Annotated in this window: 56 protein-coding genes and 1 tRNA gene (1 of these 57 only partly in view); 34 read left to right on the top strand and 23 right to left on the bottom strand. The window is 50.0% G+C overall.

Features of this window, described 5'->3' with window-relative positions:
- On the top strand, positions 1–2,293 hold the 3' portion of the coding sequence (locus tag BOO20_RS09450) for a DNA translocase FtsK (RefSeq protein WP_083694627.1). 137 nt of this gene lie to the left of the window's left edge; 2,293 of the gene's 2,430 nt are visible here — the last part of the coding sequence; its start codon lies beyond the left edge, outside the window; it ends in the stop codon at positions 2,291–2,293.
- A 158-nt stretch (positions 2,294–2,451) separates the two neighbouring features.
- Here BOO20_RS09450 and BOO20_RS09445 read toward each other — a convergent pair whose 3' ends face one another.
- The 3 genes from BOO20_RS09445 to der form a co-directional block, all read right to left on the bottom strand.
- On the bottom strand, positions 2,452–2,712 hold the full coding sequence (locus tag BOO20_RS09445) for a NifU family protein (RefSeq protein WP_076792301.1): 261 nt from the start codon (positions 2,710–2,712) through the stop codon (positions 2,452–2,454).
- Positions 2,713–2,828: 116 nt separating this feature from the next.
- On the bottom strand, positions 2,829–3,935 hold the full coding sequence (locus BOO20_RS09440; RefSeq protein WP_076792300.1) for an Mrp/NBP35 family ATP-binding protein: 1,107 nt from the start codon (positions 3,933–3,935) through the stop codon (positions 2,829–2,831).
- A gap of 74 nt (positions 3,936–4,009) precedes the next feature.
- Positions 4,010–5,323, bottom strand: a complete 1,314-nt coding sequence (gene der, locus BOO20_RS09435) for a ribosome biogenesis GTPase Der (RefSeq protein WP_076792298.1) — start codon at positions 5,321–5,323, stop codon at positions 4,010–4,012.
- Between the two features lie 151 nt (positions 5,324–5,474).
- On the opposite strand from der, the gene rplM reads away from it, so the two are divergent.
- The 5 genes from rplM to pyrH all read left to right on the top strand — a co-directional run bounded on the left by rplM (position 5,475) and on the right by pyrH (position 8,964).
- Positions 5,475–5,924, top strand: coding sequence for a 50S ribosomal protein L13 (rplM, locus tag BOO20_RS09430; RefSeq protein ID WP_006365311.1), 450 nt, complete (start codon positions 5,475–5,477; stop codon positions 5,922–5,924).
- Between the two features lie 17 nt (positions 5,925–5,941).
- A complete protein-coding gene (gene rpsI, locus BOO20_RS09425; protein ID WP_076792297.1) occupies positions 5,942–6,331 on the top strand; it encodes a 30S ribosomal protein S9 in 390 nt (129 codons plus the stop codon).
- Positions 6,332–6,498: 167 nt separating this feature from the next.
- Positions 6,499–7,254 carry a 30S ribosomal protein S2 gene (rpsB, locus tag BOO20_RS09420; RefSeq protein ID WP_076792295.1) on the top strand — a complete coding sequence of 252 codons (756 nt, stop codon included), beginning with the start codon at positions 6,499–6,501 and terminating at the stop codon, positions 7,252–7,254.
- Between the two features lie 35 nt (positions 7,255–7,289).
- Positions 7,290–8,156, top strand: a complete 867-nt coding sequence (gene tsf / locus BOO20_RS09415; RefSeq protein ID WP_076792294.1) for a translation elongation factor Ts — start codon at positions 7,290–7,292, stop codon at positions 8,154–8,156.
- Between the two features lie 88 nt (positions 8,157–8,244).
- On the top strand, positions 8,245–8,964 hold the full coding sequence (pyrH, locus tag BOO20_RS09410) for a UMP kinase (RefSeq protein WP_076792292.1): 720 nt from the start codon (positions 8,245–8,247) through the stop codon (positions 8,962–8,964).
- Here the strand turns inward: pyrH and recX are convergent.
- Both recX and BOO20_RS13280 read right to left on the bottom strand, forming a co-directional pair.
- Positions 8,946–9,452, bottom strand: a complete 507-nt coding sequence (gene recX / locus BOO20_RS09405) for a recombination regulator RecX (RefSeq protein ID WP_076792310.1) — start codon at positions 9,450–9,452, stop codon at positions 8,946–8,948. The genes pyrH and recX overlap by 19 nt on opposite strands.
- A gap of 175 nt (positions 9,453–9,627) precedes the next feature.
- Entirely contained in the window at positions 9,628–9,750 is a 123-nt protein-coding gene (locus BOO20_RS13280) for a hypothetical protein (RefSeq protein ID WP_255372206.1), read from the bottom strand.
- A 54-nt stretch (positions 9,751–9,804) separates the two neighbouring features.
- On the opposite strand from BOO20_RS13280, the gene bchF reads away from it, so the two are divergent.
- From bchF to BOO20_RS09330, 15 genes are all read left to right on the top strand, one after another.
- A complete protein-coding gene (gene bchF / locus BOO20_RS09400) occupies positions 9,805–10,278 on the top strand; it encodes a 2-vinyl bacteriochlorophyllide hydratase (protein WP_076792291.1) in 474 nt (157 codons plus the stop codon).
- Positions 10,279–10,319: 41 nt separating this feature from the next.
- On the top strand, positions 10,320–10,538 hold the full coding sequence (locus BOO20_RS09395; protein WP_040432820.1) for a hypothetical protein: 219 nt from the start codon (positions 10,320–10,322) through the stop codon (positions 10,536–10,538).
- 81 nt (positions 10,539–10,619) lie between these two features.
- Positions 10,620–12,737 (top strand): bifunctional aldolase/short-chain dehydrogenase, encoded by a 2,118-nt coding sequence (locus BOO20_RS09390; protein ID WP_076792289.1) that lies wholly within the window; start codon positions 10,620–10,622, stop codon positions 12,735–12,737.
- Positions 12,738–12,793: 56 nt separating this feature from the next.
- A complete protein-coding gene (gene lsrF, locus BOO20_RS09385) occupies positions 12,794–13,675 on the top strand; it encodes a 3-hydroxy-5-phosphonooxypentane-2,4-dione thiolase (RefSeq protein ID WP_076792287.1) in 882 nt (293 codons plus the stop codon).
- A gap of 131 nt (positions 13,676–13,806) precedes the next feature.
- On the top strand, positions 13,807–15,108 hold the full coding sequence (locus BOO20_RS09380) for a RuBisCO large subunit C-terminal-like domain-containing protein (protein ID WP_076792286.1): 1,302 nt from the start codon (positions 13,807–13,809) through the stop codon (positions 15,106–15,108).
- Positions 15,109–15,131: 23 nt separating this feature from the next.
- A complete protein-coding gene (locus BOO20_RS09375; RefSeq protein ID WP_076792284.1) occupies positions 15,132–15,956 on the top strand; it encodes an SDR family NAD(P)-dependent oxidoreductase in 825 nt (274 codons plus the stop codon).
- Positions 15,957–15,969: 13 nt separating this feature from the next.
- Positions 15,970–16,476, top strand: coding sequence for an LptE family protein (locus BOO20_RS09370; RefSeq protein WP_076792283.1), 507 nt, complete (start codon positions 15,970–15,972; stop codon positions 16,474–16,476).
- 64 nt (positions 16,477–16,540) lie between these two features.
- A complete protein-coding gene (locus BOO20_RS09365; RefSeq protein ID WP_076792281.1) occupies positions 16,541–16,969 on the top strand; it encodes a HEPN domain-containing protein in 429 nt (142 codons plus the stop codon).
- Between the two features lie 49 nt (positions 16,970–17,018).
- Positions 17,019–17,891 (top strand): dTDP-4-dehydrorhamnose reductase, encoded by an 873-nt coding sequence (gene rfbD / locus BOO20_RS09360; RefSeq protein WP_076792279.1) that lies wholly within the window; start codon positions 17,019–17,021, stop codon positions 17,889–17,891.
- Between the two features lie 26 nt (positions 17,892–17,917).
- Positions 17,918–18,967 carry a dTDP-glucose 4,6-dehydratase gene (gene rfbB / locus BOO20_RS09355; protein WP_076792278.1) on the top strand — a complete coding sequence of 350 codons (1,050 nt, stop codon included), beginning with the start codon at positions 17,918–17,920 and terminating at the stop codon, positions 18,965–18,967.
- 33 nt (positions 18,968–19,000) lie between these two features.
- Positions 19,001–19,981, top strand: coding sequence for a UDP-glucose 4-epimerase GalE (galE, locus tag BOO20_RS09350; protein WP_076792276.1), 981 nt, complete (start codon positions 19,001–19,003; stop codon positions 19,979–19,981).
- Between the two features lie 18 nt (positions 19,982–19,999).
- Positions 20,000–21,415 (top strand): mannose-1-phosphate guanylyltransferase/mannose-6-phosphate isomerase, encoded by a 1,416-nt coding sequence (locus BOO20_RS09345; RefSeq protein WP_076792275.1) that lies wholly within the window; start codon positions 20,000–20,002, stop codon positions 21,413–21,415.
- A 115-nt stretch (positions 21,416–21,530) separates the two neighbouring features.
- Complete coding sequence (locus tag BOO20_RS09340; RefSeq protein ID WP_006365292.1) at positions 21,531–21,746, top strand: hypothetical protein; 216 nt, start codon at positions 21,531–21,533, stop codon at positions 21,744–21,746.
- A 322-nt stretch (positions 21,747–22,068) separates the two neighbouring features.
- On the top strand, positions 22,069–25,326 hold the full coding sequence (gene ileS / locus BOO20_RS09335; protein WP_076792273.1) for an isoleucine--tRNA ligase: 3,258 nt from the start codon (positions 22,069–22,071) through the stop codon (positions 25,324–25,326).
- Positions 25,327–25,388: 62 nt separating this feature from the next.
- On the top strand, positions 25,389–25,823 hold the full coding sequence (locus tag BOO20_RS09330; RefSeq protein ID WP_076792272.1) for a TraR/DksA C4-type zinc finger protein: 435 nt from the start codon (positions 25,389–25,391) through the stop codon (positions 25,821–25,823).
- 108 nt (positions 25,824–25,931) lie between these two features.
- Here BOO20_RS09330 and purF read toward each other — a convergent pair whose 3' ends face one another.
- Complete coding sequence (gene purF / locus BOO20_RS09325) at positions 25,932–27,425, bottom strand: amidophosphoribosyltransferase (protein WP_076792270.1); 1,494 nt, start codon at positions 27,423–27,425, stop codon at positions 25,932–25,934.
- 236 nt (positions 27,426–27,661) lie between these two features.
- Between purF and BOO20_RS09320 the strand changes: the two genes are divergently transcribed.
- A complete protein-coding gene (locus tag BOO20_RS09320) occupies positions 27,662–28,186 on the top strand; it encodes a hypothetical protein (protein WP_076792269.1) in 525 nt (174 codons plus the stop codon).
- 100 nt (positions 28,187–28,286) lie between these two features.
- Here the strand turns inward: BOO20_RS09320 and BOO20_RS09315 are convergent.
- Positions 28,287–28,359 (bottom strand) — tRNA-Ala (locus BOO20_RS09315).
- A 244-nt stretch (positions 28,360–28,603) separates the two neighbouring features.
- Here BOO20_RS09315 and BOO20_RS09310 point away from each other — a divergent pair.
- Positions 28,604–29,485, top strand: a complete 882-nt coding sequence (locus tag BOO20_RS09310) for an ABC transporter permease (RefSeq protein ID WP_076792267.1) — start codon at positions 28,604–28,606, stop codon at positions 29,483–29,485.
- Between the two features lie 197 nt (positions 29,486–29,682).
- Here the strand turns inward: BOO20_RS09310 and nfo are convergent, their stop codons facing one another.
- The 7 genes from nfo to BOO20_RS09275 all read right to left on the bottom strand — a co-directional run bounded on the left by nfo (position 29,683) and on the right by BOO20_RS09275 (position 35,136).
- Positions 29,683–30,603, bottom strand: a complete 921-nt coding sequence (gene nfo / locus BOO20_RS09305; RefSeq protein WP_233120938.1) for a deoxyribonuclease IV — start codon at positions 30,601–30,603, stop codon at positions 29,683–29,685.
- A gap of 126 nt (positions 30,604–30,729) precedes the next feature.
- Positions 30,730–31,722 carry a glycosyltransferase family 2 protein gene (locus BOO20_RS09300; protein WP_076792266.1) on the bottom strand — a complete coding sequence of 331 codons (993 nt, stop codon included), beginning with the start codon at positions 31,720–31,722 and terminating at the stop codon, positions 30,730–30,732.
- 276 nt (positions 31,723–31,998) lie between these two features.
- Positions 31,999–32,673: a 7-carboxy-7-deazaguanine synthase QueE gene (locus BOO20_RS09295; RefSeq protein ID WP_076792264.1), complete on the bottom strand. Its 675-nt coding sequence runs from the start codon at positions 32,671–32,673 to the stop codon at positions 31,999–32,001.
- Positions 32,670–33,272 carry a phosphoribosylglycinamide formyltransferase gene (gene purN, locus BOO20_RS09290; RefSeq protein WP_076792263.1) on the bottom strand — a complete coding sequence of 201 codons (603 nt, stop codon included), beginning with the start codon at positions 33,270–33,272 and terminating at the stop codon, positions 32,670–32,672. The genes BOO20_RS09295 and purN overlap by 4 nt, the downstream gene beginning before the upstream one ends.
- Before the next feature lie 73 nt (positions 33,273–33,345).
- Positions 33,346–33,876 carry a PIN domain-containing protein gene (locus tag BOO20_RS09285; RefSeq protein ID WP_198935439.1) on the bottom strand — a complete coding sequence of 177 codons (531 nt, stop codon included), beginning with the start codon at positions 33,874–33,876 and terminating at the stop codon, positions 33,346–33,348.
- A 10-nt stretch (positions 33,877–33,886) separates the two neighbouring features.
- A complete protein-coding gene (locus BOO20_RS09280) occupies positions 33,887–34,270 on the bottom strand; it encodes an STAS-like domain-containing protein (protein ID WP_233120937.1) in 384 nt (127 codons plus the stop codon).
- On the bottom strand, positions 34,267–35,136 hold the full coding sequence (locus BOO20_RS09275) for an ATP-binding protein (protein WP_076792258.1): 870 nt from the start codon (positions 35,134–35,136) through the stop codon (positions 34,267–34,269). Before BOO20_RS09275 ends, BOO20_RS09280 begins: the two co-directional genes overlap by 4 nt.
- 248 nt (positions 35,137–35,384) lie before the next feature.
- On the opposite strand from BOO20_RS09275, the gene BOO20_RS12880 reads away from it, so the two are divergent.
- From BOO20_RS12880 to BOO20_RS09240, 8 genes are all read left to right on the top strand, one after another.
- On the top strand, positions 35,385–35,534 hold the full coding sequence (locus BOO20_RS12880; RefSeq protein WP_158068738.1) for a hypothetical protein: 150 nt from the start codon (positions 35,385–35,387) through the stop codon (positions 35,532–35,534).
- Between the two features lie 22 nt (positions 35,535–35,556).
- Positions 35,557–36,201 (top strand): hypothetical protein, encoded by a 645-nt coding sequence (locus BOO20_RS09270; RefSeq protein WP_076792256.1) that lies wholly within the window; start codon positions 35,557–35,559, stop codon positions 36,199–36,201.
- 246 nt (positions 36,202–36,447) lie between these two features.
- Positions 36,448–37,500: an alpha/beta fold hydrolase gene (locus BOO20_RS09265; protein ID WP_198935438.1), complete on the top strand. Its 1,053-nt coding sequence runs from the start codon at positions 36,448–36,450 to the stop codon at positions 37,498–37,500.
- A 341-nt stretch (positions 37,501–37,841) separates the two neighbouring features.
- The gene (locus BOO20_RS09260) at positions 37,842–38,531 is read left to right on the top strand and encodes a TetR/AcrR family transcriptional regulator (RefSeq protein ID WP_076792255.1); all 690 of its coding nucleotides are present in this window, start codon (positions 37,842–37,844) and stop codon (positions 38,529–38,531) included.
- Between the two features lie 3 nt (positions 38,532–38,534).
- Positions 38,535–39,845, top strand: a complete 1,311-nt coding sequence (locus BOO20_RS09255; protein WP_076792253.1) for an NAD(P)H-dependent oxidoreductase — start codon at positions 38,535–38,537, stop codon at positions 39,843–39,845.
- Between the two features lie 123 nt (positions 39,846–39,968).
- Positions 39,969–41,546 carry a bifunctional phosphoribosylaminoimidazolecarboxamide formyltransferase/IMP cyclohydrolase gene (gene purH, locus BOO20_RS09250; protein ID WP_076792251.1) on the top strand — a complete coding sequence of 526 codons (1,578 nt, stop codon included), beginning with the start codon at positions 39,969–39,971 and terminating at the stop codon, positions 41,544–41,546.
- A 593-nt stretch (positions 41,547–42,139) separates the two neighbouring features.
- Positions 42,140–42,715 carry a recombinase family protein gene (locus BOO20_RS09245; RefSeq protein WP_040432815.1) on the top strand — a complete coding sequence of 192 codons (576 nt, stop codon included), beginning with the start codon at positions 42,140–42,142 and terminating at the stop codon, positions 42,713–42,715.
- Positions 42,716–42,816: 101 nt separating this feature from the next.
- The gene (locus BOO20_RS09240) at positions 42,817–43,779 is read left to right on the top strand and encodes an aliphatic sulfonate ABC transporter substrate-binding protein (protein WP_076792306.1); all 963 of its coding nucleotides are present in this window, start codon (positions 42,817–42,819) and stop codon (positions 43,777–43,779) included.
- Between the two features lie 106 nt (positions 43,780–43,885).
- Here BOO20_RS09240 and queG read toward each other — a convergent pair whose 3' ends face one another.
- A complete protein-coding gene (gene queG, locus BOO20_RS09235; RefSeq protein ID WP_076792305.1) occupies positions 43,886–44,839 on the bottom strand; it encodes a tRNA epoxyqueuosine(34) reductase QueG in 954 nt (317 codons plus the stop codon).
- Positions 44,840–44,950: 111 nt separating this feature from the next.
- Here queG and BOO20_RS09230 point away from each other — a divergent pair, with 111 nt between their 5' ends.
- Positions 44,951–46,882 carry an FAD-dependent oxidoreductase gene (locus BOO20_RS09230; protein ID WP_076792250.1) on the top strand — a complete coding sequence of 644 codons (1,932 nt, stop codon included), beginning with the start codon at positions 44,951–44,953 and terminating at the stop codon, positions 46,880–46,882.
- A gap of 213 nt (positions 46,883–47,095) precedes the next feature.
- On the opposite strand, the gene BOO20_RS09225 is transcribed toward BOO20_RS09230, so the two are convergent.
- The 8 genes from BOO20_RS09225 to BOO20_RS09190 all read right to left on the bottom strand — a co-directional run bounded on the left by BOO20_RS09225 (position 47,096) and on the right by BOO20_RS09190 (position 54,189).
- Positions 47,096–48,241 carry a serine hydrolase gene (locus tag BOO20_RS09225; RefSeq protein WP_076792248.1) on the bottom strand — a complete coding sequence of 382 codons (1,146 nt, stop codon included), beginning with the start codon at positions 48,239–48,241 and terminating at the stop codon, positions 47,096–47,098.
- Positions 48,242–48,255: 14 nt separating this feature from the next.
- A complete protein-coding gene (locus tag BOO20_RS09220) occupies positions 48,256–49,134 on the bottom strand; it encodes an MlaD family protein (protein WP_076792246.1) in 879 nt (292 codons plus the stop codon).
- A 21-nt stretch (positions 49,135–49,155) separates the two neighbouring features.
- Complete coding sequence (locus BOO20_RS09215; RefSeq protein WP_006365269.1) at positions 49,156–49,890, bottom strand: ABC transporter ATP-binding protein; 735 nt, start codon at positions 49,888–49,890, stop codon at positions 49,156–49,158.
- 4 nt (positions 49,891–49,894) lie between these two features.
- Complete coding sequence (locus tag BOO20_RS09210) at positions 49,895–50,689, bottom strand: ABC transporter permease (protein WP_076792245.1); 795 nt, start codon at positions 50,687–50,689, stop codon at positions 49,895–49,897.
- A gap of 100 nt (positions 50,690–50,789) precedes the next feature.
- Positions 50,790–51,650: a PHP domain-containing protein gene (locus BOO20_RS09205; protein ID WP_006365267.1), complete on the bottom strand. Its 861-nt coding sequence runs from the start codon at positions 51,648–51,650 to the stop codon at positions 50,790–50,792.
- A 269-nt stretch (positions 51,651–51,919) separates the two neighbouring features.
- Complete coding sequence (uppP, locus tag BOO20_RS09200; RefSeq protein WP_076792243.1) at positions 51,920–52,768, bottom strand: undecaprenyl-diphosphatase UppP; 849 nt, start codon at positions 52,766–52,768, stop codon at positions 51,920–51,922.
- Entirely contained in the window at positions 52,765–53,472 is a 708-nt protein-coding gene (gene rdgB, locus BOO20_RS09195; RefSeq protein ID WP_076792242.1) for an RdgB/HAM1 family non-canonical purine NTP pyrophosphatase, read from the bottom strand. Before rdgB ends, uppP begins: the two co-directional genes overlap by 4 nt.
- 6 nt (positions 53,473–53,478) lie before the next feature.
- On the bottom strand, positions 53,479–54,189 hold the full coding sequence (locus BOO20_RS09190; protein WP_076792240.1) for a pyridoxine 5'-phosphate synthase: 711 nt from the start codon (positions 54,187–54,189) through the stop codon (positions 53,479–53,481).
- 392 nt (positions 54,190–54,581) lie between these two features.
- On the opposite strand from BOO20_RS09190, the gene BOO20_RS09185 reads away from it, so the two are divergent.
- The gene (locus BOO20_RS09185) at positions 54,582–56,081 is read left to right on the top strand and encodes an RNA-binding domain-containing protein (RefSeq protein WP_076792239.1); all 1,500 of its coding nucleotides are present in this window, start codon (positions 54,582–54,584) and stop codon (positions 56,079–56,081) included.
- 122 nt (positions 56,082–56,203) lie between these two features.
- On the top strand, positions 56,204–57,010 hold the full coding sequence (locus BOO20_RS09180) for a hypothetical protein (protein WP_076792237.1): 807 nt from the start codon (positions 56,204–56,206) through the stop codon (positions 57,008–57,010).
- Positions 57,011–57,033 lie beyond the last annotated feature (23 nt).

Here is a 57,033-nt window from a genome sequence, read left to right as displayed (position 1 = left end):
AGCGAGCTTTGCGGCTCTTCGCTGGTATGATATATTCGGCAAAGCCGCCAGTGATATTGCCGAGAGTATCCATAATCCTTTCGGCCTTCTTGGTGCGCGGCTTTCGGCCTTCTTTATCAACTCCTTTCTTGGTTATCCGGTTATTCTGCCTGTGCTGTCCATGTTTTTCTGGGGCTGGTCACTGCTTCGGGCAAAAAGTCTCAAACCTGCGCTCTTCTTTTTTCTTTACAGTGTGGTTATCTCGATTGTTGTGGCTTCCATGTTCGGACTCACGTCAGCTCCATTCAGTGATGTCATGGCCGGAACAATCGGGCGTATGCTTGCCGCACTGCTTTCAACGGTCATAGGATTTACCGGCGCATGGGTTTTGCTCGGTGTGATTGCCGTTGTGCTCACCTTCTATATGGGTAAAAGTGTGTTTGCGGCACTCTCACGGATTGTTGTTACGGTCATGAGTGCGGCCAGCGTTCCGGCTGAAGCCATCAGGGTGTGGAATGAAGAGCGGCGCGAAAAAAGGGCCGAAAAGAGAAGGGTCAAAGAGGAAAAGGCCTTGCGGAAAAAGGAGGAGCAGATGCGATCTGTTCCGGCACCGGCACCGGTTATGCAACCGAAGGAAGAGCCTCGTCCGGCTGTTCCGCTCACTTATGATGAACCTGTTCTGCCGGCAGATGCAACTCCGGCGGCAACTCCGGTCGCATCTACCACCCTGCAGCAGTTGATCTCCCAGGTTCCCGGTGAGCCTGAGATGATTATTCATCAAACCGTTCGGGAAAAAGAGGCCGATCTTGATGAACGTCGTCTGAAAGTGCAGACCAGGGACCGTGAAGCTTACCGCTTTCCCTCGATTGACCTGCTGGAAAAGGTACCCGAGGATAATGACCATATCGATGAGCATCACCTCGCCGAAAGCAAGCGGAAGCTGCTTGAGAAGCTTGCGATCTACAAGATTGAGGTCAAGAGAATATCGACAACTGTCGGGCCGCGTGTGACCCTGTTTGAACTGGAGCTTGCGCCGGATGTAAAGGTGAGCCGGGTTAAATCCCTTGAGAATGATCTTGCCATGGCTCTTTCCGCCCGTGGAATCAGGATCATTGCTCCTATTCCCGGTAAAAATGCGGTCGGAGTCGAGATTCCCAACGGAAAGCCGAAAACGGTCTGGCTTCGCTCGGTGCTGCAGGTTGAAAAATTCAAGAACAGCAAGATGGTTTTGCCGATTGTACTCGGCAAAACCATTGCCAATGAGGTCTACATTGCTGATCTGGCGACCATGCCGCATCTGTTGATAGCAGGCGCAACCGGTGCCGGAAAGTCGGTCTGTATCAATGTTATCATATCAAGCCTGCTCTATGCATGCAGCCCTGACAAGGTCAAATTTGTGATGGTTGATCCGAAACGGGTTGAACTCTTTCAGTACCAGCATCTGAAGAACCATTTTCTCATGCGTTTTCCCGGTATTGAGGAGCAGATCATCACCGATCCCCAGAAGGCGGTCTATGCTTTGCGGTGTGTGGTCAAGGAGATGGAGCTGCGTTATGAGACCCTTGAAAAGGCGGGTGTGCGCAATATCGGTGACCTTAACCGCCGTTTCCCTGAAGAGGCGCTGCCCTATATTGTTGTGGTCATTGATGAGCTTGCCGATCTCATGATTACGGCCGGACGAGAGGTTGAAGAGCCGATCATCAGGATTGCCCAGCTTGCCCGTGCTGTCGGCATTCACCTGATTGTTGCCACCCAGCGCCCTTCGGTCGATGTCATTACCGGCATTATCAAGGCAAACTTCCCTTCACGAATTGCTTTTCAGGTGGCAAGCAGGGTTGATTCCCGCACCATTCTCGACAGCTCGGGTGCCGATCAGCTTCTTGGAAACGGTGATATGCTCTTTCAGCCATCCGACCAGCCAAAGGCGATGCGTATTCAGGGGCCCTATGTCTCCTCGGGAGAGGTGGAGGCAATTACCTCCTTTATCGGCTCCCAGCATGCGCTCAAGAATCTCTGTGTGCTTCCTGCTCCCGATTCCCAGAAAGGGAACGGTTCCCAGTCATCCGGAAGTACGGAGAAGGATGGGAGGGACAGCATGTTTGAGGAGGCGGCACGTCTTGTGGTTATGCATCAGCAGGCCAGTGTTTCGCTTCTGCAGCGTCGTTTGAGGCTCGGGTTCAGTCGTGCGGGAAGAGTGATGGACCAGCTTGAGTTCAGCGGGATTGTCAGTGAAGCTGACGGCAGTAGAGCAAGGGAAGTCCTCATCAATAACGAGGACTCCCTGGAGCTACTCTTGAGAAATCTTGACGCCTGAGCCGGCACCACTATTGATTTGTTCCGAAACCCGATTACTGCGTTGGGTGGTGCTCAAAATCCTCATGTACTGCGTGTACATTCCGGTTTCTGCGCTCCATCCGCCTTGTTCCCGGGCTTCTCACGACAATCAATAGCGGTGCCTTAATCTATACGGGATTAGACGGATTCTACGCGGACAATCTCGGGATTAGCCTTTTTGATTGCCTGCTCAACGCCTGCACGCAGGGTGAGTGTGCTCATCGGGCATGAACCGCATGCGCCAAGCAGCTTCACATCAACAACCATATCCTTTGAAATTCCTACAAGCTGGCAGTCGCCACCGTCAACCTGAAGGTATGGGCGTACGGTTTCAAGTGCAGCTATAACCCTGTCGTAAATCGCATCACTGTTAGGCAAATATTCCTTACTGGTGCTCATGATCTGAATGATTTTGTAATGATTGGAAATAGAGTGTCCGGTCGGAGATTCAAAGCACTAATATTAAACCTCCGACGCAAAAAAACAACAGGACATTGCTATTAATTTCCTGAACCTTATTTCGCAGCGGCATTTTCTGCATTGGTTATGGAGACCCTTCGTGCAACTTCCATTGCTGCGCGGTTGACCGCTTCGGATGTTGGCGAACCGGGGTGATCAAGAATATAGGGTGTTCCGCTGTCACCGCCTTCACGCACCTGCCGATCAATCGGAATTGCGCCGAGGAAGGCCAGTCCATGGGTTCTGGCAAAGATTTCGCCACCGTGGTGGCCGAAAATGTAATCTTTGGTTCCGTCCGGCAGTTCGTAGTAGCTCATGTTCTCTACCAGTCCGAGAATCGGAACATCCACCTTGCGGAACATACTGACCGCTTTTGATACATCGGCAAGCGCTACGTCCTGTGGTGTTGTAACAATAACCGCTCCGGTCAGCGGAAGGGTCTGGACAAGGGTGATCTGAATATCACCGGTGCCGGGAGGCATGTCGAAAATCAGATAATCCAGCTCTTTCCACTCAACCTCATTGATGAACTGCTTGATGGCGCTTGATGCCATCGGGCCTCGCCAGACAACTGCGGTATCAGTGTCAACCAGAAAGCCGATAGACATCAGTTTTACTCCGAACTTCTCAAGAGGAACAAGATTCTTCTCCGCCACTACCGGTTTTGCGTCAAGGAGACCGAACATGGTCGGAATGCTCGGGCCGTAGAGGTCGGCATCAATCAGGCCGACTTTGGCTCCTGTTTTGGCCAGTGTGACTGCGAGGTTTACCGCAAAGGTGGATTTTCCGACTCCCCCTTTTCCGGATGCTACGGCTATGATGTTTTTGACGTTTTTCAGTGGTTTTTCGCTGCAGCAGGTGTGAGGCTCTCCGTGATGGTGACCTCCGTGATGGCCGCAGGAGGAGGTGACTTTCGAGCTCATGGTTACCTCAATGGCAGAAACTCCCGGTACCTGTGCGTTGACTGCCGCTATACAGGATTGCTTGATCTGCTCTTTGAGCGGGCATGCCGGTGTGGTAAGCATTACCGTAAACGAAACCCTGTTTCCGCTCTCAATCCGGACATCGGATATCATGTTGAGTGTAACGAGATCCCTGTTCAGGTCGGGGTCATTGACGGTACTGAGCGCTGCGATAATTTGCGCTTCTGTTATTATGGACATACGAGTGTGGCGATTAATGGTTAAGAGCGGTTCTCGAAGAAAAAGATGATCAGCTTTCAGCGGGTGCCTGCGCCCTATTTCTGCATGAAGCGAAGCGAAATCGGTACCCCTTCAAGCGAGAATGTTTCACGCAGCTTTTTTTCAAGAAACTTGATGAAATTGGTCTGCACAAGTTCCGGATCATTGCAGAAAAATGCAAATATCGGCCAGTGGGATTCGATCTGGGTCATATATTTGATTTTCAGCTCCTTGCCGGTTCTGCTTGACGGGTGCTTTTGCTGTAGAGTCTCTTCAAGGAAGCGGTTGAGGGCACTGGTGCTTATTTTCCGGGAGCGGCTTTCACTGATCTGCTGTGCGGTATCAATGGCGCGGTAGAGATTCTTTTTGGTTAGCGCTGAAATAAACAGCACCGGTATGTAGCCGAGGTTGCCCATGCTGGAGCGAAGATTATCCTCGTAGATCTTGCTGGTCTTTGAATCCTTTTCAATCAGGTCCCATTTATTGACGAGCAGGAGTGCTCCTTTTTTCTTCTCGACCGCCATATTGATGATTTTCAGATCCTGCTTTTCGATGCCGGGTGTGGCATCAAGCATGACGAGAGCAACATCGCACCGCTCAAGAGCCTTCTCCGTCCGCAGTGAGCTGTAATACTCAATACCCCGGTCTATTTTGGTTCGTTTTCTCAATCCTGCGGTATCAATCAGAACGAACTCCTGCTTTTTGCGGGTAAAGCGGCTGTCGATGGCGTCACGGGTTGTGCCCGCTATGCTTGAGACGATATGGCGGTTTGAATTGAGCAGCGCATTGACAAAGCTTGATTTGCCTACATTCGGCCTTCCGACGATAGCAAGGCTTATGGCAGAGTCCTTTTCATCAGGAATATCTTCAAGTTCGGGGAAAGTTTCAAGGATATCGTCGAGCATATCCGCAACCCCGCTGCCATCTTTTGCCGAGATGAAGTATGGTTTTGTGAAACCGGTACTGATAAAGGATTCTGCCTCGATAATGAGCTGGGGGGATTCGACCTTGTTGACCGCAAAGAAGAGCTGCTTGTTCTGGAAGTTGCGTTTCAGAAGCTTGCCGAGTTCGAGATCCTCGTAGGAGAGTCCGGCACGGGCATCGGTGACGAAAACAATAATATCGGCATCGCGAATGGCCATCAGGGTCTGCTCAAGCATCGCCTTGCTTATGAGGTCGCTCTCGGCGTTGTAGCCGCCGGTATCCATCAGGAGAAACTGTTTTCCCTGCCACTCTCCATCTGCGATATGGCGGTCCCTTGTAACGCCGGGCGTACTGTCAACAATGGCACTTCGCTGGCGCAGGATTCTGTTGAAAAGGGTCGATTTGCCGACATTGGGTCGGCCCACCAGTGCGATTAAAGGCTTCATAACAGCAGATGCAGTCTTGGTAAGAAAAGTTGGTCCGGACTCCCCTGGAATTCCTTTTTAGATATAAGGTATAATTTGTAGAATTAAGTGAAATAATTTACATTGATGAACTTTATTTTTCGGAAAAGTCCAGTTAATCCTATTGTACAGCATGAGCAAGACGTTAAGTTTCAAAACATATTCAGCCAAGCCTGTTGAAGTCGAGCGGAAGTGGTATATCATTGATGCAGAAGGTCAGGTCCTTGGCAGAATGGCTTCTGAAATCGCAAAGGTCCTTCGGGGCAAGCATAAGGCGCAGTTTACGCCGCATATTGATACCGGTGATTTTATTGTTGTGACCAATGCGGCAAAAGTTGCCCTGACGGGTAAAAAAGAGGATCAGAAATCCTACTTTTCGCATTCGCACTATCCCGGTGGCGTCAAGATTGATCATGTCAAGGATGTTTTGAAGAAAAAGCCCGAGAAGGTTATCGAGCATGCCGTCTGGGGAATGCTGCCGCACAATAATCTCGGCCGCCAGCTTTTCAGGAAACTCAAGGTCTATGCAGGCCCCGAGCATCCGCACGCTGCGCAGGTACCTGTTGAAATGAAAATAAAATAAACCATAAAGAATAGGTAATGAAAGAGGTTATCGATACAGTAGGACGCCGTAAAACCTCCGTGGCAAGAGCATTTCTGAGCCCGGGTAAAGGTCGGATCATCATCAACAAACTGCCGGTTGAAGAGTATTTCAAGGATGAGTTCAAGCGTCAGCAGGCTCTCCGTCCGCTTGTGCTTACAGAAAAAACAGAGGATTTTGATATCAAGATCAACGTTCAGGGCGGCGGTGTAAGCGGCCAGTCCGGAGCGGTAAGTCTTGCCATTGCCCGCGCTCTTACCCAGTTTGATGAAACTGCCCGTGTTGTCCTAAAAACCGAGAAGCTTCTGACCAGAGATCCGCGTATGGTAGAACGGAAAAAATTCGGTCGCAAAAAAGCCCGCAAACGTTTCCAGTTCTCGAAGCGTTAATCCCGGCTATCCGTACTTGCTTTTGTATTTAAGTAAACAACTTCACATATCGTGCTCATCCCGACGCAATCGGGATGAAGCTTACCGGAAGTGTCCGGCGCTCCGGCGCCGGATACCGGTCAGTAGATGCACGGTAGAGGAATAACTAAACCACAGGAAGAGAAGAGATGTCGCATTTCCAGCTTGAAGAGATGCTCCGCGCAGGAGTACACTTCGGTCACCTTGCACGCCGCTGGTGTCCGAAAATGAAGCCGTATATTTTCATGGAAAAGAACGGTGTTCACATTATTGATCTGCAGAAAACGGTTGTTCTTGCCGACGAAGCGCTCAAGGCTATTGAGGCTGTTGCGCAGACAGGCCGGGAGATCATGTTTGTCGGTACCAAAAAGCAGGCCAAACAGATTATTGCCGCAGAAGCCGAACGCGCAGGGATGCCCTATGTCTGCGAGCGCTGGCTTGGCGGTATGCTTACCAATTTCTCTACAATCCGCCAGAGTATCAGACGAATGAACTCCATTGACAGAATGGAGACTGACGGTACTTTCGATATGATTACCAAGAAAGAGCGTCTCATGCTTGGCCGTGAAAAGGAGAAGCTGATGAGGATTCTCGGCGGTATTGCTACCATGACACGCCTTCCGGCAGCACTCTTTATCGTTGATATCAAGAAAGAGCACATCGCCATCAAGGAGGCCCGTTCACTCGGCATCCCGATCATCGCCATGGTCGATACCAACTGTGATCCGGAGCAGGTTGACTTTGTCATTCCTGCAAACGATGATGCGATCCGTTCGATACAGCTTATGGTCAAGGCCGTTGCCGATACGATCCTCAAAGCAAGAGAGCTGAAGTTTGAGCAGGAGGTTCTTGCCGATCTCGATGAAGAGGATGAGGACGGCGAAGATGAAGAGATCAGCGAATAAGCAGCGTTTATAATACTTAAAGAGTTAAATATTCAATGAGCCAGATTTCAGCAAAAGACGTAAAAAGTCTTCGTGATATTACCGGTGCAGGGATGATGGACTGCAAAAAAGCCCTTGATGAAACCGCAGGGGATATAGAGAAAGCTATCGATTATCTTCGCAAGAAGGGTGCAGCTCTTGCCGCCAAACGGGCGGACAGGGAGGCCAACGAGGGAATGGTAACGGTTAAAATAGGTGATGATCGCAAGAGTGGTGTTATTCTTGAACTTAACTGCGAGACCGACTTTGTTGCCCGCGGTGAGGTTTTCACCTCTTTTGCTGCCGCGCTTGCCGACCTGGCTCTTTCGAGCGGAGCCGCTTCTCCGGAAGCTTTGCTTACACTCACTCTTGGTGAAGCCTATGGTGGTGAAACGGTTGATGGAGCAATAAAGACCATGACCGGCAAGCTCGGTGAGAAGATTGCTCTCAAGCGTCTTGTTTCCTGTGATGCCCATGACGGTCTGGTTGAGGCCTATATCCATCCTGGATCCCGGCTTGGAGCGATTATTCATGTTGCTACCGACAAGCCTGAACTGCTCGGGGAGCTGGCAAAAGATCTTGCCATGCAGGTTGCTGCAGCGGCTCCGATTGTTACCGACCGGTCGAAGGTTCCTGCTGATTATATTGCCAGAGAGTCGGAGATCTTTCGCCAGCAGGCACTCGGACAAGGCAAGAAAGAGGAGTTCGTGGACAAGATTGTTACCGGAAGGCTTGAAAAGTATTATCAGGAGGTAGTGCTGAGCGAGCAATCCTTTATCAAGGACAATAATACCAAGGTTGCCGATGTTCTTGGCGAGTTCAGGAAGCAGCAGCAGGCGAAAGTTGATGTTATTGAATTTGTCCGCTGTCAGATAGGAGAATAAAAAAAAGCCTCGTTGTTCGAGGCTTTTTTTTTGCCCTCTATTTATCTTTTATTTGATTTATTAACTCTTTGTTCAGGAGGAGAGGGAAATGCTGCAATACAAGCGCATCTTGCTCAAGATAAGTGGTGAAGCACTTGCAGGGGAGGACGGTTACGGTCTCAATGCCGAGATGCTTGAACGATACGCAGAGGAGATCAGGGAGGCACGGGAGCTGGGCGCTGAAATAGCGCTTGTGATCGGTGGAGGCAACATCTTTCGGGGTGTTTCCGAGGCGGCGGCGAAGATGGACCGTGTACAGGCAGACTATATGGGTATGCTTGCTACCGTGATAAACTCTCTCGCCTTTCAGGATGTACTTGAGCGCAAAGGTGTCTTTACCCGGCTGCAGACAGCAATAAAGATGGAGCAGATGGCTGAACCCTTTATCCGGCGCAGGGCGGTGAGGCATCTTGAAAAGGGAAGGGTGGTTATTTTCGGTGCCGGAACAGGAAATCCCTACTTTACAACCGATACGGCAGCGTCACTTCGTGCGATTGAAATAGAGGCCGATGTTATCGTCAAAGGTACCCGGGTTGACGGAATCTACGATTCGGATCCCGAGAAAAATCCTCATGCGGAGTTTTTTTCGAGTATCTCCTATCTTGATGTGATCCGTAAAAACCTCAAGGTTATGGATATGACCGCCATTACGCTCTGCAGTGAAAATGTGCTGCCCATTGTGGTGCTGAACATGAATGTGAAAGGAAATTTCACCCGCCTGCTTCAGGGTGAAAAAGTGGGCTCACTGGTTCATGGTGATTCCTGCTGAGAGAGATCCTGATCGTCCGGGCCGGCTCCGCCGGCCTCAAGCAAAGACTTGACTACCGGCTGTATATCCTGCCATTCAAATCCTCTGTTGTGCAGGAACTGCTCAAGCCGCTTCTTTTTGTCGGCTCCGGAGCGTGCATGCAGGGATCTGATTTTTTTCTCCGCCGCTTTCATGCAGAGTTCCCTTGAGTTCATCGCACTCACGAGGGTAGTGATAATGGTATCGGAAACCCCTTTTTTTCTCAGTTCGCTTCTCATTCTCAGTTTTCCCGCAGGCTTCCTCCTTGACCGACTCTGGATAAACTCCGCACCGAACACCCGGTCATCAATCAAGCCCTGAAGGGTCAGCTTCTCCATTACCGCTTCGATACAGCTTACGTCATACCCTTTTTTCCGGAGTTTGCGCTCAAGCTCATCCCGGCTATGACTGCGCAGTCCAAGCAGTTTCACGGCGAAGAGCATCGCCCCCTCTTTGTCTCTATCGGCCATATGGTTTCTCTTTCTGAATTGATCTGTTGAGAGAGCCTGTTCAAGCAAGAGCATGTACTCCTCCCTTGAATGTACGATGAAGCGTGATTCCTGTAAAGCATCATTTGCACTCGTAAAACACTGCTCGTTTTCAGCTTGACCGTTACACCCGGATAGGGTGCTATCAGGCACCTATTCATGATACGGCGAGAGCGGTCATCTGCTGCAGAGTGTTTTGACCAATACCGAGATGCGGGCGCAAGAGTTCCGGCTTTTTCTCTCTCTTCAATTTTGCTATATTCAATGCTTTAAGTTTCATGCAGATCGTTACCTGTGCGATCGCTCTTCAACTATCGTCAAGTGTAAAAGAGAGATGCCTCGCTATACCCCTGAACAGCTTGCCAAACGAAACGCTTCAATCTGGACCGATATACAGATCATTCTTGCGCCGATTCAGTTTCTCTTTTTTATTGCGGGTCTTGCTACTACAGCGCTCTATGCCAACGGTCTGTTTGTTACCGGTTTTTACTGGGTCAGCATAGCCATTCTTTTCAAGACACTCTTTTTTGCGCTCCTGTTCATTACCGGGATGTTTTTTGAAAAGGAGGTTTTCGATCAATGGGTCTACTCCAAGGAGTTTCTCTGGGAAGATATCGGCAGTACCGTTGCTGCTTTTTTTCATCTCCTTTACTTTTTTCTGGCCTGGCTTGGTTATTCCCAGGAAGTCCTTATCTGGGATGCTTTTCTGGCCTATTTCACCTATGTGATCAATGCATTGCAGTACCTTGTCAGGATTATTCTTGAAAAACTCAATGAGCGCAAACTCCGGATTGACGGCCGGATCTGACTCTTTGTGCACTTTCTTTGTCCCAAGATGCCCGATATGTTATGAACTACAGTTTTAAAAGACTCTGGAATACCACCTTTCTCTTTGTCGGACCTGCATGGTATGTGCTTGTCTGGATGATCTGGTCGTCGGGTCAGCTGCAGAACATCGGAGACAAAATCACCTTTCTCAGTGTGGTTATTCCGGGTTTTCTGCTCATTTACGGAGCCGGTTTTTTTATTGAAGAGTGGCATAACAAGAAACAGGCAAAGCGCTCCTGAAAAGGGAGTCCCGTTCCCTCCTGTCGTAATTTATCAACAATACACATCGGCGCCTGACGGTGTGAGAAGTATGAATATCCTATGCAGAACCTCTGGAATGATGCTGATCTTCAACGCTCTCTCAGAGAGTATGAAGGAGTTTCCGAGATGCCCAATGAACTAGCCGGGCTGGTCTATGCATCCCGCCTGCTTGGCAGTGAAAGTTCGCTGGTGATTCATGGCGGAGGGAACACCTCTGTCAAATGTGAACTGGTTGATATGGTCGGTAACAGGGCGGAAGTGCTCCTGATCAAAGCCAGCGGAGTTGATCTCAGCCAGGTTACCCCCCATGATTATACTCCGGTCAAACTGCGTCCCCTCCGTAAACTCGGTCAGCTTTTTAACCAAAATGACCGGATAAGCGAGGAGGAGCTGCAGCGTTTTTCAACCAAGGAGTTCAAGCACCTTCTGCTTCTGAACCTTTTCAGCCTTACCGACCATATGGCACAGCATCGGCTGACTCCTTCCATCGAGACGCTGCTGCATGCATTTCTTCCGCACCGGTACATTTTACACACCCACTCCTTTGCCCTGCTTACGCTCAGCAATCAGCCGAATGGTGAAGCGCTCTGCAGTGATGTGCTTGGTGCGAGTTTCGGCTCGGTTGACTATATCAAGCCGGGGATGGGACTTGCCCGTGCTGCGGCAGTTGTTTATGAGGCAAATCCGGAGATCGAGGGGCTGGTTCTGCAGAAACATGGTCTGGTTACCTTCGGCACTACCGCCAAAGAGGCATACACCCGCATGATTGATGCCGTCAGCAGGCTTGAAAAACGGATTGCAGCAACAGGCAGAAAAGCCTTTCCGAAGGTCACTCTTCCGTCAGCAGTTGCTTCAGTAGAAGATGCTGCTCCGATCATTCGGGGCGCCTGCGTTGAGGAGAAGTCACCGGGAACCAGGGAGTTCCATCAGTTTATTCTTGATTTCCGAACCTCGCCGGAAATTCTTGACTATGTCAACTGCAGGGATCTTATCGGGATGAGTCAGAAGGGGGCAATGACCCCTGACTTTATTGTCCGCACCAAGAACAAGCCACTTGTGGTTCCGGCACCTGATGCTGACGATCTTGCGGGGTTCAAGGCAGCCGTAGTGGATGCTATAGCGCACTATCGTGAAGCCTATACCGCATACTTTGAAGCAGAGAAACGTGATTCAGGCATGAAGGTCAGCATGCTTGATCCGCTTCCGGGAGTGGTGCTTGTGCCCGGACTCGGACTTTTCGGCCTTGGTAAAACCGCCCGCTCTGCAGCAGTCAACGCCGATATTGCAACAAGTACCGCAGCAGCCATACTTGACGCGGAATCAATCGGAACATTTGAATCCATCAGTGACCGGGAGGCGTTCGAGATTGAGTACTGGGATATGGAGCAGGAGAAGGTGAACAAGATTCATCATGATGTTTTTGCGGGAAAAGTCGTGATGGTAACCGGTGCCGCCAGCGGTATCGGCCTTGCAACGGCCAAAGCTTTCCGGCAGAGAGGCGCCGAGCTGGTGCTGCTTGATCTTACTCTTGAAGCGCTTGAACGGGCGGCTGAGTCTATCGGCGGCAATGTACTCGTCAAGACCTGTGATGTCACCTCACGCAAAGAGATCCGTTCGGCTTTCGATGAGGCGTGCCGACGGTTTGGCGGCGTCGATATTATTGTTTCCAATGTCGGAGCTGCGCTTCAGGGGCGCATCGGTGAAGTGGCTGATGAGGTACTTCGCAAAAGCTTTGAACTCAACTTTTTTTCCCACCAGTCCATCGCCCAGGAGGCCGTACGGGTGATGAAGCTTCAGGGTATCGGCGGTGTTCTGCTTTTCAACGTATCAAAACAGGCGGTCAATCCCGGTCCCGATTTCGGCCCCTACGGACTGCCGAAGGCGGCAACGATGTTTCTTGTGCGTCAATATGCCCTGGATCACGGTCGTGACGGCATCCGTTCAAACGGCATCAATGCCGACAGAATTCGCAGCGGTCTGCTTACCGAAGAGATGATCAAGGCCCGCTCAACTGCCCGCGGTCTGAGTGAGAAGGAGTATATGGCAGGAAACCTCCTGCAGCTTGAGGTTACCGCTGAGGATGTTGCAGAGGCATTTGTGCATCTGGCTCTGGAAACCAGAACGACAGGCTCAATCACAACAGTCGATGGCGGCAATATTGCAGCGGCCCTTCGCTGAAAGAGAGAACAGGTTCACTATAAACAACTACAACTGAACAGAGGAGACCCTTCATCATGGCGGAATACGACAAGGACAAACAGGCAAAAGAGTACTATACCGATATCCCGGTTAACAACTACGGTTTTTTCCTCAAAGGTGCCCACTCGGTTGACTGGGGGATGAAAAACCGGCTTTCGAGGGTTTTCCGGCCCGATACCGGAAAAACAGTCATGTTTGCTATTGATCATGGTTACTTTCAGGGCCCGACCACCGGTCTTGAACGTCCGGATGTCAATATTGTGCCGCTCATGCCGCATGCTGATGCCATCATGCTGACAAGAGGCATTCTTCGCACGACTGTCCCTCCGACACTGAACAAGGCTATCGTGATGCGCTGCAGCGGCGGGCCGAGCATTCTCAAGGAGCTCTCGGACGAAGAGCTTGCCGTTGATATTGAAGATGCCATTCGCATGAATGTTGCCGCCATAACCCTCCAGGTTTTTATTGGCGGTGAGTTCGAAACCCGGTCAGTGCGCAATATGACCAGACTTGTTGATATGGGCCTGCGTTACGGGATTCCCACCATGGCCGTGACGGCTGTCGGCAAGGATATGGTTCGTGATGCCAAATATTTCAGGCTTGCATGCCGGATTTCGGCAGAGCTCGGAGCACAGATCGTCAAGACCTACTATGTCCCCGAAGAGTTTGAAACCGTGGTAGCTTCATGTCCGGTTCCGATTGTTATGGCCGGAGGCAAGAAAATTTCCGAACTCGAAGCGCTTACCATGTGTTCGCATGCCATCCAGGAGGGTGCTGCGGGAGTAGATATGGGTCGCAATATTTTCCAGAGTGACGCTCCGCTGGCCATGATGAAAGCCGTAAACAAGGTTGTGCATGAGCAACTGGCTCCGGAAGATGCGTTTGCCTATTTCAATGACATCAAGTCGGAAGGATAACATAAAGAGTGCTCCGGTGCTGCGACAGAGTGGAGTGCTGTGTCGCGGCATTTTTTCACCGTTTTATTTTTTTAATGGAACCCCCGTGTCAATTGCGTGCAGTGTGCAGTCGGGGCGTATGACGTATTTTTATGAATATTGATGATATCAAGGGATTTTTTACCTCCAGGGAGCAGCTTGACATGGCTGACTACCTGACGCTCGATTACTATCTTGAGTGCGTGGGTGATATCGAGACGGCGCTTGCGCATTTTTGCAGTGAGCAATCGACTGCTCAGTGGAAGCGTGTTGATTATGATGAGGATTTCCGCCCGAGGTATGCGGCCAAAGTCATCAATCTGACGGTGGAGGGCGAGCTACAGGAGCTGAGCTATCCGGTCAAGCACTCCGAAACCGGTCCAATACACGCCTGTCGTATCACCATTGCTCATCCACACCGCAATTTCGGCCCGAAACTGCCGAACCTGCTCTCCGCAGTGTGTGGCGAAGGGGTCTTTTTTACTCCGGGAGTGCCTGTCGTCAAACTGCTTGATATCGGTTTTCCTGACTCCTATCTTCAGGAGTTTGACGGGCCGAAATTCGGTGTCGAGGGTATCCGTGATCTTCTGCAGGCCTATGACCGTCCGATATTTTTCGGTGTGGTGAAACCGAACATCGGTCTCAGTCCTGATGAGTTTGCTGAAATAGCCTTCCAGAGCTGGCTTGGCGGTCTTGATATAGCAAAGGATGACGAGATGCTTGCTGATGTTGACTGGTCAACACTGGTGGAGCGTTCCCGAGTGCTTGGTGAAGCGAGGAGGAGGGCGGAGAAGCAGACCGGAGAGCCGAAAATTTATCTTGCCAATGTTACGGATGAGGTTGACCGTCTGATTGAGCAGCACGATATAGCGGTCAGTAACGGCGCCAATGCCCTGCTTGTCAATGCGCTGCCTGTCGGGCTCAGTGCTGTCAGAATGCTTGCCCGCCATACAAAAGTCCCTCTTATCGGTCACTTTCCCTTTATTGCTGCATTCAGCCGGATGGAAAAATATGGCATTCACTCAAAGGTGATGACCAAACTGCAGCGTCTTGCCGGTCTTGACTCGATTATTATGCCCGGATTCGGCAGCAGGATGATGACCCCCGAAGAGGAGGTACAGGAGAATATTGCCGAGTGTCTTCAGGATTTCGGTCATATCCGTCGTTCCCTTCCTGTTCCCGGCGGAAGCGATTCTGCACTGACGCTTGAAACGGTTTACCGCAAGGTCGGCAGTGTTGATTTCGGCTTTGTGCCCGGCCGGGGCGTTTTCGGTCATCCCATGGGACCAAAGGCGGGAGCGGCAAGTATCCGCCAGGCATGGAGCGCTATCAAAGAGGGTATTTCGCTTGAGCGTTATGCTGCCGGTCATCCTGAGCTTCAGGCCATGATCGACGGGGCGCAGGGGAAAAAATAAGGAGCAAAGGCGGAGGTCTGCTTATGGGTCTGCTCGACGAGAGGGTTGCCGTTATTACCGGTTCTACCAGAGGGATCGGTAAAGCTATCGCCCATGAGTTTGTACGCGAGGGGGCAAAGGTGGTTATAACCTCGGCATCAAAAGCCAATATTGATGCAGCTGTTGCCGAATTTCCGAAGGATTGTGCCTATGGCTGTGTCTGCAATGTTGTTTCTCTCTCCGAGATGGAGCATCTGCTCAAAGCGGCGGTTGAGCGCTTCGGAAGGGTAGACTGTTTTATCAACAATGCGGGCATTTCGGACCCGTTCGGGAGTATCACCGACAGTGACCCTGAAGTGTGGGGCAGGGTTGTTGACACCAACCTTAAAGGGACCTATAACGGAACCCGTGCGGCAATAGGTTATTTTCTCAGGGAGAACCGGAAAGGAAAAGTTATCAATATGGCAGGTTCCGGTACCGACCGGAGTTCCAATACGCCCTGGATAAGTGCCTACGGCTCAACCAAAGCTGCCATCGCCCGATTTACCTATGCCGTGGCAGAAGAGTACCGGCATACCGGCATTTCGGTGATGCTGCTCCATCCGGGCCTGGTTCGTACCGGAATGGTCAGTGCAGAACATCCTACGCATGAACTTCAGCGGCAGCTGGCCACCTTCAACACCATTCTTGATATTTTTGCCCAGCCGCCTTCCGTTGCAGCAAAGCTTGCCGTGAAGCTTGCTTCAGCCTGGAGTGACACAAAAACAGGGATCTATCTCTCGGCTCTTGACGGACGCAGAAAAAAATGGTTGCTCCTGACCTGGCCCTTCCGTAAAATACTGCACAGAATTGATTGTCGAACCTGGTAAAAAGAGGATTGTCATGCTGAAAAGAGGTACCCCGGTAAGTGTGCTCTTTCTTGTTATGGTTACCCTTCAGGGTTGCTACAGCTTTACCGGCGGATCACTTGCTCCGAACATGAAAACCATAGCCGTTCCGGTTTTTGATGATCGCTCGGGAGCAGGTATTGCGCAGTTCAGGGGTGAGCTGTCGAAAGCTCTTGCTGACAGGCTGGAAGCTCAGAGCAGCTTTCAGGTTATTCCATCCATTGCAGGGGCAGATGCTCTGCTTGATGGGGTTATTACCTCTTTTTTCGATTATCCCGGTCAGCTTTCCAGCCGGACGGAGCGGGCGATAACGAACCGTCTTGTGCTAACCGTTCAGGTCAGCATGAGCAATCGAATCGACAAAAAAACACTCTTTAATCAATCCTTCACAGGATTTGCAGATTATCCCGTTGGTAATTACGTTGCAAGAGAGGAGGCAATCCGTTTCTGTCTCGGTCAGATTGTTGATGCGGTTTTCGATCGGGTTGTTTCGGGTTGGTAGGTGTTCCGGAGAATTTTATGGCTGTTTTTATCAATATGCTGGTATAGTTAACGGAGGAGTTATCATGGAATCAGGAAAGGAAATAGGATACCGTTTCGAACTCGCCCGCGGTTTTCTTGAAGAGGCTGAACTGGATTATTCCCTCAAACGCTGGCGTACCTGTGTTTCGCACTCCATACTGGTCATTGAAAATACCGGGCTTGCAATCCTGATGCTCTTTGGTGTCTCCTCCCTTACGCATAAACCGGGGCTGCATCTCTCCCGGCTTATATCCGAAGGAACGGTTTCGGAAGAGATAGCAGCTCTGATTGAAGAGATACTTCCGGATTTGCAGAAATATGATTCACATCTGAAAATGCTGGCGAAATATGGTGATGAGGCGGAGTTCCGGCTTCCCTGGAAGATCTTTGATGAAGAGAAAGGTGTGGCGGCAATCGAAGCTGCCCGCAAATGCATGCGGGTGAGTACCGAAATTGCTGAACTGGCTAAATAACTTTTTCAGGGCTGTTTCGTCCGATTGTAATTTTTGATTGTACTTGTGCATGAATATTCTTGTTGCCGGCAGCAGAGGCCAGCTTGGTTCAGAACTGAAACGGGTTTCGGGGCTGACAGGCAGTCATCACTATTATTTTTATGATCTTCCCGAACTCGATATTACGAATGCCGCTCAGGTGGAAGAGATCTGCCGGCTTCACTCGATTCAGGCGATTGTCAATTGTGCGGCCTATACTGCCGTAGACAAGGCTGAGTCGGATTCCGCATCGGCTTTTCTGGTGAACAGGGATGGTCCCGCCGTGCTTGCCCGGTGTGCCAAAGATCGAAATGCCCTGTTAGTACATATTTCGACCGACTATGTTTTTAACGGAGAGTCAAACGCTCCTTACCGGGAAAGTGACCGGGTTTCGCCGGCAAGTGTTTACGGCCTTTCCAAATGGGAAGGGGAGGAGGCTGTCCGCAGGATCGGCCCGTCACACCTGATTATCAGAACATCCTGGCTCTACTCCCCTTATGGCAGTAACTTTGTCAAAACCATGCTTCGGCTCGGCGCAGAAAAGTCCTCGCTTACTGTAGTGTTTGATCAGATCGGCACGCCGACCTGTGCGGCTGATCTCGCCTCGGCAATTGCCTCGATTCTGGATCGCTGTGACCTGTCGCATTGCTACGGCGAGACCTATCATTACTCCAACGAAGGAGTATGCTCTTGGTATGATTTTGCTGAAGCCATTATGGAGCTTGCTGGACTCTCCTGTCGCGTTTTGCCGGTAGAGAGCAGCGAATACCCGACTCTTGCAAGGAGGCCGGGCTTCAGCGTACTGAACAAGTCGGCTATAAAAAAATCATGGGGAGTGGAAATTCCTTACTGGCGCAGATCACTGGCAACCATGCTCAGGGAGATGCAGCGGGAAGCAACATGAACGAGTAACCTTTATAACAGGAAACAATGCATATACTGATCACCGGAGGAGCAGGATTCATAGGTTCACATGTCGTCAGGCACTTTCTGAAGAGCTACCCCTCATACACGGTCACCAACCTTGACAGCCTTACCTATGCCGGAAATCTTGCCAACCTTTCGGATGTTGATGCTCTGCCGAACTACCGTTTTATAAAAGGGGATATAACCGACAGCCCCTTCCTGTTGAGACTTTTTGAGGAGCAGCGGTTTGACGGAGTGATTCATCTGGCGGCCGAGTCGCATGTTGATCGTTCGATTGCCAACCCGACGGAGTTTGTGGTGACCAATGTTCTTGGCACGGTCAATCTGCTCAATGCCGCAAAGGCCTCGTGGCAGAGTGAGATGGAGGGAAAACGATTCTACCATATTTCAACCGATGAGGTTTACGGCTCCCTTGGAGCTGAAGGACTCTTTACCGAAGAGACCGCTTACGATCCCCACAGTCCCTACTCCGCATCCAAAGCCGCTTCGGATCACTTTGTCCGGGCCTATCATGATACCTACGGCCTTCCGGTTGTGATCAGCAACTGTTCAAACAACTACGGATCTTTCCAGTTTCCCGAAAAACTCATTCCGCTGTTTATCAATAATATCCGCAACAACAAGCCGCTTCCGGTCTATGGAAAGGGGGAGAACGTGCGGGACTGGCTCTGGGTGGTTGACCATGCCGCGGCAATCGATGTCATTTATCATCGGGGAAGGAGCGGCGAGACCTATAACATCGGCGGTCATAACGAGTGGACAAACATTGACCTGATCAGGCAGCTCTGCCGGATTATGGACCGGAAGCTTGGCCGCGGGGCGGGTGAGTCGGAAAAACTCATCACCTACGTTACCGACCGGGCAGGCCATGACCTTCGTTATGCTATTGACTCATCGAAGCTGCAAAGGGAACTCGGATGGGTTCCTTCGATCTCCTTTGAAAAAGGGCTTGAGCTGACCGTAGAGTGGTATCTTGCAAATCAGGAGTGGCTTGACAATGTGACCTCCGGCAGTTATCAGCACTATTACGAGAAGATGTATGGCGTGAAGTGACAGCATTACAACAAACAGTGAACAGTTTTTCCTATGCGAATTCTGGTTATCGGTGGTGCAGGCTATATCGGCAGTCATGTTACAAGAGCTTTTCTTGATCGTGGATACCGTGTTACGGTTTTTGATAATCTTCAGACCGGTTTGAGGGAGAATCTCTTTGAAGAGGCTCAGTTTGTGCATGGAGATATCATGCATCCCGCGCAGCTGCGCGCGGTTATGACCGGCGGAGGATTTGACGGCTGTATACACCTCGCGGCCCTGAAAGCTGCCGGTCAGTCTATGCTCCATCCGGAACGCTATGCCGAGGCAAATATTGCCGGTACGATAAACATCCTTAATGAGGCGACAGCTGCATTCCTCTCTCCGATTATCTTTTCCTCTTCGGCAGCGGTCTATGGAGCCCCCCAATATCTGCCTATCGATGAAGAGCACCCGAAGGAGCCGGAAAATTTTTACGGCTATACCAAGCTCGAAATCGAGCGGATGCTCGGCTGGTATGACCGGCTGAAAGGTCTGCGCTATGCGGCAATCCGCTATTTCAATGCGGCCGGTTATGATGTTCAGGGACGAATCAAAGGTCTTGAGCTGAATCCTGAAAATCTGCTGCCGATCGTGATGGAAACCGCGGCAGGTATCCGTCCCAGGCTCTTCGTTTACGGTGATGATTATCCGACCAGGGACGGAAGCTGCATACGGGATTATGTTCATGTCAGTGATCTGGCGGAAGCTCATGTCACCGCGTTTGAATATATCCGGAAGCATGACCGGAGCATTACGGTCAATCTCGGAAGCCAGAAGGGTGTCAGTGTCCTTGAAATGCTGGAGCGGGTTCGCGCTCTTACCGGAAAGGCTGTTCCTTCAGAGATTACCGGCAGGAGAGCCGGCGATCCTGCAGAACTGGTGGCGTCCGCGGCAAAGGCAGGGGAGCTGCTCGGGTGGGTGCCGAAGTACAGTGATGTTGATACCCTTGTCTCCTCGACCTGGAAAATGTATGAGAAATTTGCCCGCCATTAAGCTATTCGCGCTCTATCCATGATTATTCCTGTGATTCTCAGCGGTGGTTCCGGCACAAGACTCTGGCCTCTTTCCAGGGCGTTGTATCCCAAGCAGTTTCTCTCGATCATCGGAGAGAAGAGCATGCTGCAGGATACCGTGTTACGCCTTTCCCTGCTTGATGACCTGGGCCCTGTTTATACTGTCTGTAATGAAAGCCATCGATTTCTTGTAGCCGAGCAGCTCCGGGAGATAGAGGCTGAAATCGGGGAAATCATTCTTGAGCAGACGGGGCGCAATACGGCTCCGGCATCTGCGGCAGCGGCTCTTCTTATTGCAAGGAAGCATCCCGGCGCCCTGATGCTTGTTTTGCCTGCTGATCACGTCATTCTTGACCCGCAGGCATTCAGTGAGGCGATCTTTTCCGGAAGCGCTGCCGCCCGGGAGGGTGCGCTGGTCACTTTCGGCGTTGTTCCGCTCTCTGCTGAAACCGGTTATGGCTATATCCGGGCATCGCTTAAAGGTGAAGCGTATAACGGAGCTTATCCTGTTCTTGAATTTGTCGAGAAACCCTGCCAGCAGACCGCAGAGCGCTTTTTTGCTTCGGGCGACTACTTCTGGAACAGCGGCATTTTTCTCTTCAGGGCTGAAAGCTATCTGCAGGAACTCGAAATGTATGCCCCGTCGATACTCGGTGCATGCCGTGAGGCTATTGAGAAAGCTGTTGAAGATCTCGATTTTTTAAGACTGGATGCGGAAGCATTTCAATCCTCCCCCTCTGATTCCATTGACTATGCAGTGATGGAAAAAACCGGACGGGCACTACTCGTTCCCCTTGATGCAGGATGGAGTGATATCGGTGCATGGTCAGCGCTCTGGGATGTGCATGAGCGGGACGAAGCGGGCAATGTGAAGAAGGGCGATGTGCTGCTGCATGATGTCCGCAACAGCTATATCCATGCAACCAGCCGTCTTGTTGCCGCAGTTGGTCTTGAGGATCACATTATTATAGAGACCGCTGATGCGGTGCTTGTAGCGGCGAAGGATCGGGTTCAGGATGTTCAGTTGCTGGTTGAACAGCTTAACCGCAAGGAGCGTGATGAAGCTGTTATGCACCGCAGGGTCTACCGTCCATGGGGTTCCTATGAAACGGTCGATGTATCGGGCCGCTTCAAGGTCAAACGCATTACGGTGAACCCCGGTGCGGCGCTTTCGCTTCAGAAGCATCGGCATCGTGCCGAACACTGGATTGTCGTCAGGGGAAGAGCTCTGGTGACTGTAGAGGATCGAACAATCGAACTTCATGAGGATCAATCAACCTATATTCCTGTAGGCTCCTTTCATCGTCTTGAGAATCCTGCTCAGGTGCCTCTTGAACTGATTGAGGTACAGACAGGCGGGTACCTTGGAGAGGATGATATTGTTCGTGTGGAGGATCGTTACGGCCGGCAGTAAAACAGGGCAGGCTCCTTTGTTTTTGAATTTCTTTGACGGGATGATTAAAAATAGTACATTTTAAGATTATTGTTTAGTTGGCGTTAAACCTGTTAAATCTAAATATTCCTTTAATATGGCTGAAGAAATCAAATCTTCCGGACAGGCTCAGCAGCGCCAGGGTGATGTTGTCAAAGGTGATTTTTCGACAATTCTGGTCGGTGTTGGCACTCTACTTGACAGTACGCTGACCCCCCTGAGCAAGATCGTTGCCCAGACGCTTGATTCCCTGACGGTGGTAGCAAAACAGATTCTTGACGGCGTAAATTCAACTCTCGGCGGTAAAAAGTAAGAATAGGAATTTTTACGGTTGTCTTTTGCCGTTTCAGATATTTAAAAGGCACCTCTATAAATTGTTGTGAGCGGTTTGAGTACGAGGCGGACGGAGCGCAGAAACCGGAATGTACAAGGAGTACTTGAGGATTTCGAGCACCGCCCAACGAAGAAATCGAATCGTAGAACAAATTAATAGAGGTGCACATACAAGGTTTCAGGCAAGCTTTTCTGTTTATGAAAAGCTTGCCTGTGCTGTTTCATACCGGATTCTTGTATATTGACTTTTTTTATAATTGCAGGCCGGTTGCCTGCTGTTGATTGAATGACCTATAAGCATTATGGACGATAAATTCAGGGAGTATCCCTCAAATGTGCCCTATAGCACAGTAGAGGCGGAAGTTCTTGCATACTGGAATGAAAAGGGAATTTTTCAGAAGAGTCTGGAGGAGAGACCGGCGGAGAGGGTCTACTCGTTTTACGAAGGACCACCGACGGTCAATGGCAAGCCGGGTGTACACCATGTGTTCAGCCGAACCATCAAGGATGTGGTTTGCCGGTACAAGACCATGCAGGGTTACCGGGTGCCGAGAATGGCAGGATGGGATACTCATGGATTGCCGGTGGAGATTTCAGTAGAGAAAAAGCTGGGTCTGAAGAACAAGTCCCAGGTTGTGGAGTATGGTGAAGGGGATTTCAATGCTGAAGCAAGGGCGCTTGTCTACCATCACATCGACGATAATCGCGAGGGATGGGGAAAGCTCACCGAGCAGATGGGCTACTGGGTTGATATGGACCACCCCTATATTACCTGTACCAATAATTATATCGAGTCGGTTTGGTGGGCTTTGAAGACCATTTTCGATAAAGGGCTCATCTACAAGGATTACAAAATTGTCCCGCAGGACCCGAAATCCGAGACGGTGCTCAGCTCTCACGAGCTTGCCCTCGGTTACCGGGAGGTGAAAGACCCGAGTGTCTATGTGCGATTTCGTCTGAAGGGTTCGGAAGAGTCTTTTCTGGTCTGGACAACGACTCCCTGGACATTGATTTCAAATGTGGCGCTCTGTGTAGGCAGCGATATTGATTATGTGAAGGTTCGGAACAGAGAGAGCGGTGAGGTATTGATTCTTGCCCACTCCTGTCTTCAGGTGCTTCTTGAGAAAAATGAAGAGGGGGAGTCACTCTGGCAGGTTATTGCTGAACTGAAAGGGCGGGATCTTGAAGGGCTCGATTATGAGCCGCTTTTCAGCTATATCCAGCCCGAGAAAAAGTGCTGGTATGTCACCGCCGGAACATTTGTCTCCACCGGGGACGGTACCGGAATTGTTCACATCGCTCCGGCTTTCGGTGCCGATGACTATGAGATTGCCAAAAAATATGATCTCCCGATGCTCCAGCCGGTTGCCCGCAACGGCTGTTTCACGGCTGAAGTCAGCGACTATGACGGTATGTTTTTCAAGGATACCGATCCGCTCATTATCCGTCAGCTCAAGGAGGCAGGAAAACTCTACCGCAAGGAGACCATTACCCACACCTACCCCTACTCCTGGCGTTACGATGTGCCGGTGATCTACTATGCAAGGGAGTCCTGGTATATCCGGACTACCGCTATTGCCGAGCGGATGGTGGAGCTGAACAAAACCATCAACTGGTGCCCTCCCGAGATCGGTGCCGGACGTTTCGGAAACTGGCTTGAGGAGAACAAGGACTGGGCGCTGTCACGCGAACGCTTCTGGGGTTCACCCCTGCCGCTCTGGGTTGCGGAGGATTTCTCCATCGGGGATGGTGCCGATTCGGGCAGACTTTTTGCCGTCGGATCCATTGCAGAGCTGCGGGAAGGCTTCATTGATATAGATACCGAACGCTATCTCCTCGGGGATGCTCTCGACAGGGGTCTCGTTGAGCTCGATCTGCACAAGCCCTTTGTTGACAGGATCTATTTTATCAGGGACGGCAAGCGCTTCAACCGCACACCCGAACTGGTTGACGTCTGGTTTGACAGCGGCTCCATGCCCTTCGCCCAGCTTCACTACCCGTTCGAGAACCGTGAACAGTTTGATCGCACCTTTCCGGCAGATTTTATTGCCGAGGGGGTTGACCAGACCAGAGGATGGTTCTACACCCTTCATGCCATTGCCACACTCATTTTCGACAAGCCTGCGTACAGAAATCTGATTGTAAACGGTCATATTCTCGACAAAAACGGTCAGAAGATGTCGAAATCAAAAGGCAACGTGGTGGATCCCTTTGAAACCATGGGTCGTTACGGAGCCGATGCGCTCCGCTGGTACCTGATGGTGACCAGTCCCCCCTGGAGGCCGAAATCGTTCAATGCCGATGAAATTGAAGAGGAGCAGCGCAAATTTTTCCGGGCATTCATCAACAGCTATAACTTCTTTGTGCTCTATGCCAATGTTGACGGATTCCGCTTTTCGGACCCCTCAATTCCCCTCCAGGAGCGTTCCGAGCTTGACCGCTGGGTACTCTCCTCTCTGAACACCCTTGTTGACGGTGTGCATATGCGCATGGAGCAGTATGATCTGACCGGTGCCGTCCGGCTGATCAACGATTTTATTGTTGACGACCTCTCCAACTGGTATATCCGCCGTTCACGCAAACGGTTCTGGAAAAGTGACATGGGGCCCGACAAGATTGCGGCCTATCAGTCGCTCTACACGGCACTGCTGACGCTGGCCAAACTGCTTGCGCCGTTTACCCCCTTTATTGCCGATCGTATCTACCTGAATCTGAACAGCATCAGCGGGCTTGAACCCTTTGAATCCGTTCACCTGGCAGCGTTTCCCCTGCTCGACTCTTCGGCTGTTGACCGTCCGCTGGAGCAGCGAATGAAAAAGGCGCAGATCATCACCTCCCTTGTGCGTACCATGCGTGAAAAGGCCTCGATCAAGGTGCGTCAGCCGCTGAAGCGCATTCTGCTTGCTGTTGACAATGCTGCAGCGCGGGAGGAGTACTCCCTTGTGGCCGACATCATTCTTGAAGAGGTCAACGTTCAGAAGATTGAGTATATCGAAGATGAGGGCTCCGTTATCAGCAAGAAGGTGAAGCCGAATTTCAAAACCCTCGGACCGCGTTACGGCAAGGAGATGAAGTCGCTTGCCGAGTCGATCAGGATCATGAGCCACAAACAGATTGCCCAGCTTGAAAAAGCGGGGAGGCTCTCTTTTGAGCTTGACGGCAAACTCTATGAACTGCTGCGTGAGGATGTTGAGATCATGCATGAGGATATCGAAGGGTGGCTGGTTGCATCCGATGAAGCTCATGGCATCATGGTTGCCCTTGACACCGAGATGACCGAAGAGCTCGAAATGCTGGGGCTGTCGCGAGAACTGGTCAGTCGTATCCAGTCGCTCCGCAAGGAGAGCGGATTTGAAATTACCGACAGGATTTCGCTTGCTATCGAAGGGTCGGAAAAACTTCTGGATGCGGTGCAGAGAAATGATGCGTATATTAAAGCTGAAACTCTCGCCACAGTTCTTGTGGCTACTTTGGGTGATCCGTTGTCTGCCGCAAAGGGGAAGAATGACCCGGTAAACGGTGAATTCTGCCGGTTATCACTTGAAAAGTATGTTAGTTAATCGTATTATTTCACTCTCTGTTTTTTACAGCTTTTTGTTAGAATCAGCAAATACGATGTATTATGGCGAAAAAAGGCAGCAGTGCTTCCAAAAAGGAAAATGAGGTTATTGAGGAACCGGTTCTGACCAAAACCTATCTGACCGATGAAGAGCTGGAGCATTTCCGTCAGCTTCTGCTCAAAAGGCGTGAAGAGGTGCTTCGTGACCTGGATATTCTGCGTTCATCTCTCTCCGATGAAAACGTGGAAGATTCAATAAATTCGAACTACTCCATGCATATGGCTGATCACGGCACCGAGACCATGAACCGTGAGCAGCGCTTCATGTTTATTGCCCGCGACGAGAAATATATCGGTTACATTGATCAGGCTCTTGACCGCATCAGAAACAAAACCTACGGAATCTGTATCAAGTCCGGCAAACCCATCCCGAAAAAAAGGCTGGAGGCTGTGCCGCACACCTCGGTGAGAATCGAGTTCAAGCAGGGGAAAAAGTAGGCTCGGGCTGGTTGTTTATCTTGGAATTACAAAAGGGAAAGGGCTGACATGTTGTGAGCCCTTTTCCTTTTTGTTTTTTAAATCCAAAATTCTGAATTCAGAATCTCTTCAGTCGTTCTCCTCTTTGTCGGTGGTGGCCTCTTTGACCTCGATGGGATAATCACCGCTGAAGCAGGCCGTACAGTAGCTGCATGTTTCATTTTCAAATGAGGGGACGCTGTTCATGAGTCCCTGCATGGAGAGGTATTTCAATGAATCAACACCGATATACTCCCTGATCTTTTCTATCTCCTCCTCTTCATTCTCCAGCGTGTCGAACATATGGGTCAACAGCTGGCGTTTGGTCGGGAAATCCATCCCGTAAAAGCAGGGGTTGGTGATAGGCGGAGAGCTGATGTGGAGATGGATGGCCTTGGGATCGGCTTCACGGATCAACTTGATCAGCATTTTGGCGGTAGTGCCACGGACAATCGAGTCGTCAATGAGAATGATCGGTCTCTCCATGAGTACACCGCGCACAATGTTGTATTTGGAACGGACCTTGATGTCGCGGCTGTGAATTCCCGGCTGGATAAAGGTTCTTCCGACATAGTGATTACGGATAAGGCCGTGTTCAAAGCGTGCACCCTTTTCCATTTTATTGCTCTCCCTTACAAAGCCGAGTGCTGCGGTATTGGATGAATCGGGGACGCTGACGACGGTCAGCTCCTTCTCACCCGGCTGCTGCTTGATTTCCGACTCCCGTGCGAGATTTTTACCGAGGTTCCGGCGGACCTTGTCAACGGAGTGCTTGAAAATAAAGCTGTCAGGTCGGGCAAAATAGACATATTCGAATATGCAGCGCGCTTTACGATCAGATGCGGGAAGAAAGAGTGAGGTAGGCTTCTCGTTTGTTACCGCAAGGTGGTCGATCAGCAGTATCTCTCCAGGCTCGATATCGCGGATGTACTCGGCCTGGATGATATCGAATGCGCAGGTTTCGCTCGCAACGATATAGGCAAGCTCTCCGGTCAGAGGATCAACCTTTTTGCCAAGAGCAAGGGGTCTGAATCCGTAGGGATCTCTTGCTGCAATCATCTGGTTATTGGCCAGAATGACCATTGAATAGGCGCCCTCAACCTGGCTTAAGGCATTATAGATTTGCTGTATGGGCTCTTTTTCCCGGCTGCGTGCAGCAAGGTGGGGAATGATTTCGGTATCAGAGGATGCCTGGAAGATCACGCCGTCCTCAGTCAGTTGACGCCGAAGGGTTCGGGCGTTTGTCAGATTACCGTTATGCGCTACAGCAAGGCTTCCAGAGCGGTAGGTGAGTGAAAACGGCTGAATATTGTTGATGGATGCTGATGAACCGGTGGTTGAGTATCGGTTGTGCCCGATAGCGGCATAGCCGCCCAGTTTGTCGAAGATGGTTTCATCCCTGAAAACTTCGGAAACAAGACCCATGCCCTTGTGCTGCTTGAAGAGGGTTTTCTTTTTGATCTTGTTATAGTCTGCAACCACGATACCTGCGGCTTCCTGTCCTCTGTGCTGAAGTGAGTACAGTCCATAGAAAGTGTCTTCCGCGGGAGTTTTTGAATTAAAAACGCCGAAAACTCCACACATAAGCAAAAGTATGTTAAAGTTAGGATAAGCACCTCAGAGTCCTAATAATGGCAAATGAAGATCAATATTCAAACGGAAAACTGAAAATAATCGTTGCAATGACAACAGACGATGATTTGTTCGCATGTTCGGTGTTATTAACCTGAAATCCGGGGGTTCTTTCGCTACCCGCAGTTATATTTCCATGAGGGCTCCGAAATTTTGCGCTTTACTTTATTCATTCACTTTTTCATGCCATGACTTTACCGAACAAAAAAACTCCTGCTCCTCCCGGTGTGGCAACCTGGATTTTGGTAACGCTGCTCTGGGGTACCCTGTTTTACTGGACATCGATTTTCATGCTCCGTCTTGCCTCGGCAAAGTTGGGGCAGGGTTATTTCAACGCACAGCAGAGCGAGCTCTTTACGGTTTACGGTATTCACGCCGGTGTACTTGTTCTCTTTGCCCTTGTGGCCATGATGGTGCGCCAACTGCTTGATCCGGGAGCCAGCAAACAGGTGGCAAGGAAAGTGGCCATTGCGGAAGGGAAGGGTGAGAAGGTCTTCATCTCTTTTGCCGGAAGTATAGCTACCAGCTTCTTTTTTACCGGTCTGACAGCACTGACGCTCGCAGTAAGTTCAAGTCGGGTCGGTTTTGATGCGGACTTTACTCTTCCCGTTGTTCTTCTTGCAGCCTGTTACAATATTGCAGCAGGTCTCTGTGCATCACTTTTTGTGGGAGTGGTTTTTTTGATCGCGCAAGCGGTGAGGAAAGGAAAGTAATTAATAGAGGTGCCCTTATTGCGATGCCAAAGGTTGGGCCTTTTCGGGAGAGTGGAAATAAAAAGCGCAGCTTTCTGACTGCGCTTTTTTATTTTTTTTGTGGAGCTAAGGAGACTCGAACTCCTGACCCTTTGCATGCCATGCAAATGCTCTACCAACTGAGCTATAGCCCCGGTTTGTAGCTGTAGGCATCGCTATTTATTTGTTCCGAAACCCGATTACTGCGTTGGGTGGTGCTCGAAATCATCTCCCATCCCCAACTTCGTCGGTAATGAGCTACCAATATTTCGCCTCCCTGGGGCTTGAACAAACACTAAATAGAAATGCCCTGTAATAAAAAGAAAAAAAACTTGTTTTTGCAACTTGTTTTGTTGATTCTTTGAGTTACAGGTGTTATTTAATGCAAAACAAGCTGTTATGTCATTGTTATTCGTCGTCAAAGAGGGTTTTTCAAGTATCGGCAGAGCCAAGCTTCCCGCAGCCATTACGGTTACGGTCAGTTTTTTTGCTCTTGTGCTGCTCGGTCTTTTCAGCACCGTCTCCCTCAGTTTTTTTGATGTGATCCAGGAGCTGCGAAGCAGGGTTGAACTTGAGGTTTTTCTTGGCGAGTCCATGAGCGACTCTCTTGCAACAAGGAGTGCGGAACAGATCAGGGTGCTCAAAGGGGTTCGGGAAGCCACGTTTGTTTCGAAAGCTGACGCGGCAAAGAGCTTTAATCGTGACTTTGGAGAGGATATTGTCAAAATTCTCGGATCCAACCCGCTTCCGAGATCGGTAAGAGTGAAGTTTCAGCCCGAATACGCAACTCCCGATAGTGTCGAGCAGCTTGTTCCTGCTATCAGGAACGTCGCCCCGGATGCCGATATCCGCTATAATCAGGCATTTATCGGCCAGATAGAGCAGAATGCCCGCCTCTTTACGTTGCTGACCGGAGGAATCGGGGTGCTCATTTCGGTGGCAACCGTTGTGCTGATCGGCTACACCATCCGGCTCGCCATGTATTCAAGGCAGGAGAAGATCCGTACCATGCGTCTGGTCGGCGCTACGGGGTGGTTCATCGGCGCCCCCTATATTATTGAAGGAGCACTGCAGGGCCTGATAGCAGGCATACTTGCTGCCGGTGCGGTCTATCTGCTCTTCGATCAACTGCTCTTCAGTTATGAACCGGGTATCTACAAGGTGCTGCAGCCCTCTGCACTGCTGATCTACCCGTCGACCGTCCTGCTCGGGCTGGTGCTCGGGGTTTTCGGCAGTGCGCTGTCTGTGGGCAAATATCTGAGGATCGTCTCCAAACGCTGATTTAACCTGTTGCGCGATTTGATTGCTTCGTTGGGTGGTGCTCGAAATCCTCATGTACGACCTGTACATTCCAGTTTCTGCGCTCCATCCGCCTCGCACTCAAACCGCTCACGACGGTTAAAACGCTTTAATACTTAGTTGCGCGGGTCAATGGTGTCGTTGGGCGGTACTCGAAATCCTCATGTACTGACTGTACATTACGGTTTCTGCGTTCCGTCCGCCTCGCCCTTGACCCGCTCACGACGGTTAATCCTATTGTTACGCTCCGCCGGAGCTTGGTGTTCGAAGGAGTAGAGGAGTTTGATCTCTTCGGGCCACTGGTCGGAGTCGGGGGTTTCAAGGATCAGAGGAATCTCTTCAAATGCAGGGTTGTTCATGATGTAGCTGAACGCCTCCACTCCGATTGTCCCCTTGCCGATACTCGCATGGCGGTCTATGCGGCTGCCGATCGGCTGCATGGCATCGTTGAGGTGCATGCCCCGCAGATAGTGCAGCCCTACAATACGGTCGAACTCGCGGAAGGTGGCTTCTGCCGCAGCGGCTGAGCTGAGGTCGTAACCGCTGGCAAAGAGATGGCAGGTGTCGAGGCAGACCCCGGCCCGTGTTTTATCCTCGACTTGATCAATAATCGATGCGAGCTGTTCGAAGCGGTAGCCGAGATTGCTTCCCTGACCGGCCGTGTTTTCAATAACAGCGGTAACCCCTTTTGTAACATCAAGTGCCCGGTTGATCGATTCGGCAATCAGCCTGAGACACTCCTCCTCGCTTATCTCTTTCAAATGGCTGCCGGGATGAAAGTTCAGCAGGGTAAGCTGGAGCGCTTCCACCCGCTGCATCTCCCCGATAAAAGCATCACGCGAAACCTGGCGCTTCTCCGTGTCAGGGCTGCCGAGATTGATCAGATAGCTGTCATGCGGCAGAATATGCTGAGGTCTGAAGCCCCCGTCGCTACAGTTTTTCAGAAATGCATCTATTGAAGAGGTTTCAAGTTTTGGTGCTCTCCACTGGCGCTGATTTTTGGTGAAGAGCGCAAAGGCTTTTGCCCCGATAGTTGCAGCCTGAAGCGGAGCATTTTCAACTCCTCCGGCTATGCTTACATGGGCGCCGACTCGTTTCATAAGTGAACCTCTGTTTATTTGTTACGTGATTTGATTACTTCGTTGACCCGACACCGAAAGAACCCACGACAAAACATAGTGGTTCCCGTTTGGCAGAAGTAAAGATCATGGCGTAGTTGTGGATAGTTAATCGGCACCACCGATGGCTGCGGCCTGTCCGGTGGTGAGATTCATGGTTTTTCTTACGGTAAAGGAACTCCCTTTCGAAGCGGAGGTTGAGAGCATCTCTCCAAGAAGTCCGGTCGAAAAAAGCTGGACTCCGAGAATCAGCAGCAGGATGCCGAGAAAAAGAATCGGGCGGTTGCTGACCGGTTTGTGGAGCAGGATTTTATCAAGGGTGACGTAGAGGCTGATGGCAAAACCGAGGAGAAAGCTGCCCAGTCCGGCCATACCGAAAAAATGCATGGGTCGGCGAAGGTAGCGGGTAATAAAGAGCACCGAGAGAAAATCAAAGAGTCCGGGTAAAAAGCGGGCGGAGCTGTATTTGGTGGTGCCGAATTGCCTTGCCCGGTGAGCCACCGGCAGTTCGGTGATTTTGAAGCCCATCCACTCGGCCATGACCGGAATATAGCGGTGCATATCGCCATGCAGCTCCAGACGGCGGGTTACCTCGCTGCGGTATACTTTAAGCCCGCAGTTGAAGTCATGAATGGTTATGCCGGTAAAGAGGCGCGTCACCGCATTGAAGAGTTTTGAGGGAAGCGTTTTGGAGAGCGGATCCTTGCGGTGCTGCTTCCATCCGCTGACCAGATCATAGCCCTCAAGCAGCTTTTTCAGCAAGGTCTTGATGGCAAAGGGGTCATCCTGCAGGTCGGCGTCAATCGTGCAGAGATACTCTCCCGAAGCCGCCATGAATCCGGCCGAGAGTGCAGCCGTTTTGCCGAAATTTCTCTGAAAGGAGATCAGACGGAGCTCCGTTCGGGAGTCGATCAGCCCTTCAATAACCCGGTTTGAACCGTCGGTTGAGCCATCATCCACCATGATAATCTCAAAACTGAACGGATCAGGAAAGAGGGCGCGCAGCTCCTGTTCCTCCATGGCAAGATAGAGCTGATCAATCAGTTCAGGCAGAGATTCCCGCTCATTAAGCAGAGGGACGATGACGGAGAGTGAATGCAACAGCAGAACGATTAATGTTGAATAAAGAAAAAGTTAACTGTAATAATGCAAAATCCATCATCCGGTATTCGAATTCTCTTCAAACTCTTGTCCATCTTCTCAGGAAAGGAGCCAAAGGACTACAGGGAGAGCAACGACGAAAAGAAATGCCATCCCCGGAAGGGCGAACACGCAGGTTCGCCCCTACAATTCAATCTAACATCGCTTTAATTCTTGTCCACTGTGTCCACTTCTGTCCACAATTTCTTCGTCCATTTGCGTCCACTCTCTTCCTCTTCAAACCCCTCTTCTTCCGGGATCCCAGATGTATTTGTGCAGTTGTAGCTGCATTCTGACGTTCAGGCGGTCTTCAAGAATCCAGTTGGCAAGGTTTACGGGCTCCAGCATCCCGAACGCCACCCCCATCATGACGGTGCAGGCGTCAGGGAGTCCGGTTCTGGTGAGCAGCTCCCGGGCCCAGAGGTAGTCTTCGCGGTCAGCCACGACAATTTTGAGCTCGATCAACCGGTTTGCATGATCTTTCTGCTTCAGGGCGAGTGCAATGTTTTCCGGGTTGTTTTTATCGGATACACCGGTTGAAGGCGGTTTGAGGTCGATGATTTTATGCACGCGGGGATCGACCTTCGCCACGGAGAGAAATCCGCCGGTTTCAAGCAGGACGCGCTCCTTCCACCGGTTGCAGAGCTTCTCCATGAGCGGGTAGACCTCTTCCTGCAGGAGCGGTTCTCCTCCGGTTATCTCCACAAGCGGTGCCCCGATTTCGGCCACCTGTTCTATGATCTCCTCAATACTCATCTCCCTGCCGGGTTGTTCCGCATAGGCGGTATCGCAGTGGCGGCAGCCGTGGCCGCATCCTGAAAGCCTGATGAAGGTGCAGGGCCATCCGGAAAACGAAGATTCCCCCTGGATGGAGTGGAAGATTTCGCTAATGTTAAGAGTAGGGGTGCTCATGAGTTCAGCTCGGATAGCAGTTTTTCAAGGGCGTCCGGGTAGAGGGTGTGCTCACAGGCAAGCACTCTTGCGGCAAGGCTTTCCGGAGTGTCGCCCGGAAGCACCGGAACCTTGCGCTGCATGAGAATCCGCCCCTTGTCATACTCCTCGTTGACCAGATGCACCGTTGCGCCACTCTCGGTTTCGCCTGCCTCAATCACTGCGGTATGGACATGAATGCCGTACATCCCTTCGCCACCGAACTTCGGCAGCAGGGCTGGATGAATGTTGATAATCCGGTCAGTAAACGCATCCACGACCGCGTCAGGCACCTTGCGCATGTATCCGGCAAGCACAATGATTTCGATCTGCTTTTCTTTGAGGTATGCAACCATCGCATTTGCGAACCCTTCAAAGGAGTCGAACTGCTTTTCAGTCAGATGGAGTGTGGCGATGCCGTTCTCACGGGCGAACTCCATCGATCCGCACTGCGACCGGTTGGAGAGGCAGAGCACGATCTCCGCATTGATCGCTCTCTTTTTCAATGCATGGAAAATGGCCTGAAAGTTGCTTCCGGAGCCGGAGCAGAAGACCGCTATGCGGGTTTTATCGGTAGTCATATGTTCGTATTGCTTTTCCGCATAACAGGATAAATCTATTCCTGAGCAGTTTTACAAATTAAAATAATGCCTATCAGGGACAGGCTTTCAATAGTTTTGGATTTGAAGTAATGACCTCAATACCACCGGTTTGGAAGTCCGAATCGTTTGTAAGCAGTTTCAGGTTTTGCTGCCTACAGATATCCGTCAACACTGCATCGTTAAAATCTGATTGACCCGTTCCAAAATCAGATATGGCTTGCTTCAGGTCAAGTTTATTGGTTGGCAAGGAGTGTAGTCGGGAGTTGCGGAGTATACCGGCGGCCAAGGTGACAGCACTTGCTGCTATTGGTTGAAAAATGGATGAATTTCTGAAATCCTTATACTTTGGATATTGCTTCGAAAAATGTGCTTCCCACTCGATACGGCAATATCGATTGAGATATTCACTCAATACCATCGGATCAAGAATGGGTATGGCTCCATTTTGTACGAGTGAAGCAAACGCCCTCGAATAGTTTACAGCGAAAGGTATACTTGAGTTACCAGGAGGAGGATAGAGATAAAGCCAAATGTTGGTATCGATAAGGATTTGGTCACTGGAGATGAATGAGTAAGCTTTCAAATCATGTGCCTTATTCCTCATCTTCGCCCTCCAATGTAGCCCAGACTTTATCGTACTTTTCAGGATTGGTGTAATACCGCTTTGCGTTTTCTACTACCCGTTGCAGGATTTCCATATCTTCACCGGCTAATCCTGTGACCTCAAGCTGATCCCGAATTTCCTCTTCGCTGAACTGGCCGTAAAGCTGTCCTATTGCGACATTCAGAAAAAGCGATATGAGCATTGATACCCCGTCAAAAGAGATTACAACATGCTTGCCTGTTTGCAGCAGTGGAACAGTTTTATCAAATACCTTTTGCCCGTCTTCTGAAGCTATGCAGAGATTACTGCCGATTGTATCAATAACTCTTATGATTACTTTTTCTCTCATGTTTTCTCCTGTCGTTCTCTTCAAAAAATATCGGATGAAGTCAATTCTGACTTCAATGTATATCGGTTCGTATCATTTGTGTTTAACTCAATATTAACACATGTTCCGGGAAAATCATCCTTCAGTTTTCGGCATGATTCACCCGAAGCGGAAAATTTATAGAAACCGTAGCGCGAAACTATGAGCAGCTTGCCTCTATTTAAACTCAGAAAATCCTTAATTAGCTTCAATCCAAGTCCGCCAGGTTGATTTTGACGGGTTGTGTTGGCCCCCTGTAATGCCCAAGTGATTGCTTGGCAAGAACTTATCTTTTCGTTTTTCCAGAATCGTCTGACATTTTCCCGTATCCCAATTCCTGCGTCAGCAATAGTGAAGTCAAGCCGGTGTTGTTTCGGAAAAAACTGACCACATACAAAAATACCTTGTTCGGATTGTGAATGCTGCGTAGCATTCTGAAAAATCTCAAAAAGGCTCTGCCGGAATTTTTTTGCAAGCCCATCAGACATTTTTGGAATACCTCGATCATGCATGTATTGATCCAGGTAGTCAGAAAATTGCTCACCGGAAGTGAGTTTAAATCGTTTAAATGGCAGCGTGGTCTGGTTGGAGTCATGGAGTTCACAAAATCCCAACTCACAAAGAAAACGATTTTTTTGCAGAATTGTTCGGATATCTGAACGAATGTTTGTGGGGGTGACCACATTCATCCCTTCGTAGTACTTTGTCAAGACAGCATAGAACGGCGCTGCCATGTTTGCTTCAAAAAAGGTACAGTCCTGAAAATCCAGATCAACTTTCTCAAATAAAAGCGCTTTGGCTTTTTCCGAAAGAGCAGCGAGTGCATTAAATCCGGTCGCATCGCTGCGTATATCACAAATTTTTTCCTGCATCAAGCTTGCTTTTGAGAGCTGGAAATGGCTTAAGGAAACTGCGGGCGTTTGTTCCCTCTACAGTTCAGCTTATACACGATTTTATCAATACTTCGATCCATTTCCAAGTTTTGCCACTTTACGGGTTTGCCTCTTCGGCTGTACGTTTGGTTTGTCCAGCGCGCACCCCGGAATTCTCATTTTACTGTAATTATCCTTACCTTTATCGTAACGCTCATTTTGAAATACAGCTATGTAACGGAGAGGATATGGGCATTAAAGAAATTGAAATCGAGATCCGGAAGCTGGATTTGAAGGATCGAGCTACGCTTGCGAAGTGGCTCATCGACAGCCTCGACGAACTGCCGGAATTAGAAGATGAAGCTTTATCAGGCATAATATCAAGGCGGGATAAATAACTAAAGTATAGGGAGATGAGGCATGAAACCCACGACACCGCATAAAATTGTGGTCATCCAGGCGCTTGAGTTTGACAATGCCGGCAACATTTTACCGGCTCCGCCACCTCCGCCGGTTAAAAATGTACAACCTATTGTTGTGAAAAACAGGGCTGAACTTGCTGCTGCATTTAAGACGCTTAACGACGGGGATATCCTTGTTTATAATGGTCATGGAAACAGAGGTCAATACGCAGTCGGTACCGGGATAGATGCGGGTAGAGACTGGAAGGATCTGTGGAAGGAGATGGGAACATACGGACTGAAGAAGCAGCCAAAGCTCTCATGCGTGTTTCTTGCCAGTTGCATGGCTGACCATACTTCGAATAATCCGCTGACCCATAAAGAATTGAAAGAGTTCAGGGAGTTATTCCATGCAAGAATTGCCATTGCTCCCAACTATGAATACGAGTCCCATACCGGATGGGGCTGGTGGGGAAAAGATGAAACGCTTGCCGGTAAAATGATTACAGATATCACAAAATATCATAATGGTCAAATTAGCTCGGGAGAGCTTAATAAGCACCTTCACCAATACAACGAGAGGTTCGGGATAACCTATGGCTGCAATGCATGGAATCATCCCGCCAGTTGTCCGTGCGGATTCGGACTGCCAAAGTTTCCGTAACCGTGTCGGTGCGATCATTCCCGCAAACTGAAGATCCTTGTAGTGGCTGAGGGCGGGATGTTCCCTTTACCTGGCAGAGGTTGGATGGTGCTTGCTGATTATCTGTCGGTGTATCGGAGCGCCGCCGCAGTGGCGATGGGCTGGCAAAGCAGAAGAGCCGCTTTTTTATTCGGCTTCGGAATTTGAAACTGAAATAATATCAGGTTGATGTTTTTGCTTACGGTAGCTGCCGTTTTACTCCTGTCTTTGTTTCTTCTGATTGGTTTTTTTCTGGCAAACAGTCCGGGAAAAACCGAGCCGTTCCTGGATGAACAGGGAAGGGTGCTGGCGGGAAGCATTTCGGAAAAAATCCATGTCAACATCAACGGTGTTGAGCAGGGGATGTTTATCAAAAGCAAAGATGCAACGCATCCGGTGCTGCTCTATCTGCATGGGGGCATGCCGGATTACTTCCTGACAAAAAGATACCCGACAGCTCTTGAAGAGTGTTTCACCGTGGTCTGGTGGGAACAGCGTGGGTCGGGTATCTCCGCAAAGGCCGATATTCCACAAGAGACGATGACCCTGGAGCAGATGGTATCCGACACCCTGGTGCTGACTAATTACTTGCGTCATCGTTTCCGCAAGGAGAAGATATATCTGATGGGGCATTCAGGCGGAACCTTCATCGCCATTTACGCTGCTGCGCGAGCGCCGGAACTGTTCTTCGCCTACATTGGGGTGGCTCAGATGTCATATCAGCTCAAATCTGAAAAACTGGCTTATGACTATATGCTCAGGCAGTTCAAAGAGAGCGGAAACAGCAAAATGGTGCGAAAGCTTGAAGCAGCGCCGGTCACGATGACGGATGTTATACCTGAGGCATACGTTGCCTTGCGTGACATAGCCATGCACAGCCTTGGTATTGGTACAACTCATGATATGAAGTCGATCATTACTGGAATTCTTTTGCCATCTTTGCTGTGCCGGGAGTATACGTTAGGGGAAAAAGTCAATACGTGGTTAAGCAAATCCCGTTCCGGTGTAAGCATCCTGTGGGATACGATGCTCCGAACGGATCTGACCACAGCGGTGCCGGCACTTGACCTTCCTGTCTATTTTTTTGAAGGGATCTACGACTATACCTGTTCCTGCACAGAGGCAAAAGCCTATTTCGAGAAACTGAAGGCTCCATTGAAAGGGTTATACTCCTTTGAGCACTCTGCACACAGCCCTATGTTTGAAGAACCCGGAAAAATGCAGAAAATCCTGCGGGAAGACGTGCTAAGCGGGAGTAATAACCTTGCTGACGAAATCTGAGGGAAATCACCCACCATGGCTCTGAGTCATGCCTCGCTCATGAGTAGCTCCATCAAGGCGCTAAAGGGAATCCATTCCGCTTCGTACAACTTCCAAAATTCATTCCGTTATTTATTCAGCGCTTTTTATTTCTCTTCTTGCATGAGTTAATTTTACATTGTATATTTACGATGTAAAATTAATTGGTGGTTCATTATTCGGCACCTCTGTAAATTGTCGTGAGCGGTTTGAGTGCGAGGCGGACGGAGCGCAGAAACCGGAATGTACACGAGGTACTTGAGGATTTCGAGCACCGCACAACGAAGCAATCGAATCGCGGAATAAATTCAGAGAGGTGCCGCATGGCAAGGCCGATAAAAACAGAGCAGATCCCGAATTTACAGGAAGCGATAAAAGACGCAGCATGGGTGCTGATTGCAGAATCTGGTGCTCCGGCCCTTTCTCTGCGGGCCATTGCCCGGGCCTTGAAGATTACAGCCCCGGCGATCTATAACTATTTTCCGGATCGTGACGCACTGGTGACCGCTCTCATCATTGATGCCTTTACCTCCTTTGGCGATGTTCAGCTCAGGGCTCGCGACAGCTTTCCCTCTTCACAACCTCTTGAGCGTCTGCAAGCCATCGGCCTTGCCTACCGCCACTGGGCCCTGAGCTATCCCCAGCGTTATCAGCTCATCTTCGGTACCCCCATTCCCGGCTATGAACAGCATCAGATGGCAATCATTCCGTCGGCAACCCGCTCCATCAGCGCACTGGTGAGTGTGATTGAGGATATCCGGGTGGCCGGAAAACTGAAAACGGAGGAGTTCCCTCTTCCGCAGGAGGAGTCTGCGACCGGGCTTTCGCCCCTGAACACCTGCACGCGCAACTATCACATGGTGTCGCACGGTGTTGCCCTGATTGTCTGGAGCCGTGTGCACGGGCTGGTTTCGCTTGAAATCGGTGGTCGTATTCCCCCGTTCGGAGTGAGCGGCGATGATCTCTATCATTATGAATTACAATCAATAGCCAGACAATTTATACAGGAGTGAATAATGAAAACATTGATTCTTGACGGGTCGCTGGAATGCGACAGGATCGGCGGTTTTGCGGTGGCGGCCTTGAAGGCTGACCTTGCAAGGCGCGGCTCGACATCAGAAGTGGTTGCGCTGCGCGACAAAAAGATCGGCAACTGCATGGGCGATTTTTACTGCTGGTTCAAAAGCCCCGGCAAGTGCCATGTGGCTGACGACAATCAGGAGATATCGAGGAAGTACCTTGAAAGCGATCTTGTTATTTTTCTCTCACCCGTTACGTTTGGCGGTTACTCTCCGACGCTCAAGAGAATGGTTGATCACATGATACAGAACACCCTGCCTTTTTTTGCAACCCACAGCGGGGAGATTCATCATCAGCAGCGCTACGAAAGCTATCCCGATGTGCTCACCATTGGCTGGCAGCATGAGCCGGATAAAGAGGCGGCAACTGTTTTCCGTCATCTGGCATGGCGGAACTCCATCAACTTCTATGCAAAGGTGCATGCCTGTGGCATCCTCTCCGGGAATCAGGCCGATCGTGTTCTGGAAGCAGAACTTCATCGCCTGCTTGATCAGCTTGAAGGTCACGAATCAGATGCAGTGCCTCTTCTTCCGGTTATCAACCCTTCATCTGCGATTCCGGTTTCACCCCGTCGTGCACTGCTGCTGGTCGGCTCTCCGCGCCTTGACAAAAGCACCTCATCCTCCCTCGGCTCCTATCTCTTTGAGCAGTTGAATCAGTATGGAATCGAAACCGAAACGATTTACCTCTATAAGGCGATCAACAGTGCAGAGCGTATGGAAGCGCTGCGTGAGGCGATTGCGATGGCCGATCTGGCTGTGCTGGCTTTTCCGCTCTATGTCGATACGCTTCCTGCGCCGGTTATTTCGGTGCTTGAAGATGTTGTTGCGCATTGCAAGGGGAAAACAAAGCCGACCCGTTTTTCAGCCATTGTCAATTGCGGGTTTCCCGAAGCGAGCCAGAATGAGAGCTCCGTTGCACTCTGTGCCGGGTTTGCGCGTGCTGCCGGTTTTGAGTGGATGGGAGGGCTCTCTCTTGGCGCGGGAGAGGGTGTTGTTCGCGCACTTCCTCTCAAGGAACTTGGTGGACAAGGTGCTCCCCTGAGAAAAGCACTGGAGATAGCAGCAGGAGAGCTTGCCAAGGGTCAGCCTGTTTCCGACAGTGTACAGGAGTTGCTTTCAAGACCACTGATGCCGCAGTGGCTGTATAAGCTGGGCGGAACCGTTGGATGGAAAATGCGGGCCAGAAAGTTCGGCACGCAGAAGCAACTGAAGGCAAGACCTTACCAGAAAGCGGTTTACTCTTGAGCAAACTGCAATGCATGTATACTGCTTCGCCGAAGGTTCAGAGTGGCTCAAATAATTGGGGATTTTTTCTTAAATTCCCGCTTCACAAATAGCACTCAAACGATAAATAAATTTTCAAAAAAAATGTCTGATCCTGTCATCAAGCGGGCGCTGGTCTCTGTATCTGATAAAACCGGTATTGTCGATTTCTGCCGTGAGCTTTCGCTTCTCGGCGTCGAGATTTTTTCAACAGGTGGAACCTTGAAGTCGCTTCAGGATGCAGGCGTCAGTGCAGCCTCGATATCCAACATCACCGGATTTCCGGAGATCATGGACGGGCGGGTGAAAACCCTTCATCCGAAAATTCATGGCGGCCTGCTTGCTGTCCGGGAGAATACTGATCATGTCAAACAGGCAGTCGAGAACGGTATCGGATTTATTGACCTTGTGGTAGTGAACCTCTACCCCTTCGAGGCCACCATCGCCAAACCCGACGTAACCTTTGAAGATGCCATAGAGAATATCGATATCGGCGGTCCCTCCATGCTCCGCAGTGCAGCCAAGAACAACGAGTCGGTAACGGTGATAACCGACAGTGCCGATTACGCGCTTGTGCTCAAGGAGATGAAGGAGAACAACGGAGCTACGAGAAGGGCGACCCGCCTGAGGCTTGCAACCAAGGTATTTACCGAGACCTCCCGCTATGATGGAGCCATTGCGGCCTATCTTGTCAAGGCTTCTGCCAGTGAGCAGTCGGCTGCAGCCTCTTCGATGACCGTCAAGCTTGAGCGTGAGCTCGACATGCGTTACGGTGAGAACCCGCACCAGAGCGCAGGCTTTTACAAGTTGACCGACAGTGACGGTTCACGCTCATTCGGCGACTTTTTCGAGAAGCTTCACGGCAAGGAGCTCTCCTACAACAACATGCTTGATATTGCCGCGGCAACCGGAGTTATTGAAGAGTTTCGCGGTGAAGACCCTTCGGTTGTTATTGTCAAACATACCAACCCGTGCGGTGTTGCGCAGGCCCCTACGCTTGCCGAAGCCTACCGCAGGGCGTTCTCTACCGATACCCAGGCACCTTTTGGCGGAATCATCGCCTTTAACCGTCCGCTTGATATGGAGGCGGCAGTCGCCGTCAACGAGATCTTTACCGAGATTCTCATTGCCCCTGCCTTTGAGGAGGGTGTGCTTGAGCTTCTCATGAAGAAGAAGGACCGCAGGCTTGTGCTGCAGAAAAAGGCGTTGCCGAAAGGGGGCTGGGAGTTCAAATCCACTCCGTTCGGTATGCTGGTACAGGAGCGCGACAGTAAAATCGTGGCAAGGGAGGATCTGACGGTGGTGACCAAACGTCAGCCAACCGAAGAGGAGCTTTCTGATCTGATGTTTGCCTGGAAGATCTGCAAGCATATCAAATCAAACACCATTCTCTATGTTAAAAATCGCCAGACATACGGCGTCGGTGCCGGTCAGATGTCGAGGGTTGATTCGTCGAAAATTGCACGCTGGAAAGCCTCTGAAGTCAATCTTGATCTCAAGGGTTCAGTGGTTGCTTCAGATGCCTTTTTCCCCTTTGCCGACGGTCTGCTTGCCGCCGCCGAGGCCGGTGTTACGGCAGTCATTCAGCCTGGAGGTTCGATCAGGGATAATGAGGTGATCGAGGCGGCTGATGCCAATAACCTTGCCATGGTATTTACCGGAATGCGCCACTTCAAGCACTGATCCTGTTGCGCGACAAGCGCGAACAACCACAAGGAAAGAGGGCCGCTGTACCAACAGCGAGCCCTTTTTTTATTGCTTTTTCCATAGTGAGTGCGCTCTGTTTTACGCGCTGCTTCGTTGCTGTTCATTCAATCCGTGAAACGTTAACGGAAGCGGAAGGTGATGAAGAGTCAACAGAGATCTCTGTCTCAAGGTGTCTCAATATGGCTCATTATGTCTCGGAATATGTCTTGAAAACCGTGCCAAGTTCGTACAGTTCCCTCTTGAAGGGTGTAGCCTCCGGCAGAGTTCCCGGTGCATGCTATTGATCTCTAAAATCTTTTCCTGTAATGATAAGAGAGGTATTGTCATGGATATTGATTTCAGGTTGGCGCGATTATTGTACTACCATGAAGAGCAAAAAATATGGAAACGTCAACTTGTTTGATTTGTGCTCTTTTCCTGTTGCTGTTCTTGTTGGAGAAGGTTCGATAGCAGGCTGTTGCGCGTTATCGTTGCTGATTCTCAAGGATTTATATCCCGTTTACGTTAACCGTTTTTAAAAACAGCCTCTTATTACTCTTGATAATTGCTGTTTCAAGAATTGACTCGCTATGGAAGGAAGATTTATTGGATATGTCCGTACTTCACCGTCGGACCAGGAGCACCATCTTCAGATGGATGCACTTCAGCTGGCAGGTTGTCAGCCTCACCACATTTATTCTGACAAACCGGGTGGAGTGAAATCCGACCGTCCCGGTTTTGAGCAGTGCCTGCAGGAGCTGAGGCAGGGAGATACGCTTGTAGTATGGCGGCTTGACGGGCCAGGCAAATCGGTTCATCATCTGATCCAGCTTTTTGAAAAGCTGCAGAAAATGGGGATAGGATTTCGATCCATCTGCGATGAAGCCATTGATACAACCAAGGATTGGGGTATGGTGGTATTCAATATCTTTTCTTCACTCTCGATGGTTGAGCGGAGGTTGCTTCAGGAGAACACAAAAGCCGGGTTGAGGGAAGCAAGGGCAATCGGGCGCAAAGGCGGTCGGAAGCCAACCGTGAATGATGATTTGAAAGTACAGCTTGTTAAAAAAATGAGCCAGAATACAAGCATCAGTGTGAGTGAGATTTGTGAGACACTGAAGATTTCCAGAGCGACCTATTATCGCTATCTCTCAATTGCAGAGTAACAAAGTGTATTGCCGGAATTTAAGGGTTTGTGGACTGGATGAGGAGAGGAAACAGCGATATACCGAGAGCGATAAAACGATTTAAACTGAGGGAAAAAATAATGCTTAAACTTATTGTCAGGCTTCTTGTCTGCATAAGTGCTGTTTTCGGCATGATTGCCCCTTCAGACATCTCAGCTGTGGGCTCTCTGCCCAAAGAGTTGCGGATTGATTACTCTGATTACAACCAGCTCAGTCTGGTATTGAAAAAATTCGGCTGGCTGGAAAAAGAGTTTCAGGCAGACAAGGTTCCGGTAAGATGGGTTTATAGTACAGGAAGTACTCAGGGGCTTAAAGATCTTACGGTTGGAAGCGTTGATTTTGCTTCCACTTCAGCACTGCCCTGTCTGTTGTGCAAGGTGCAGGGGCACCCGGTCAAGCCGGTCTATATATTTTCTCATCCAGAGTGGGTTACGCTGCTTGTTACCCGTGACTCTCCCATCAATTCCGTTTTGGGGTTGAAAGGCAAAAAAATTGCAGTCACTCCGGACAGTGATCCCTATGTTTTTCTCTTGCAGGCGTTGAACGAGGCGGGTTTATGCAAGAGCGATATTACAATTATTCCAATGTCGCTTTCCGAGGGCCGCAAGGCGCTTGAAATGCAGCAGGTTGATGCCTGGGCCGGTTCCGATCCATTTATCTCTTCAAGCCAGCTTGAGCTTGGCAGTCGTGCTATATATCGCAATGCCGCATTCAACAGCTATGGGTTATTGAATACAACAGAGTCATTTGCCGCCAGGTACCCGGATACTGTGGATCGTGTTGTTAAAGTTTATGAACGGGTTCGCAAGTGGGCAATCAGGCATCCTGATGAGTTGGCCCTGATCTATGCGGATGAATCCGGTATCTCATTGCAGATTGCAAAATTGATTCTCAGTCGTATTGATTTTTCCCGGACCATTCCTGACAGTGGCGATATAGTGGGGTTGAAAGAGGTTCTACCCATTCTTGTACAGGAACGGATGCTGGATAACCAGGTCGAAGCTGACAGACTGATTGAGCATTTCGATGTCAAGGTGAATTGATGCCGTTTTCTGGGTATGCCTCTCACGCGGCTGTGTTTTCTGCTCGGACGGACCCGGGCTGCTTTTGTAACGCCCCCGATTGATCCCGTTTTATTCGCTTCCTCTGTTATCTCCTCTTTTGTTTGATGTTTTCGGCAACTGCCTTTGCATTCCGTTTAAGACGTCTGAGCCCTATGCGGAAAACAGGGGTTCCCAGAAAGAGCTTGCGGAATCCCGATTTGGTAAGGTTCATGATCTGTTTGGTTGTGATATCCGTCAGATCCTGCCGTAATGCAAAGGCGTCATTGGCTTTGATGCTTGATTGCCGGTTATGCGGGCAAACATCCATGCAGAGATCACATCCGAAGAGCCACTCTCCAACCATTCTCTGCTCCTCTTCCGAAAAATCCCGTTTAAGCTCTCCGGTCAGGTAGGAGATGCATCGTGATGCATCAATTTTTCCCGGTCCGGTGAGCGCACCTGTCGGGCAGTGCTCGATGCAGAGGTTGCAGCTTCCACAAAGATTCTGGAGAGGAGCTCTGCTTTCACTGATCGCAAAGTCAATGAAAATCTCACCAAGAAAAACTTGCGATCCCGCTGACGGCACGATCAGGAGCGTGTTTTTTCCCGGTTTGCCAATTCCTGCATCTTCTGCCCATGTTTTTTCAAGCACAGGGGAGCTGTCCACCGTAATGAGCGCATTGACCGGTTCAGTTGTGAGGGCTTTCAGCTTTTCAAGCAGTTGTTCAAGTTTGCTACGGACCACGGTGTGGTAATCCGCAATGAGCGCATACCTGGAAATTTTCGGTTGCCCTTCACGATATTCTACATGATTATTGTAGCTGATAGCGGCAGAGATAACCGTTTTAAGGCCCGGAAGAAGCATTGCGGGTTCTGCCCTGTTGTCAATGCCCTGTTCCATATAGTGCATCTCCCCATGCCGTTTTTCCCTTATCATGGCAGCGAAACGCTCTACAGCAAGCTGTTGGGGATGGGGGGTTGAGAATCCGATTGCAGAGAAACCGAGTCGAGCGGCCTCCTTTCGGAGCTCACGGCAGAGATTGGTTTCGGCATCACTCATGACAGGCTCCTCCATTTGTTTTGAATCGGGGTGCTTACGCAAGCATTTATCAACAAATAAATATACATTTCATGGAATTGATTCTCTCTGTGTCAACCGTATGACCATGCTATGGAACGTCGTGAGTTTATAAAAAAAATGTTGAAGCGTACAGCCATTGGTGCCGGTGTGGCGACAGCGGGAGCAGCCGGGCTTGTTGGCTATTATCAGCCGAGAAAAGAGTTTTATGACCAGCCAGGCGGCACAACCGGGGGAAAGGATCGGCTTGAAGGTCAGAAAAAGGTGGTGGTCATCGGAGGGGGGCTTGCAGGCATCAGCTCGGCACTTGAGCTTGCCCGCAAAGGCTTTGAAGTGACGCTTGTCGAGTCCTCGGCTTCATTGGGCGGAAAGCTTACCGGCTGGGATCTTGATGCACTTGGCGAGCGGTTTCCGGTAGAGCATGGTTTTCACGGCTTTTTTGATCAGTATTACAACCTCAACGAGATATTTGCCTCTGCGGGGGTTAAGCAGGAGGTCTTCAGCTCCGCACCCGGTTACCCGGTGATTTTTAAAAACTTTCCCGAAGAGATTTTCGGTCAGACGCCAAAGCTCTTTCCCCTCAATGTTCTCTCTATCATTGTGCAGTCGAAGCGGCTTGATATGGCAGCATTTTTGAAAAATGCCAAAGGCCTGCTCTCTACCGTCGAGCTGTTCCGGTATCAGTACGATAAAACCTTCCGGAAGTATGACGGTATCGATTTTATGACATACTGCCGGCGGGGTGATACCCTGAAGGCATTTGTCGATACGGTGCTTCACCCGTTTGCCGATGCGACCATGAACCGCATGGAGGTTCTTTCTGCCGCAGAAGCTCTCCGCTATTTTCATTTCTATTTTATGTCAAGTCCGGAGGGGTTGGCTTTCAGAATAACAAATCGCGACTGTATGAGTGCGCTTATTACCCCTTTGGAGGTGAGGCTCAAAGAGCTTGGTGTGACGCTCCGGAAAGGCAATACGGCACGGCGCATCATCGTCAGTGGAGAGAGGGTTTCGGGCGTAGTTGTGGAGTCACCCGAAGGCGGGAATCCACTCATGCTGCATCTCGATCCTGCAGCTGTTCCTCAAACGAGCTTTGCCGCCTTCACTACTGCTGACGGGGTTCCGGTCATGGTTGGCAGAAATGGTTCCGGATATGCGGCTTATGACGGACGGTGCACGCATATGGGGTGCCCCGTAACTCCGGATGCAAAAAGCGGCGGCTTCTTATGCCCCTGCCATGCAGGCCGTTTTGATGCATCCGGTAATCCGGTCAGTGGCCCGCCCAAGGCTCCTCTTGCTCCGCTTGCGGTCACGCTTGAAGGGAAGAGGCTTGTTGTGAAGCAGGCAGGAACGGCAGGCAAAGGTGCGGGTGAGGTGATAGCGTGTGACTACTGTGTTCTCGCTTCCAATGTCCGGGGAACGAGAGAGCTGGTAAAGGGCTCTCTGTTGAACCGCCCTGAGTTTGAGTCGCAGGTTGATGCTCTCGGAGAGGCGGATCCCTATGCTGTTTTCCGTCTCTGGCTCGATCGGCCGCTCGCGTCATCGGAGTTTCCTTTCTATACGGTTTCCGGTTATACCTATACCGATTCGATCTCCATCTACTCGGATTTTCAGGAGCCCTTTATCTCATGGGCAACAAAAACCGGCGGATGCGTTATAGAACTGCACGCCTATGCCATTGCACCCGGTGATATACGTCCGGAAGCCGAGATCAGGGCGGCCATGCTGCAGGAGCTGCATACCATCTTTCCGGAAACGGTAAAGGCTGTGATACGCCATGAGCTCTTTATGCAGCAGTCCAATTTCTCCCGCTGGGCTCCCGGTGATCACGCTCATCGTCCGGGAATTGAAACGCCCTTTTCCAATCTCTTTCTTGCCGGTGACTGGGTCAGGGTTGATGCTCCGGTCTTTCTGATGGAGGCATCAGCGTTTACCGGACGCATGGCGGCCAACGCCATCTTCCGCCAGGAGTCAGTGATGCAGGTGCCTCTGCCGATAGTGCCCATGCAGGGCCTTTTCGCATAAGAATTCCGGATTGCGCTTTACACGCAGTGTTATTTTGAATCCCCGACCTGTCGGGGTGAGAAATCCGGAACACACGAGAGATTTGCGAGATCTCTCACTGCGTTCGAGATGACAATTGAAGAGGAATGAGATGACAATTGAGGGCGAGTGATGCCAATCACAGGCCAATCCAGCATCTTCTGAGCTCTTGTCCACTCTGTACACTTTCTTGATCTATAATCTCTTGAGCTGAAGGCATTCGGCAACGGTGTTGTGGAGCAGGGGGCGGAACTTGCGGATTTTTATGTTGGCTGAGGTTGGCCACACCCTGTTGCTGAGCAGAATGACTGCGAGATCCTGCTGCGGGTCGATCCAGATGCTTGTGCCTGTATAGCCGAGATGGCCGTAGGAGGAGGTGGAAAAATAATCTCCTGCTGAAGAGGGGCCGTCGATTGAACGCAAATCCCAGCCCAGCGCTCTTTCGGCGCTGCTCCGTGAGAGAAAATTCCTCAGCGTTTCTTTGCGGAAATAGACCCTCCTGCCGGACGTTCCTCCATGCATCAGCATCCCTGTAAAGGTGATAAGGTCTCCCGTTGTTGAGTAGAGTCCGGCATGTCCGGCAACCCCCCCAAGCAGTGCAGCGTTCTGGTCATGAACCAGAGGACGAACGGTGTTGAAGGGCCAGTCGCCATCCTGCCCTGCAGGTGCAATGTGTTGCAGAAGCGTGGCCGGAGGCGTGAACATGGTTGCGTGCATGCCGAGAGGCGCGGCAAAGCGTGCGTGAAAATTTTCGGCGAGGTTATGGCCGGTAATGGTTGCTACGATTTTTCCCAGCAGCATGAACCCGGGATCACTGTAAAGGGTAGTTCTGCCGGGAGGGGAGAGGAGGCTGTCATTTTCGATTGTGTTGAAGAGCTCTTCGGGAGATCTACAGCTTTTTGCGAAATACGAGTGGGCTCTCAATCCTGAAGTATGACGAAGCAGGTGTTCAATGGTGACCTTATCCTTGCCGTTCGAGCCGAAAGCGGGCAGATATTTGGCTACAGGAGCCTGAAGCGAGAGGGAGTCGCGTTCAACAAGCTGCATGATGATGCTTGTCGTGGAGATCGCCTTGGTGAGTGATGCCAGATCGTAGATTGTTGTGGTATCGACCGGAGTGCTTTCAGGTGCATAGCTCTTTTTTCCGAAGGCTTTATGAAAAACGACCTTGCCTTTGTAGAGAACAGCAAGGCTGGCGCCGGGAAAAACCGAGTCGCTTACCGCTTGACCCATCACGGCTTCAAGTGGTTTGAAATTAAAGGCCTGCGCCCTTGCCGGAGTTGTCTGAAGTGATCCGGCAAGGGCGCAGCAGAAGATGAAAACAATGCGAAGGGATGGCATGGCTGCTTCAGTGGTTAGAAGAGCGTGAAGCGGACATAGCGACCGGGCCGCTTTTTCAGGTCAACAAGCACCGAGTCAAGTGAGGTGAGTGTTCGGCTGAGATTGTTATAGAGCGCCGGATTGGAAGAGAGCTGGCCGAGCGTCCCTTTCTCACTGTTGAGCTTGGTCATCAGTGCTTCGGTTTTCAGCGCGGTCTGATTCAGGCGTTCAATTGTCTCGGCAGTATTTTTTGCCATTGACTTGTCATTGATCAGTTTCGGCAGCAGACCTTCTCCGCTGGAGGCTTTTTTGGAGAGCTTCGCGAGTTCGGTCGAAGTGCTTTTCAGGCTGCTGATTGTTTCAGCCAGATCCTGACCCATTTTTTCATCAGTAATAAGCTTTCCTGCAGCTCCTTTGCCGCTGTTCAGGTTATCCAGAAGAGAGTTGATTTTGCTGAATGCTTCGCTTGCCTTGCTGGTGAGACCTGCCATACCCTCTTCGGAATCGAGGGCGAGGAAATCCCCTTCAGTAACGGGAGGTCCTTTGCCGGTTATGATATCAACATACTTGTCTCCGAGTATACCGAGGGACTTTATGGTAGCTTTGGAATCCCTGGTAACGAGGCCCGCAAACTCATTTTTCAGTTTGAGTTCAGCAACAACAAAAAGGGAGTCATGGCTGGTTACAAAGTTCATTTTTGAAACCGTTCCGATTTTTTTGCCGGAGACTGAAACAAAGTTGTTCTCTGCAAGGCCCTGAACATCTCTCGATAATATTTTTACGTTCGTTACGCCGGAAAAGAGGTTGCTGTTTTTGCCGATAACCAGACCGAGATAGGCGGCAAAACCAATGCCGATAACGAAAAAAATTCCGGTTCTCAGATCGCTCCATTTCAAAGCGTTCGGATTTTTCATACAGGTGAAAGTCTTAGGATGTTATAGTTCAAGAATCTTGTCGGAGAGGATTGACCGGATGAATGTGTGCTGCGACTCATGCAGTTTTTCGGTCACATCGTCAAAAATCATCTCTCCCTGGTAGAGTACGGCCACACTGTCGGCCACATTGAACACGTCGTCAATAATATGGGTAACAATTACCGCGCCAAGGTTGTTGTGATTGCGGAGTGAACTGATCAGCGAGAGTATTTTTTTTGAGCTGACCGGGTCAAGTCCGGCTGTCGGTTCATCAAACAGGATCATGTGCGGTTTGAAAATCAGCGCCCTTCCGATGGCAACCCGCCGTCGCATACCCCCGCTCAGACTTTCCGGCAGCTGGTCTTCATACCCTTCAAGTCCGGCAAACTGGATCTGTTCGGTAACTCTCCGGTTGATCTCCTCCTGGGGGAGTTTGAGGTTTTCACGAAGAAAGAAACCGAGATTCTGACTGATGCTCAGCGAGTCGAAGAGTGCATTTCCCTGAAAAACCATGCCCATCTTCCGCCGGATTTCGTAGAGTTCGGTCTCCTTCATACGGGTGATATCCGTGCCGTCAATGATCACTTTGCCGCTGTTCGGCTTGATGAGGCCGAGCATCAGCTTGAGAATGGTGCTCTTTCCTACGCCGCTCGGTCCGAGAATCGCTTTGATGGTGTTGTCCTGGACGGTAAGGGAGACATTTTTCAGGATCTCCTTTTCACCGTATTTCAGGCTGACATTTTTTAATTCAATCATGCGGTTACATATTCTCCAGCACTATCTTTGAAACGTAGAAGTTTGCAATCAGCACAAGGCCTGATGATACAACGATTCCTTTAATGGTTGCCCGTCCGACACCAGCCGTTCCCCCTCTTGCCGAGAATCCGTTGAAGCTGCTGACCAGCGTGATAATGACGGCGAATACCGGGGCTTTGAGGAATCCGACAACAAAATCTTTTGGCGCAAGCCGCGGATAGACGGCGTTCCAGAATATTCCGGGATCAATCCTGTGGTAGTGCTCAGCCATATAGGCGGCGCTTTGCAGGCCCGCAAAGTCGGAGAGTGCTGTAAGTGGCAGAAACATGATGAGCGCGGCTACCAGCCTCGGCATGACAAGTTTGGCTATCGGGTCGGTACCGAACGCCCGAAGAGCATCAATCTGTTCAGAGATCTGCATGGCTCCGAGCTCAGCCCCGTTTCTTGATCCGAAACGTGCGGAGAGCATGAGACCCATGAGCAGCGGGCCGAGTTCACGAATGACCGAGAGCGCGGTTGAGCGGCCGAGCATGGTTTTGGCGCCGAAGTCTTCAAGCAGGTTGCCCACCTCGATGGCAAGGAGTGCACCTATTGAAATCGCACTGACCAATACAATGGGAATCGAGTCGGTTCCGCAGATGGTGGCCTGGTCAAGAACATCTCTCCAGTAGCGGATGGTTTTAGGGGTGGCCATAAAGGTCCTCAGAGAAAACAGAAAAAACTCCTGCATGGTGAGGAAAAAATCCTTGAGCTGCAGGTTAAGCCGTTTTTCCAGGGATCGTATGAAGAGTAATGGCATATCTTAGAATGCGATGAGGAGCATTGCCCGGGGGCAGTGGAACCTTTAAAACTGGTTTGAATAATAGTAAATCTTCAGCAATTGCCCAATCAACGATTCCTCATGATTTTACAAGCCGGCTTTTCATTTTCTCCACCCACTGGCAGGGGATGGTAACCTTGCCGAAGAGGTCTTCATCGCGTTCTTTAAGGCCGTGATAGTCCGAACCACCCGAAAAAAGCATAAAATACTCGTTGGCAATTTCCCGGTAGTAGTTCTGCTTGTAGGTGTCGTGCGACGGATGGACAATTTCAATGCCATCAAGCCCGAAGGTGATTAACTGCTTCAGGGTCTCATCGGGCACGTTCTGGGCCGGATGAGCCAGAAAAGAGAGACCCGACGCCTCATTGATGAGCCGTATTACATCCGCCGGATGCGTTTCAATACTTTTTACATAGGCAGGGCTGTGTGAACCGAGATATTTGCTGAATGCTTCGCTGAAGCTCTTGACATAGCCGCCGTCCTGTAGCACCGCAGCAATGTGAGGCCTGCCCACACTTCCGTTCTGAGCTTTGACGATAATCTGCTCAATGCCGATCTTTACGCCCATTTTGGCGAGTTTGCTCACCATGCGCTCAGCCCTTTCGGTGCGCAGGTGTCGACAGTGGTCGAGATACTCTTTCAGCTCGGATTGCTGATAATCAAAAAAATAACCAAGGACATGAATATCATAGCCCTTGTAGGTTGAGCTCATTTCCACACCGGGAACAAGCTCAATACCTTTTGCTAAGGCTAATGGCTTTGCTTTGTCAATACCTGAAACGGAATCATGATCAGTAATACTGATCGCCTTCAACCCGGCAGCAGCAGCTTTTTCAACAATTTCTTCCGGTGTATAGAGCCCGTCCGAACATTTTGTGTGTATATGTAAGTCTGCTTTTTCAAAGCCATTATGCCCTACGCCTGTTAAGCTGTATGGCATGGCTGGATTATTACATGGTTAATTTGATATACTTATATATAAGAAAAATTCCCTGCCCTTCTCATCACAGAAAAGAGAATTATTTTTAAGGTTTAAAAGTTGCTTCAGGCAACGCTGCGGGAGAGCGTTATCTCCAGAGACAGGAACCCTTTTACCGTTAGCAACAAGATCCCTCACTGGCGTTCGGGATGACCAAAAAATGTGCTCAAACGGTTCGTGTCATTTCGACACCGACCTGTCGGCGGAGAAATCTATCGGTGCCTGGGACGTTAAGGCAGCAGATGACCTGAAGCCACAAGCATGAGCACGCCGATTCCTGCGGCGAGCCGGTAGAGGATAAAGATGGTTGTCGTGTGATTTTTGAGGTAGTTGAGCAGGAAGGCGATGGAGGCATAACCAACCAAACCGGCAACAACGGTTGCAATCAGGATGTTGCTCAGATTTTCAGGCGAGGCGGTGATGATGTCGCGAGTCTTGTAGAGCTGGTAGACTCCTGCGGCAAAGACCGAAGGGAGCGAGAGCAGAAAGGAAAAACGGGCGGCGGTGGCACGGTCGAGATTCAGGAGCAGTCCGCCGGTAATGGTTACTCCGGAGCGTGAGGAGCCGGGAATAAGCGCAATACTTTGTGCAAGACCGATCAGCAGGGCCTCTTTCCAGCCGATCCGGTCCATTGATTTCAGCGGCAGATCGCTTTCGAGCCGCTTCCTGATTTTTGCCTCGGCAAGGGAGAGCACAAGGGCAAGGCCGATAAGTGCGCCGCTGATCCAGTAGAGGGAGCGTAGGCTTGTTTCAATCTCGGTTTTAAAGAGCAGGCCGAGTAAGACGATCGGGATGGTTCCGGCAGCAATCATCCACCCCATTTTTGCTTCACGGCTCTCCAGCGGTTTGCCCCGGAGTATGCCTTTGATCACGGCACCGGCAATCGAGAAGATATCCCTGCGGAAATAGATCAGGACCGCCACAAGCGTTCCAATTTGAACAATAGCACTGAACGCTGCGCCGGGGTCACTCCATCCTGCAAGAGCGGGCACAATTCTCAGGTGAGCTGAACTGCTGATCGGCAGAAACTCCGTCAGACCCTGCACAATGCCGAGGGTAATTGCTTCAATGAGGGTCATGGGTTGTCCGGGCAATAGGTTAAGGGTATGCTGTTTTCCGCAAGAGTCTTTCTGAGATCAAGCAAAGCTTTCTGAACGGCAAGAGATCGGTGACTGAGCCTGTTTTTTTCTGTGATACCCATCTCTGCATAGGTTTTTGCGGTTGCATCGACCATGAATACCGGATCGTAACCGAATCCTTCCGAGCCTCGCTCATCAATGGTGACAGAGCCTGAAACCTCGCCTTCAGCCAGGTGTTCAAAGAGAAACTGTTCACCGTTTTGAGACGGGATTCTTCCTTTGAGCGCAATGACGGTCCGGAATAGGGCTTTCCGGTTCGAGCAGCCCGCCATGCTTGCAAGCAGATGACGGACGTTGTCCTGATATGAGGGTGACTTCCCTTCCGGCATGGGTGCGAACCGGGCCGAGTAGACCCCCGGAGCGCCGCCAAGGGCTTCGACTTCAAGGCCGGTGTCGTCAGCGAGAGCAATCAGGGCAGGGAATCGCTCCGACAGCAGTTCAAAGATACCCCTTGCTTTCAAAAGCGCGTTTCCTTCAAGGGTCTCCTCGGTCTCCTCAATCTCGACCTCAGCACCAAGCTCGCTGAGTGTCGTAACCCTGATGAGGGGTGAGATATCTTCAAGCAGCGGGCGAAGCTCCTTGACCTTGTCACGATTGCCGGTTGCGAGTATGACGGTAATGGTTGTATCGAGAGTTGCGTTCATGGCCGGTTACTCAATGATGCGGATCATCTCCCTGACCGCCGAATCAAGACCTGTCAGCACGGCACGGGCAATGATAGCATGGCCGATACTGACCTCCTCGATTTCCGGGATGGTTTTAAGCGGGGCTATGTTCAGGTAGTTGAGCCCGTGACCGGCAACCACTTTCAGCCCGAGGCTTTTGGCAAAGCTTGAGGCTGCACGGATTCGCTCAAACTCTTTATCCCTCTCAGCAGAATCGGTTTTCAATGCGTAGGTACCGGTATGAAGCTCCACCATTTCGGCTCCTGCCTGTGCGGCAAGGGTAATGGCATTCTGAGAGGGCTCTATGAAGATGCTGCTCTCTATTCCAGCCTCTCTTATCGGTTTGAGGAACTCAACCAGTGTGTCGAAATGGCGGGTAATGTCAAACCCCCCTTCAGTGGTCAGCTCCTCCCTTTTTTCAGGCACAAGCGTGATAAGTTCGGGGCGTGTTTTCAGCGCGATCTGCTGCATCTCCGGCGTCATGGCCATTTCAAGATCAAGCTTGGTGGTAACCGCTTCGCGGAGCCTCTGAAGGTCAAGATCCCTGATGTGGCGTCGGTCTTCACGCAGATGGCAGACAATACCCGCCGCTCCGCATTTTTCGGCAAGCAGGGCCGCCTCAACCGGGTCGGGTTCATATTCATTGCGTGCATTGCGCAATGTGGCAATGTGGTCAATATTTACAGCTAATCGCATGGATGGACGATATCAAAGGATTTAAAATCGGTACGTTAGTCGTGACCGACTGATTAAGCGAAAGTAATGAAAAAATGGATGAAAGGGCAAAACTACACTGCAAACGCAATCAATCAACCGGATTGTGCCCAAGAAATGCAAGAACCTTTCAGAAAATGAAAGGTTCTTGCATGAATAAAATGTGTGCATTCGGATTGAATGCTCTTTTCAAAGTCCCATGGTGGCGGAATCTTGGCAGACAAACAGCAGTAACCCTACCTTCTCTTGATTACCGAACTGCCGGTTGAAGATTACGCTTGAAATGCAAGCTTTTGCTGTATAGATTACCAAAGCGGTTTTCCTGCTTGCCTTATTGCTACATTTCGTTTTTTACAGGACACTATTGAAGCTGAATGAAGATTACCGAGCTCATACAGCAGCCGGAAGGTCGTAGGGTTGAGTTTAAGGAAACCCTCCCAACGGTTTCTGACCTCGCAAAAACCATTGTTGCATTTGCCAATGATGCAGGGGGAGATTTGTTTATCGGGATCAAGAATGAACCAAGAGAGATCACAGGTATTTCGGAAGATGAAGTAATGCTTCTTGAAGAGCAGATAAGCAATCTCATACACGATCACTGTTATCCTGTTATTATTCCTGAGATCTCATTCCATGGAATGGAAGGCAGGCGCTTCATCAAAGTCCGGATTTATCGGGGCAGTAATCTGCCATATTACCTTAAATCAAAAGGAAAACAGGCAGGCACTTACATTCGTGTTGGTTCCTCTAATCGTCAAGCTGATTCGGAAATCATAGACTCTCTTGAACGGCAGCGGAGGAATATCTCGTTTGACAGTGAGCCGGTTTACGACAAATCGCTGACAGATATCTCTCTTGAACCCTTTCAAGTTTTTTTCAGAGAAAAAACCGGCGAAACATTGACAGACGCCGTGATGCGGAAGCTGGAATTATTGAAAGATTTTCAGGGGTCACCATTACCGACCAACGCTTATGTTCTTTTTTCAGACAGTTCGGTAAAACAAGAGCTGTTTCCTTACGCCAAAATTGAGTGTGCACGCTTTAAAGGAAGATCCTCTCACGAGTTTATTGACCAGAAAACCGTTGCTGACAATATTGCCTTTCAGGCTGAGGCCGCCTACAGTTTTGTACTTCGCCATATCAACAAGGGTGCATCGGTAAATGGCGTATATACAGAAAGTCGCTGGGAATATCCTGTAGTTGCAATCCGGGAAGCTCTTCGTAATGCGGTTGTTCATCGAGATTATTCTTTATCCGGTAAAGATATCAAGGTTGCCATTTATGATGATATGCTTGAAATTACGAGCCCCGGTCAGTTGCTGCCTTCAATTGATTTTAATGAAATGGATTCTCGTCAGTCCGATATCCGCAACAAGGTTATCGCTCCTGTTTTCAAAAAACTTGGCATCATTGATCAATGGGGCAATGGGTTGAAGCTGATTGCTGATGAACTGAAAGAGTACCCTGAAATCGAGTTCAAATGGTTTGAAAGAGGACTTCAGTTTCAGGTTCAGTTTTTGAAAAAGGATTACAAGCCGGATGGAGACGCGAGGATGATGGTAGAAAATGCCGGGGATCAGTTTGGCGTCAAGTCGGGACCAAGTTGGGATCAAGTCAGGACCAAGTTGGGACTAAGTCGGGAACAAGTCAGACTAATGCTGATTGCTTGTGAAAAACCGATGATGATTCAGGAGTTAATGATAGCTATGGGGTGGAAGCACCGGAGCAAGTTCAGGGAAAAATATGTCACGCCACTTTTGGAGGAAAATGTTCTGGCAATGACAATTCCCCATAAACCAACCAGTTCCCGGCAGCAGTACTGCCTGACAGAAAAAGGCAGGCAATTGCTGGCCGACATTCGAAAGAGATCTTAATCAGAATTTTACTACAAAACCCTATGGAAATCAGATAAATGCCGTCACTTGACTGGATTTGGTCAAGGTTTATAAGTTATGCTGATGTGTTGATTTGATTTTTTTATAGAGGAGATACGTCAATGGACGTCGATGCAACAAAGGAAAGACTTGAAGAACTTGTAGAAGAAATAAATTTATTGTCACCCTTAAAATTTCGATTTCATCAGCAAGCAAAGGTGAAAAGGAATATGGCTATCAAGGGCGCTAATGGAACACTTTACATTCACCCTACGAAAACAGCGTATAATATTTGCTTGTATGGGAAGACTCTTGAACCCGAGATGTCTCCTTTTATGATAAGCTTGTGTGGTAAAGAATGCAACGGATATGCACAATCAAATAAAAGAGAACCTTTTTGGTGTGTCGACGATTTTAGAATTGTGAGAGCAGCAGTATTTCGCTACGCTGGTATTTCAGATGAAAATATTGAGTCGGTTTTACCTGTTGTATCAATAAATTTTACAAACAATGAAAATACAATGGGTCCAAAAACAGTATTCATGGAACAGGTTAACAAGTTTCTTGATGAGTTTGATGATATTAATAACTGGACGATTAAAAAAGACGCTTTAAATAATATCGTAATACTGATACCGTCAGAATGGGTAATGCACTCGCAGTTAAACGGTGTGAGTCTTCAGTTTGCTCTAAATGTTAAGGGAGAATTAGTCCTTTCTATAAGTATTGAAAATCCGATTATTTTGGAGAATCGTATTGGTTTTAAAGGCGATCTATTTAAGATGATGAAAGATAATAATTTCTTTGAAACTGCATACATAGGATTTGAGATAAATTTAAATCAAAGGGGTAAATTCATGCGGAAAGTTTTCCCGATTCTTTCTGATAGTTATATTGAATCTCTATGGGTCATATTCCCCGCCTCTTGAGGCGTAAAGTATGATAGAGTTGT

Source organism: Chlorobium sp. KB01 (assembly GCF_001975465.1).
GTDB lineage: Bacteria > Bacteroidota > Chlorobiia > Chlorobiales > Chlorobiaceae > Chlorobium.
The sequence above is the reverse complement of the archived record's forward strand: the minus strand, read 5'-3'. Positions and strand labels throughout refer to the sequence as shown.

Bases quoted from the DNA above. Each gene is read 5' to 3' on its own strand.
- rfbD (WP_076792279.1), top strand. From the start codon at position 17,019: ATGAATATTCTTGTTGCCGGCAGCAGAGGCCAGCTTGGTTCAGAACTG.
- BOO20_RS09310 (WP_076792267.1), top strand. From the start codon at position 28,604: ATGTCATTGTTATTCGTCGTCAAAGAGGGTTTTTCAAGTATCGGCAGA.
- rpsI (WP_076792297.1), top strand. From the start codon at position 5,942: ATGAAAGAGGTTATCGATACAGTAGGACGCCGTAAAACCTCCGTGGCA.
- BOO20_RS09270 (WP_076792256.1), top strand. From the start codon at position 35,557: ATGAAACCCACGACACCGCATAAAATTGTGGTCATCCAGGCGCTTGAG.
- pyrH (WP_076792292.1), top strand. From the start codon at position 8,245: ATGCTGCAATACAAGCGCATCTTGCTCAAGATAAGTGGTGAAGCACTT.
- BOO20_RS12880 (WP_158068738.1), top strand. From the start codon at position 35,385: ATGGGCATTAAAGAAATTGAAATCGAGATCCGGAAGCTGGATTTGAAG.
- BOO20_RS09260 (WP_076792255.1), top strand. From the start codon at position 37,842: ATGGCAAGGCCGATAAAAACAGAGCAGATCCCGAATTTACAGGAAGCG.
- nfo (WP_233120938.1), bottom strand. From the start codon at position 30,603: ATGAAACGAGTCGGCGCCCATGTAAGCATAGCCGGAGGAGTTGAAAAT.
- purH (WP_076792251.1), top strand. From the start codon at position 39,969: ATGTCTGATCCTGTCATCAAGCGGGCGCTGGTCTCTGTATCTGATAAA.
- rfbB (WP_076792278.1), top strand. From the start codon at position 17,918: ATGCATATACTGATCACCGGAGGAGCAGGATTCATAGGTTCACATGTC.
- der (WP_076792298.1), bottom strand. From the start codon at position 5,323: ATGAAGCCTTTAATCGCACTGGTGGGCCGACCCAATGTCGGCAAATCG.
- BOO20_RS09275 (WP_076792258.1), bottom strand. From the start codon at position 35,136: ATGCAGGAAAAAATTTGTGATATACGCAGCGATGCGACCGGATTTAAT.
- tsf (WP_076792294.1), top strand. From the start codon at position 7,290: ATGAGCCAGATTTCAGCAAAAGACGTAAAAAGTCTTCGTGATATTACC.
- BOO20_RS09370 (WP_076792283.1), top strand. From the start codon at position 15,970: ATGCTGAAAAGAGGTACCCCGGTAAGTGTGCTCTTTCTTGTTATGGTT.
- BOO20_RS09330 (WP_076792272.1), top strand. From the start codon at position 25,389: ATGGCGAAAAAAGGCAGCAGTGCTTCCAAAAAGGAAAATGAGGTTATT.
- BOO20_RS09375 (WP_076792284.1), top strand. From the start codon at position 15,132: ATGGGTCTGCTCGACGAGAGGGTTGCCGTTATTACCGGTTCTACCAGA.
- bchF (WP_076792291.1), top strand. From the start codon at position 9,805: ATGCCTCGCTATACCCCTGAACAGCTTGCCAAACGAAACGCTTCAATC.
- BOO20_RS09380 (WP_076792286.1), top strand. From the start codon at position 13,807: ATGAATATTGATGATATCAAGGGATTTTTTACCTCCAGGGAGCAGCTT.
- BOO20_RS09340 (WP_006365292.1), top strand. From the start codon at position 21,531: ATGGCTGAAGAAATCAAATCTTCCGGACAGGCTCAGCAGCGCCAGGGT.
- rpsB (WP_076792295.1), top strand. From the start codon at position 6,499: ATGTCGCATTTCCAGCTTGAAGAGATGCTCCGCGCAGGAGTACACTTC.
- BOO20_RS09245 (WP_040432815.1), top strand. From the start codon at position 42,140: ATGGAAGGAAGATTTATTGGATATGTCCGTACTTCACCGTCGGACCAG.
- BOO20_RS13280 (WP_255372206.1), bottom strand. From the start codon at position 9,750: ATGAAACTTAAAGCATTGAATATAGCAAAATTGAAGAGAGAGAAAAAG.
- rplM (WP_006365311.1), top strand. From the start codon at position 5,475: ATGAGCAAGACGTTAAGTTTCAAAACATATTCAGCCAAGCCTGTTGAA.
- BOO20_RS09180 (WP_076792237.1), top strand. From the start codon at position 56,204: ATGGACGTCGATGCAACAAAGGAAAGACTTGAAGAACTTGTAGAAGAA.
- BOO20_RS09215 (WP_006365269.1), bottom strand. From the start codon at position 49,890: ATGATTGAATTAAAAAATGTCAGCCTGAAATACGGTGAAAAGGAGATC.
- ileS (WP_076792273.1), top strand. From the start codon at position 22,069: ATGGACGATAAATTCAGGGAGTATCCCTCAAATGTGCCCTATAGCACA.
- BOO20_RS09190 (WP_076792240.1), bottom strand. From the start codon at position 54,189: ATGCGATTAGCTGTAAATATTGACCACATTGCCACATTGCGCAATGCA.
- BOO20_RS09205 (WP_006365267.1), bottom strand. From the start codon at position 51,650: ATGCCATACAGCTTAACAGGCGTAGGGCATAATGGCTTTGAAAAAGCA.
- BOO20_RS09185 (WP_076792239.1), top strand. From the start codon at position 54,582: ATGAAGATTACCGAGCTCATACAGCAGCCGGAAGGTCGTAGGGTTGAG.
- BOO20_RS09440 (WP_076792300.1), bottom strand. From the start codon at position 3,935: ATGTCCATAATAACAGAAGCGCAAATTATCGCAGCGCTCAGTACCGTC.
- BOO20_RS09240 (WP_076792306.1), top strand. From the start codon at position 42,817: ATGCTTAAACTTATTGTCAGGCTTCTTGTCTGCATAAGTGCTGTTTTC.
- BOO20_RS09230 (WP_076792250.1), top strand. From the start codon at position 44,951: ATGGAACGTCGTGAGTTTATAAAAAAAATGTTGAAGCGTACAGCCATT.
- rdgB (WP_076792242.1), bottom strand. From the start codon at position 53,472: ATGAACGCAACTCTCGATACAACCATTACCGTCATACTCGCAACCGGC.
- galE (WP_076792276.1), top strand. From the start codon at position 19,001: ATGCGAATTCTGGTTATCGGTGGTGCAGGCTATATCGGCAGTCATGTT.
- queG (WP_076792305.1), bottom strand. From the start codon at position 44,839: ATGAGTGATGCCGAAACCAATCTCTGCCGTGAGCTCCGAAAGGAGGCC.
- lsrF (WP_076792287.1), top strand. From the start codon at position 12,794: ATGGCGGAATACGACAAGGACAAACAGGCAAAAGAGTACTATACCGAT.
- purN (WP_076792263.1), bottom strand. From the start codon at position 33,272: ATGACTACCGATAAAACCCGCATAGCGGTCTTCTGCTCCGGCTCCGGA.
- BOO20_RS09210 (WP_076792245.1), bottom strand. From the start codon at position 50,689: ATGCCATTACTCTTCATACGATCCCTGGAAAAACGGCTTAACCTGCAG.
- recX (WP_076792310.1), bottom strand. From the start codon at position 9,452: ATGGCCGATAGAGACAAAGAGGGGGCGATGCTCTTCGCCGTGAAACTG.
- BOO20_RS09295 (WP_076792264.1), bottom strand. From the start codon at position 32,673: ATGAGCACCCCTACTCTTAACATTAGCGAAATCTTCCACTCCATCCAG.
- BOO20_RS09320 (WP_076792269.1), top strand. From the start codon at position 27,662: ATGACTTTACCGAACAAAAAAACTCCTGCTCCTCCCGGTGTGGCAACC.
- uppP (WP_076792243.1), bottom strand. From the start codon at position 52,768: ATGACCCTCATTGAAGCAATTACCCTCGGCATTGTGCAGGGTCTGACG.
- BOO20_RS09345 (WP_076792275.1), top strand. From the start codon at position 20,000: ATGATTATTCCTGTGATTCTCAGCGGTGGTTCCGGCACAAGACTCTGG.
- BOO20_RS09445 (WP_076792301.1), bottom strand. From the start codon at position 2,712: ATGAGCACCAGTAAGGAATATTTGCCTAACAGTGATGCGATTTACGAC.
- BOO20_RS09225 (WP_076792248.1), bottom strand. From the start codon at position 48,241: ATGCCATCCCTTCGCATTGTTTTCATCTTCTGCTGCGCCCTTGCCGGA.
- BOO20_RS09255 (WP_076792253.1), top strand. From the start codon at position 38,535: ATGAAAACATTGATTCTTGACGGGTCGCTGGAATGCGACAGGATCGGC.
- BOO20_RS09390 (WP_076792289.1), top strand. From the start codon at position 10,620: ATGCAGAACCTCTGGAATGATGCTGATCTTCAACGCTCTCTCAGAGAG.
- BOO20_RS09220 (WP_076792246.1), bottom strand. From the start codon at position 49,134: ATGAAAAATCCGAACGCTTTGAAATGGAGCGATCTGAGAACCGGAATT.
- purF (WP_076792270.1), bottom strand. From the start codon at position 27,425: ATGTGTGGAGTTTTCGGCGTTTTTAATTCAAAAACTCCCGCGGAAGAC.
- BOO20_RS09395 (WP_040432820.1), top strand. From the start codon at position 10,320: ATGAACTACAGTTTTAAAAGACTCTGGAATACCACCTTTCTCTTTGTC.
- BOO20_RS09365 (WP_076792281.1), top strand. From the start codon at position 16,541: ATGGAATCAGGAAAGGAAATAGGATACCGTTTCGAACTCGCCCGCGGT.